Source organism: Dysgonomonas sp. PF1-14 (assembly GCF_029892965.1).
Lineage (GTDB): Bacteria > Bacteroidota > Bacteroidia > Bacteroidales > Dysgonomonadaceae > Dysgonomonas.
This window is the reverse complement of the sequence record NZ_JARXWN010000004.1, coordinates 1-57,671: the sequence shown is the minus strand read 5'-3', so window position 1 is coordinate 57,671 and position 57,671 is coordinate 1. Positions and strand designations below refer to the sequence as shown.

The 57,671-nt window shown below is 40.6% G+C and carries 57 protein-coding genes and 1 pseudogene (1 of these 58 running past the window's edge); 27 read left to right on the top strand and 31 right to left on the bottom strand.

Annotated elements, in window-relative coordinates; all coding sequences use genetic code 11:
- Window positions 1–634: the 5' portion of a 16S rRNA (adenine(1518)-N(6)/adenine(1519)-N(6))-dimethyltransferase RsmA gene (gene rsmA / locus M2448_RS06675; protein ID WP_280645138.1), read on the bottom strand. 167 nt of this gene lie to the left of the window's left edge; only the first 634 of its 801 coding nucleotides appear in the window; the start codon lies at window positions 632–634; its stop codon lies off the left edge, out of view.
- A gap of 110 nt (window positions 635–744) precedes the next feature.
- Here rsmA and M2448_RS06670 point away from each other — a divergent pair, with 110 nt between their 5' ends.
- From M2448_RS06670 to M2448_RS06660, 3 genes are all read left to right on the top strand, one after another.
- The gene (locus M2448_RS06670) at window positions 745–1,758 is read left to right on the top strand and encodes a lysylphosphatidylglycerol synthase transmembrane domain-containing protein (protein ID WP_280645137.1); all 1,014 of its coding nucleotides are present in this window, start codon (window positions 745–747) and stop codon (window positions 1,756–1,758) included.
- A 187-nt stretch (window positions 1,759–1,945) separates the two neighbouring features.
- Window positions 1,946–2,743, top strand: a complete 798-nt coding sequence (locus M2448_RS06665) for a hypothetical protein (protein WP_280645136.1) — start codon at window positions 1,946–1,948, stop codon at window positions 2,741–2,743.
- Window positions 2,744–3,425: 682 nt separating this feature from the next.
- Window positions 3,426–4,880 carry an aminoacyl-histidine dipeptidase gene (locus M2448_RS06660; RefSeq protein WP_280645135.1) on the top strand — a complete coding sequence of 485 codons (1,455 nt, stop codon included), beginning with the start codon at window positions 3,426–3,428 and terminating at the stop codon, window positions 4,878–4,880.
- 50 nt (window positions 4,881–4,930) lie between these two features.
- On the opposite strand, the gene M2448_RS06655 is transcribed toward M2448_RS06660, so the two are convergent.
- Complete coding sequence (locus tag M2448_RS06655; protein ID WP_280645134.1) at window positions 4,931–5,623, bottom strand: NAD-dependent deacylase; 693 nt, start codon at window positions 5,621–5,623, stop codon at window positions 4,931–4,933.
- A 174-nt stretch (window positions 5,624–5,797) separates the two neighbouring features.
- On the opposite strand from M2448_RS06655, the gene M2448_RS06650 reads away from it, so the two are divergent.
- The 8 genes from M2448_RS06650 (at window position 5,798) to M2448_RS06615 (ending at window position 12,876) form a co-directional block, all read left to right on the top strand.
- Window positions 5,798–6,382 (top strand): FKBP-type peptidyl-prolyl cis-trans isomerase, encoded by a 585-nt coding sequence (locus M2448_RS06650; protein ID WP_280645133.1) that lies wholly within the window; start codon window positions 5,798–5,800, stop codon window positions 6,380–6,382.
- 19 nt (window positions 6,383–6,401) lie between these two features.
- Window positions 6,402–7,439, top strand: a complete 1,038-nt coding sequence (locus M2448_RS06645) for an FKBP-type peptidyl-prolyl cis-trans isomerase (RefSeq protein WP_280645132.1) — start codon at window positions 6,402–6,404, stop codon at window positions 7,437–7,439.
- 120 nt (window positions 7,440–7,559) lie between these two features.
- Entirely contained in the window at window positions 7,560–8,024 is a 465-nt protein-coding gene (locus M2448_RS06640) for an Lrp/AsnC ligand binding domain-containing protein (RefSeq protein ID WP_280645131.1), read from the top strand.
- A 311-nt stretch (window positions 8,025–8,335) separates the two neighbouring features.
- The gene (locus M2448_RS06635; protein WP_280645130.1) at window positions 8,336–8,968 is read left to right on the top strand and encodes a PASTA domain-containing protein; all 633 of its coding nucleotides are present in this window, start codon (window positions 8,336–8,338) and stop codon (window positions 8,966–8,968) included.
- Window positions 8,968–10,035 carry an RluA family pseudouridine synthase gene (locus M2448_RS06630; protein WP_280645129.1) on the top strand — a complete coding sequence of 356 codons (1,068 nt, stop codon included), beginning with the start codon at window positions 8,968–8,970 and terminating at the stop codon, window positions 10,033–10,035. Before M2448_RS06635 ends, M2448_RS06630 begins: the two co-directional genes overlap by 1 nt.
- A 35-nt stretch (window positions 10,036–10,070) precedes the next feature.
- A complete protein-coding gene (locus tag M2448_RS06625) occupies window positions 10,071–11,057 on the top strand; it encodes a D-alanine--D-alanine ligase (protein ID WP_280645128.1) in 987 nt (328 codons plus the stop codon).
- A 4-nt stretch (window positions 11,058–11,061) separates the two neighbouring features.
- Window positions 11,062–12,210: a hypothetical protein gene (locus M2448_RS06620; protein WP_280645127.1), complete on the top strand. Its 1,149-nt coding sequence runs from the start codon at window positions 11,062–11,064 to the stop codon at window positions 12,208–12,210.
- An 84-nt stretch (window positions 12,211–12,294) separates the two neighbouring features.
- Window positions 12,295–12,876 (top strand): hypothetical protein, encoded by a 582-nt coding sequence (locus M2448_RS06615; protein WP_280645126.1) that lies wholly within the window; start codon window positions 12,295–12,297, stop codon window positions 12,874–12,876.
- Window positions 12,877–12,896: 20 nt separating this feature from the next.
- Here the strand turns inward: M2448_RS06615 and M2448_RS06610 are convergent, their stop codons facing one another.
- Both M2448_RS06610 and M2448_RS06605 read right to left on the bottom strand, forming a co-directional pair.
- Window positions 12,897–13,499 (bottom strand): ribonuclease HII, encoded by a 603-nt coding sequence (locus tag M2448_RS06610; protein WP_280645125.1) that lies wholly within the window; start codon window positions 13,497–13,499, stop codon window positions 12,897–12,899.
- Window positions 13,500–13,501: 2 nt separating this feature from the next.
- Window positions 13,502–14,743, bottom strand: coding sequence for a metallophosphoesterase (locus M2448_RS06605; protein WP_280645124.1), 1,242 nt, complete (start codon window positions 14,741–14,743; stop codon window positions 13,502–13,504).
- A 249-nt stretch (window positions 14,744–14,992) separates the two neighbouring features.
- On the opposite strand from M2448_RS06605, the gene M2448_RS06600 reads away from it, so the two are divergent.
- The 3 genes from M2448_RS06600 (at window position 14,993) to M2448_RS06590 (ending at window position 19,986) form a co-directional block, all read left to right on the top strand.
- A complete protein-coding gene (locus M2448_RS06600) occupies window positions 14,993–16,540 on the top strand; it encodes a family 10 glycosylhydrolase (RefSeq protein WP_280645123.1) in 1,548 nt (515 codons plus the stop codon).
- A 184-nt stretch (window positions 16,541–16,724) separates the two neighbouring features.
- Window positions 16,725–18,821, top strand: a complete 2,097-nt coding sequence (locus M2448_RS06595; RefSeq protein WP_280697083.1) for a dihydrofolate reductase — start codon at window positions 16,725–16,727, stop codon at window positions 18,819–18,821.
- Between the two features lie 91 nt (window positions 18,822–18,912).
- Window positions 18,913–19,986, top strand: a complete 1,074-nt coding sequence (locus tag M2448_RS06590) for a tetratricopeptide repeat protein (protein WP_280645121.1) — start codon at window positions 18,913–18,915, stop codon at window positions 19,984–19,986.
- Here the strand turns inward: M2448_RS06590 and M2448_RS06585 are convergent, their stop codons facing one another.
- Window positions 19,987–20,628 (bottom strand): hypothetical protein, encoded by a 642-nt coding sequence (locus M2448_RS06585; protein WP_280645120.1) that lies wholly within the window; start codon window positions 20,626–20,628, stop codon window positions 19,987–19,989. It abuts the gene before it with no gap.
- Window positions 20,609–21,415: a metallophosphoesterase gene (locus M2448_RS06580; protein WP_280645119.1), complete on the bottom strand. Its 807-nt coding sequence runs from the start codon at window positions 21,413–21,415 to the stop codon at window positions 20,609–20,611. Before M2448_RS06580 ends, M2448_RS06585 begins: the two co-directional genes overlap by 20 nt.
- 661 nt (window positions 21,416–22,076) lie before the next feature.
- Between M2448_RS06580 and M2448_RS06575 the strand changes: the two genes are divergently transcribed.
- The 3 genes from M2448_RS06575 to M2448_RS06565 are packed head-to-tail and all read left to right on the top strand — an operon-like array spanning window position 22,077 to window position 23,737.
- Window positions 22,077–22,358, top strand: a complete 282-nt coding sequence (locus M2448_RS06575; RefSeq protein WP_280645118.1) for a hypothetical protein — start codon at window positions 22,077–22,079, stop codon at window positions 22,356–22,358.
- A gap of 5 nt (window positions 22,359–22,363) precedes the next feature.
- Complete coding sequence (locus M2448_RS06570) at window positions 22,364–22,783, top strand: hypothetical protein (protein WP_280645117.1); 420 nt, start codon at window positions 22,364–22,366, stop codon at window positions 22,781–22,783.
- 60 nt (window positions 22,784–22,843) lie between these two features.
- Complete coding sequence (locus M2448_RS06565; RefSeq protein ID WP_280645116.1) at window positions 22,844–23,737, top strand: D-isomer specific 2-hydroxyacid dehydrogenase family protein; 894 nt, start codon at window positions 22,844–22,846, stop codon at window positions 23,735–23,737.
- Here the strand turns inward: M2448_RS06565 and M2448_RS06560 are convergent.
- Window positions 23,720–24,508, bottom strand: coding sequence for an aspartate dehydrogenase domain-containing protein (locus M2448_RS06560; RefSeq protein ID WP_280645115.1), 789 nt, complete (start codon window positions 24,506–24,508; stop codon window positions 23,720–23,722). The genes M2448_RS06565 and M2448_RS06560 overlap by 18 nt on opposite strands.
- A 700-nt stretch (window positions 24,509–25,208) precedes the next feature.
- Between M2448_RS06560 and miaB the strand changes: the two genes are divergently transcribed.
- From miaB to M2448_RS06530, 6 genes are all read left to right on the top strand, one after another.
- Window positions 25,209–26,579 (top strand): tRNA (N6-isopentenyl adenosine(37)-C2)-methylthiotransferase MiaB, encoded by a 1,371-nt coding sequence (gene miaB, locus M2448_RS06555; protein WP_280645114.1) that lies wholly within the window; start codon window positions 25,209–25,211, stop codon window positions 26,577–26,579.
- A 137-nt stretch (window positions 26,580–26,716) separates the two neighbouring features.
- On the top strand, window positions 26,717–26,914 hold the full coding sequence (locus M2448_RS06550) for a YtxH domain-containing protein (protein ID WP_280645113.1): 198 nt from the start codon (window positions 26,717–26,719) through the stop codon (window positions 26,912–26,914).
- Entirely contained in the window at window positions 26,904–27,278 is a 375-nt protein-coding gene (locus M2448_RS06545; RefSeq protein ID WP_280645112.1) for a hypothetical protein, read from the top strand. The genes M2448_RS06550 and M2448_RS06545 overlap by 11 nt, the downstream gene beginning before the upstream one ends.
- A complete protein-coding gene (locus M2448_RS06540) occupies window positions 27,268–27,651 on the top strand; it encodes a hypothetical protein (RefSeq protein ID WP_280645111.1) in 384 nt (127 codons plus the stop codon). The genes M2448_RS06545 and M2448_RS06540 overlap by 11 nt, the downstream gene beginning before the upstream one ends.
- A 104-nt stretch (window positions 27,652–27,755) precedes the next feature.
- Window positions 27,756–28,736: an aminodeoxychorismate synthase component I gene (locus tag M2448_RS06535; protein WP_280645110.1), complete on the top strand. Its 981-nt coding sequence runs from the start codon at window positions 27,756–27,758 to the stop codon at window positions 28,734–28,736.
- Entirely contained in the window at window positions 28,733–29,332 is a 600-nt protein-coding gene (locus M2448_RS06530) for an aminotransferase class IV (RefSeq protein ID WP_280645109.1), read from the top strand. Before M2448_RS06535 ends, M2448_RS06530 begins: the two co-directional genes overlap by 4 nt.
- Here the strand turns inward: M2448_RS06530 and M2448_RS06525 are convergent.
- From M2448_RS06525 to M2448_RS06445, 17 genes and pseudogenes are all read right to left on the bottom strand, one after another.
- Complete coding sequence (locus M2448_RS06525) at window positions 29,325–29,600, bottom strand: DUF4884 domain-containing protein (protein ID WP_280645108.1); 276 nt, start codon at window positions 29,598–29,600, stop codon at window positions 29,325–29,327. The genes M2448_RS06530 and M2448_RS06525 overlap by 8 nt on opposite strands.
- 57 nt (window positions 29,601–29,657) lie before the next feature.
- A pseudogene (locus M2448_RS06520) lies at window positions 29,658–30,764 on the bottom strand (THUMP domain-containing protein); the annotation flags it as partial.
- Window positions 30,765–30,788: 24 nt separating this feature from the next.
- A complete protein-coding gene (locus M2448_RS06515; protein ID WP_280645106.1) occupies window positions 30,789–31,589 on the bottom strand; it encodes a hypothetical protein in 801 nt (266 codons plus the stop codon).
- Between the two features lie 456 nt (window positions 31,590–32,045).
- The gene (locus tag M2448_RS06510; RefSeq protein WP_280648016.1) at window positions 32,046–32,924 is read right to left on the bottom strand and encodes a hypothetical protein; all 879 of its coding nucleotides are present in this window, start codon (window positions 32,922–32,924) and stop codon (window positions 32,046–32,048) included.
- A 70-nt stretch (window positions 32,925–32,994) separates the two neighbouring features.
- The gene (locus M2448_RS06505) at window positions 32,995–34,116 is read right to left on the bottom strand and encodes a universal stress protein (protein ID WP_280645104.1); all 1,122 of its coding nucleotides are present in this window, start codon (window positions 34,114–34,116) and stop codon (window positions 32,995–32,997) included.
- A gap of 88 nt (window positions 34,117–34,204) precedes the next feature.
- Window positions 34,205–34,459 (bottom strand): DNA-binding protein, encoded by a 255-nt coding sequence (locus tag M2448_RS06500; RefSeq protein ID WP_280645103.1) that lies wholly within the window; start codon window positions 34,457–34,459, stop codon window positions 34,205–34,207.
- 78 nt (window positions 34,460–34,537) lie between these two features.
- Window positions 34,538–35,233 (bottom strand): phosphatase PAP2 family protein, encoded by a 696-nt coding sequence (locus M2448_RS06495; protein WP_280645102.1) that lies wholly within the window; start codon window positions 35,231–35,233, stop codon window positions 34,538–34,540.
- Between the two features lie 35 nt (window positions 35,234–35,268).
- Entirely contained in the window at window positions 35,269–36,114 is an 846-nt protein-coding gene (locus tag M2448_RS06490; RefSeq protein WP_280645101.1) for an SH3 domain-containing protein, read from the bottom strand.
- A 13-nt stretch (window positions 36,115–36,127) separates the two neighbouring features.
- On the bottom strand, window positions 36,128–37,963 hold the full coding sequence (locus M2448_RS06485; RefSeq protein WP_280645100.1) for a BatD family protein: 1,836 nt from the start codon (window positions 37,961–37,963) through the stop codon (window positions 36,128–36,130).
- Window positions 37,964–38,034: 71 nt separating this feature from the next.
- Entirely contained in the window at window positions 38,035–38,886 is an 852-nt protein-coding gene (locus tag M2448_RS06480) for a BatD family protein (RefSeq protein ID WP_280645099.1), read from the bottom strand.
- On the bottom strand, window positions 38,886–39,692 hold the full coding sequence (locus M2448_RS06475) for a tetratricopeptide repeat protein (protein WP_280697081.1): 807 nt from the start codon (window positions 39,690–39,692) through the stop codon (window positions 38,886–38,888). The genes M2448_RS06480 and M2448_RS06475 overlap by 1 nt, the downstream gene beginning before the upstream one ends.
- 7 nt (window positions 39,693–39,699) lie before the next feature.
- Complete coding sequence (locus M2448_RS06470) at window positions 39,700–40,728, bottom strand: VWA domain-containing protein (RefSeq protein ID WP_280645097.1); 1,029 nt, start codon at window positions 40,726–40,728, stop codon at window positions 39,700–39,702.
- A 101-nt stretch (window positions 40,729–40,829) separates the two neighbouring features.
- Window positions 40,830–41,813: a VWA domain-containing protein gene (locus M2448_RS06465; protein WP_280645096.1), complete on the bottom strand. Its 984-nt coding sequence runs from the start codon at window positions 41,811–41,813 to the stop codon at window positions 40,830–40,832.
- A 21-nt stretch (window positions 41,814–41,834) separates the two neighbouring features.
- Window positions 41,835–42,884: a hypothetical protein gene (locus M2448_RS06460; RefSeq protein WP_280645095.1), complete on the bottom strand. Its 1,050-nt coding sequence runs from the start codon at window positions 42,882–42,884 to the stop codon at window positions 41,835–41,837.
- A 72-nt stretch (window positions 42,885–42,956) separates the two neighbouring features.
- Complete coding sequence (locus tag M2448_RS06455) at window positions 42,957–43,826, bottom strand: DUF58 domain-containing protein (protein WP_280645094.1); 870 nt, start codon at window positions 43,824–43,826, stop codon at window positions 42,957–42,959.
- Between the two features lie 16 nt (window positions 43,827–43,842).
- On the bottom strand, window positions 43,843–44,208 hold the full coding sequence (locus M2448_RS06450; protein ID WP_280645093.1) for a four helix bundle protein: 366 nt from the start codon (window positions 44,206–44,208) through the stop codon (window positions 43,843–43,845).
- A 45-nt stretch (window positions 44,209–44,253) separates the two neighbouring features.
- The gene (locus M2448_RS06445; RefSeq protein ID WP_280645092.1) at window positions 44,254–45,246 is read right to left on the bottom strand and encodes an AAA family ATPase; all 993 of its coding nucleotides are present in this window, start codon (window positions 45,244–45,246) and stop codon (window positions 44,254–44,256) included.
- Between the two features lie 230 nt (window positions 45,247–45,476).
- Between M2448_RS06445 and M2448_RS06440 the strand changes: the two genes are divergently transcribed.
- Entirely contained in the window at window positions 45,477–46,166 is a 690-nt protein-coding gene (locus M2448_RS06440; RefSeq protein WP_280645091.1) for a DUF4328 domain-containing protein, read from the top strand.
- An 11-nt stretch (window positions 46,167–46,177) separates the two neighbouring features.
- Entirely contained in the window at window positions 46,178–47,143 is a 966-nt protein-coding gene (locus tag M2448_RS06435; RefSeq protein ID WP_280645090.1) for a hypothetical protein, read from the top strand.
- A gap of 1 nt (window position 47,144) precedes the next feature.
- Here M2448_RS06435 and M2448_RS06430 read toward each other — a convergent pair whose 3' ends face one another.
- The 6 genes from M2448_RS06430 to M2448_RS06405 form a co-directional block, all read right to left on the bottom strand.
- Window positions 47,145–48,035, bottom strand: a complete 891-nt coding sequence (locus tag M2448_RS06430) for a hypothetical protein (RefSeq protein WP_280645089.1) — start codon at window positions 48,033–48,035, stop codon at window positions 47,145–47,147.
- A 197-nt stretch (window positions 48,036–48,232) separates the two neighbouring features.
- Entirely contained in the window at window positions 48,233–50,263 is a 2,031-nt protein-coding gene (ppk1, locus tag M2448_RS06425) for a polyphosphate kinase 1 (protein ID WP_280645088.1), read from the bottom strand.
- 268 nt (window positions 50,264–50,531) lie between these two features.
- On the bottom strand, window positions 50,532–51,446 hold the full coding sequence (locus M2448_RS06420; RefSeq protein ID WP_280645087.1) for a hypothetical protein: 915 nt from the start codon (window positions 51,444–51,446) through the stop codon (window positions 50,532–50,534).
- A 313-nt stretch (window positions 51,447–51,759) separates the two neighbouring features.
- Entirely contained in the window at window positions 51,760–52,431 is a 672-nt protein-coding gene (gene lipB, locus M2448_RS06415) for a lipoyl(octanoyl) transferase LipB (protein WP_280645086.1), read from the bottom strand.
- Window positions 52,432–52,445: 14 nt separating this feature from the next.
- Complete coding sequence (gene ruvC, locus M2448_RS06410; RefSeq protein WP_280645085.1) at window positions 52,446–53,006, bottom strand: crossover junction endodeoxyribonuclease RuvC; 561 nt, start codon at window positions 53,004–53,006, stop codon at window positions 52,446–52,448.
- Between the two features lies 1 nt (window position 53,007).
- Complete coding sequence (locus M2448_RS06405) at window positions 53,008–53,316, bottom strand: DUF4286 family protein (RefSeq protein WP_280645084.1); 309 nt, start codon at window positions 53,314–53,316, stop codon at window positions 53,008–53,010.
- Between the two features lie 519 nt (window positions 53,317–53,835).
- On the opposite strand from M2448_RS06405, the gene M2448_RS06400 reads away from it, so the two are divergent.
- Window positions 53,836–55,020: a DUF5009 domain-containing protein gene (locus M2448_RS06400; protein ID WP_280645083.1), complete on the top strand. Its 1,185-nt coding sequence runs from the start codon at window positions 53,836–53,838 to the stop codon at window positions 55,018–55,020.
- A gap of 10 nt (window positions 55,021–55,030) precedes the next feature.
- On the opposite strand, the gene M2448_RS06395 is transcribed toward M2448_RS06400, so the two are convergent.
- Complete coding sequence (locus M2448_RS06395) at window positions 55,031–56,587, bottom strand: glycoside hydrolase family 28 protein (protein ID WP_280645082.1); 1,557 nt, start codon at window positions 56,585–56,587, stop codon at window positions 55,031–55,033.
- A gap of 215 nt (window positions 56,588–56,802) precedes the next feature.
- On the opposite strand from M2448_RS06395, the gene M2448_RS06390 reads away from it, so the two are divergent.
- A complete protein-coding gene (locus tag M2448_RS06390) occupies window positions 56,803–57,534 on the top strand; it encodes an energy transducer TonB (RefSeq protein WP_280645081.1) in 732 nt (243 codons plus the stop codon).
- Window positions 57,535–57,671 lie beyond the last annotated feature (137 nt).

The following is a 57,671-nucleotide window of genomic DNA, read 5'->3' as shown; positions in this document are numbered from 1 at the left end:
GCCGCTGGTTGAATCCGGTTTTCACAACCGTCTTAAACAACCGTTCGTCGCAACCAAGCGTTTGGCGGTCATTTCTCACCAGCTTTATCACTGCCGATTTCACTTTGGGAGGAGGGTCGAACACCTTCTCACTCACCGTGAACAGGTATTCAACATCGTACCAAGCCTGAAGCAGTACACTTAAAATACCTCGTGTTTTGCCACCCGGACGGGCGGCAATGCGTTCGGCAACTTCTTTCTGGAGCATGCCCGAACAACAGGGTATCTGATTTTTATGATCGAGTACTTTAAAAAATATCTGGGAAGATATGTTGTAAGGATAGTTACCGATTACACAGAAACGGTCTTTGTAGATTTGCGACAAATCTAATGTAAGGAAGTCAGCCTCAACGATATGTCCGCGCAGTGCAGGAAAATGCTCATCGAGATAAGGTACAGATTCGCGGTCGAGCTCGACAACGGTCAGCTCCTTATTTTTTTCGATCAGAAACTGCGTAAGAACCCCTGTGCCGGGACCTACCTCAATAACCGGCACATCGGAAAAATCGTCCAATGTATCAGCGATACGGCGTGCTATATCCATATCTTTGAGGAAGTGTTGCCCTAAGAATTTCTTTGGTCTTACTGCTGACATACTTATATTTATGATTATATTTGCAGGCGCAAAGGTAGTATTTTATTGCTAAAACACGTCTTTTACCTTTGTTATAATTATAATAAGAAACTGCAATTTTACAAAATAGAATGGAAGATCCGATCGAAGAAGTACCTGCATCGAAGAAGAAATCTGTACTAAACACTCTGATAAAGGTGGTATTACCTTTAGCTTTGGGAATTTTCATTATTGTATATCTGTTCAGGGATATTAACTTCAAAGATGTATGGCATATTATCAAAGATGCCAACTGGGGTATCCTGCTCTTTTCTCTTCTGTTCGGACTACTGGGACACACATTGAGAGGTTACCGCTGGGAGCTTTTCATCACCCCGTTGGGATATACACCCAAAATAGCGAATCTCAGCTATGCCATATATGGCGGCTACGCTGTAAACTTTGCCCTTCCGCGTGCAGGCGAGATATGGAAATGCGGCATCATAGCCAAAGAAGAGCGGATCCCTTTTTCCAAACTGTTCGGCACAATGATCCTTGACCGTATCTTCGACTCCCTGACCGTAATATTCATCTGTATGATCGCATTCCTGTTCAATATGCAGTTTTTCATCAGTCAACTGGAACAAAATCAGGATACATTCGACATTGTTATCGGGATACTGAAATCACCTTTGCTTTATATACTTATTGCTGCTGCTATTATTACTACATATATTATCTTTAAGTTTTTCAAGGAAAACTTTATTGTAAGAAAAGTAAAAGGCTTTATCAAAGAAATTATCAAAGACGCCAAAGCCATCTGGAATATGAAGACGAAAGGAAAACTTGCGCTTTATACTATCGGCATCTGGGTTTCCTATTTCCTTTATTTCTACACTACATTCTTCGCATTCGACTTCACTAAAGATTTAGGCTTCACAGCAGGACTGATTGCTTTTGCCCTCACCAGCCTGAGTATGGGCGTTCCGTCTAACGGAGGGTTAGGACCCTGGCAGGTAGCAGTCATCGCAGCACTTAGTCTTTACGGTGTCAACGGCCTCGAAGCTACAGCCTTTGCCACAGGTGTATTTGGGATACAGTCGCTGTGGGTTATCCTGCTCGGATTGTTCGGATTCGCTATGCTGGCTCTGAATAAGAAAAAGTAATTATACTGCCCTGTATTATCTTCCGGTAGCTTTATCTATATATAGTATATCAATGTACTAATGCGACAATGTGCCGATATGCCAATGAAAAAGATATTTGAAATAATACAAAATGTGTAAACTTTGTAAGGTTTTAGTTAAAAAGCAGAAGCGACCCTATTAACACAGATTGAAAAGCCCAAAGATCATGGAAAACAAAACGGAAGAAAGAAAATACGGACAGGAACTCAGCATAAAACTGACTGTAACCACTGTTATCAGTATTGTGTGTTCTCTTATCATCGTCGCGCAACAGCATCTTGGTAGCATGTTTGCAGAAATGTTTCCGGTTATGTACATTCTGTCTATGGCAGTATTTTCACTTTCGGTGTATCTCAATCTATTTTCATCTGTTAGAGATTCACTATGGTTATCGGCTCTGAGTTTTTTCCTACTGCCTGCAATTGTCACAATACTACTCTGTACTGAATTATCCGATGATTTCACATACCATCCCGATCTGTTTCTGGCAGCAATCATTCCGTTCTTCGCTATTCACATCTATTGCTTCTTCGATTTTCACCGAAAAATAAGAATAAATATTACCAAACCATTCGCTATATCTAAACCCGTATTTCTTGGTTCCATTATTATAGTCTTGTTACTCATAACCACCTTAGGCTACAAATATGGCGACCATAAAGCCAATAGCTGCTACGAAGGATATGTATATGATTATGATAGTGGAAATCCTCTGGATAACGTAACAGTAAGGGAGAATATAGAGGACTATCATGAAACCATTACGGACTCATCGGGCTACTTTGCATTGAAAAAAGACCCGCAGACTATGCCTGACCTGATATTCATAAAAGAAGGCTATAAAACAGATATTGTACCGGCAAGAATATATCACTTTGAATATACGGGCTATAATTTCTTTCGGAAAAAGGCACATATACACATCCAAAAAGAAGACAAAATAAACGAGAACCCCAATATATAATTATTTTCAGAAATGTTTATCTATAGATGAAAAGGAATTATAAGAGCCTGTTTAAATTTTATTCGTTTAGGTTTTCAGAACTATTTTTGGAATGATTTTTTCTTATCTGAAGCGCGAATAGCGGGCTATTCAAGCTGAAGAAAGGGGAAAATCGGACAAAAAGAGACTGAAAATGAACGAAAAAAGAACGATAACAAAATGTTTTGGTAAAATTTAAACAGGCTCTAAATGCAAGAGCATAAAATTTTTCACCCGATCTATAGAAAAGTGATCTTTGAAAAAGCGAATATAGATTGATATTTCTGTTAGGAATGTAAGGTTTTAGTTAAAATATTTCTCACGCAATTGAAAATCGACGACGCGAAGGCGAGTCAAAGACGCGAAGGCGCAAAGAAAAATTATTTGAAAAAGTTGTGACCTTTACACACACTTCGCTCCTGTAATTGATAATTGTCAAGTTTTTGATCACTGTTGACTGATCACTGTTGACTGACAGAAGTGTTACCTTTGTTACCTTTTTTTATTAATTACTGACAATTAATATTTTAGTAAAATAAGGAGCAAAAAAAGCACATTGTCAGCAAACAATCAGAAATAATCTAAAAATATAGCATTACACACATACTTTCATCTATATTTTTCTATCTTTGTTACCATTCGTAAATTATAAATCATAATTATTATGGCGAAAGAGATACTTAAACTAAAACCGACACAGTTGTGGAAACACTTCTATGATTTAACCCAGATTCCGCGCCCAACGGGACAGATGAAGGAAGTAACCAAATTCGTTATGGATTTTGGTAAAGCCCTGAAGCTGGATGTAAAACAAGACAAAACCGGTAACATACTGATTACCAAGCCTGCTACAAAAGGTATGGAAAAAGCTCCTGTTGTGATTCTGCAATCGCATCTGGACATGGTTCCACAAAAGAACTCCGATGTAAAGCACGATTTTGCTAAAGACCCTATAGAAACAGTAATAGACGGCAATAAGGTAAAAGCCAAATCAACCACTCTAGGTTCAGATAATGGTATCGGTGCCGCTGCTATGATGGCTGTACTGGAAGACAATAAACTGAAACATGGAAAGATAGAAGCCCTGTTTACTGTAGACGAAGAGGTCGGCATGGTTGGAGCTTCGGGCTTAAAGAAAGGATTCTTGTCCGGCAACGTTCTACTGAACCTCGATACAGAAGAGATAGGTGAACTTTGCGTAGGTTGCGCCGGTGGTGTAGACGTGAATGCTGACTGGGAATTTAAAGAAGTAAAAACGCCAAAAGGTGACATCGCATATAAAATAACACTGAAAGGACTTCGTGGCGGACACTCAGGAACAGAGATACATCTGGGACGTGCCAATGCTAATAAACTGATGGCTTACTTCCTGAAAGAAGCCGTAAGCAACTACGAAGTGCGTCTTTCGGCTATCGACGGCGGATCGCTGCGTAATGCCATCCCTCGCGAAGCTGTAGCATTGGTTACTCTGCCCGAAGAGGATGAAAAAGACTTCTTGAAACTGGTAAAAAAATACGAGAAAAGATATAAAGATGAATACAAGACAGTGGAACACAACCTTTCGTTCAAAGCAACGAAAGCCGATGTGCCTAAAACACTGATTCCGGAAGAAATACAAGACGGACTGATAAATGCCGTTGTGGGATGCCAGAATGGGGTTATCAGTATGCTTACCGACTTTGAAGGCATTGTGGAAACATCTACAAACCTTGCATCGGTAAAATCTGAACCGGGTAAGATTTCAGCTAAAATGCTGGCTCGCAGTTCATCCGAAGACCGTAAAGAAGAAATAGCATCTAGCCTCGAAAGCGTATTTGCACTGGCCGGAGCTAAAGTTACAGTTGAAAACGGTTATCCGGGATGGCAGCCTAATGCACAATCGGACACGCTGAATATGATGGCTAAGCTGTACAAGGAAATGTACAAGGAAGATGCACATGTGGTAGTAGTACACGCAGGGCTCGAGTGTGGTATCATACTGGGCAGTACTCCGGGATTGGACATCGTTTCCTTCGGACCTACAATCCTGAATGCACACTCTCCGGACGAGTTTGTAGAAATAGACACTGTTACCAAGTTTTATGACTATCTGGTAAAAACACTGGAAAGAATTAAGTAGACAGACTTCTCTATATAAGCAAGACGGCGGGATGTTCCCGCCGTCCTTTTTCAGATATCTTTATTTAATCTTGCTCTCAGTTCAGCCACCCCTTCCGATGCTCCTTTTCGTATAAAGTGTACACCATACAGAGTGGTCTTCACCTCATTCGGGTCTATCAGATAGATCGGGGTTGCAGGAGGAGCATAATTCAACAGTCCTGCTGCCGGATACACATTCAGCGATGTACCTATAACAACCAGTACATCTGCTTTTTGCACTATCCTCACAGCTTCTTCTATGGCAGGGACAGCCTCACCGAACCATACGATATGAGGTCTGAGTTGCGATCCTTTCTCACACTTGTCACCAATATGTATTTCCGCATTATCGGGAGTGAGGGTATATATCAGGGACGGATCGACAGTAGAGCGCACCTTACTGAGTTCTCCATGCAGATGCAACACACGCGTGCTACCCGCCCTTTCGTGCAGGTCATCCACATTCTGGGTTATGACAGAGACTTTGTAGTCAGCCTCCATTTCTGCCAGTCCTATATGTCCGCCGTTAGGTTTGGCATCGAAAGCAGCTTTACGGCGCGCATTGTAGAAATCGAGGACTAATTGGGGATTCTTATGAAAACCTTCGGGAGTAGCAACATCTTCTATGCGGTGCTGTTCCCACAATCCTCCGGTATCTCTGAATGTAGCGATACCACTCTCGGCACTCATGCCGGCACCTGTTAATACAACAATATGTTTCATAATATATTAAAAAATGTAAGTATGCTTCACAAATATAGTTTTTTAGAGGCTAAAATTTATTAAAGTATCGTGAAAAGAACTATTTTTGTTGGTTAATTAAACCAAACGCTCAGTCGACCTATTTCAGTATCTATCGATCTGATTTACAAGGCTGGTTAAAAACAAAAAGAATATATGGATAAAATCAGTTATGCTCTGGGATTAAGTATCGGTAACAATTTCATGTCGTCGGGCATTAAGAATATCGACCCAGAGTCTTTCCTGAAAGGATTGCAGGATGTAATAAATGGAAATCAAGCTGCAATTTCTTATGAAGAAGCACAACAAATTCTGAACGATTATTTCTCTAAGCTACAGGAAGACAGGCTGGAACTTAATCTGAAAGCAGGTGAAGAATTTCTTGCAATCAACAAAAACAGACCGGGTGTAGTCACACTGCCAAGCGGTCTGCAATACGAAATACTGAAAGAAGGCAACGGTCCTAAACCAAAAGTTACCGATCAGGTAAAATGCCACTATCATGGTACATTGATCGACGGCACAGTGTTTGACAGCTCCGTAGAGCGCGGACAACCCGCTACATTTGGTGTGAACCAAGTGATACCGGGATGGGTAGAAGCCCTGCAACTAATGCCTGTAGGTTCTAAATGGAAATTGTTTATACCAGCAAACCTTGCCTATGGTAAAGCGGGTGCCGGACAATCAATCGAGCCTAATTCAACACTGATATTCGAAGTAGAAATTTTAGATATTGTATAATAAAAATTTTAATTAAAACATGAAAAAAATTCAGGTTTTCGCTCTTGGTGCTTTCGTAGCTATCGGAGCTTTACTTACATCTTGTGATGGTGGTGTAAATTCAAACCCTACACTCAAGTCCGACATTGATACTCTCTCTTACGCTCTTGGTGCAAATATGTATGAGCAGCAAGGCCTGGCCATGTTCCTGCAACAATCAGGTGTTATAAGCGATACTACAGGCATGAGAGCTTACTATACAAGAATGGCTGATGCAGATGCTACAAAAAAAGACTCTTTGCTGAAAGTAATGAACTTTAAGATCGACTCTCTTTCTAAAGCCAACACTAGAAACATTGCTGAGTTCCTAAAAGGACTCAAAGAAGGTATAAATGCACCTGAAACCCAGTCTCCATACATTGCCGGCATCTCGGTAGGTAACCAGATCGGAAAACAAATGTTCCCTAACTTTATCAATCAGATCTACGGGCCGGATTCTAAAGAGAAATTCAACAACGATGCTTTCCTTGCTGCTTTGGCAACATCTATGAAAGGTGGCAAATTTGCTATCGAAAACCCTGCTGCTATCTACACTGTAAAAATGCAGGAAGCTCAAGCTAAGGCTCAGGCTAAACAAGAAGAGGAAATGAAAAAGCAATATACCGAGCAGATTGCTGCCGGACAGAAATTCATGGATGAGAATAAAGCTAAAGAAGGTGTAGTAACACTTCCTAGCGGCGTTCAGTACAAAGTAGTAAAAGAAGGTAACGGATCGAAACCGGCTGCCACAGACGTAGTAAAGGTTAATTATCATGGAACGTTGATCGACGGTACAGTATTCGACAGTTCTGTAGATCGCGGACAACCTGCTACTTTCGGTGTTAACCAAGTGATCAAAGGCTGGACAGAAGTTCTTCAACTAATGCCTGTAGGCTCTAAATGGACAGTTTATATCCCTTACGATCTGGCTTATGGTGCTGCTGACAGAGGGACTATCAAACCGTTCTCTAACTTGATTTTTGATATTGAGTTATTAGGAATTGAGGCTCCTGCAGCTCCGGCTCCTGTCAGAAAATAAGACAAAAAGTAAGAAATAGATAATAATTTGGCATTAGTGATGTATTTTATTTAGCAAAAAGTTTTGTTTTTACAAAAAACAACTTATATTTGGAATAAAATAACCCTAAAAACTCTTATTATGCAAAAAATCGACAAGCTTGACAAAAAGATATTGGAGATCATTTCACAAAATGCAAGGATTCCGTTCAAAGATGTAGCCCTTGAGTGCGGTGTCTCCCGTGCAGCCATCCACCAACGCGTACAACGCATGGTAGAAATGGACGTAATCGTAGGATCAGGATATTTTGTCAATCCTAAAGTATTAGGATACAATACATGTACATACATCGGGGTAAAACTCGAAAGAGGTTCTATGTATAAAACAGTAATACCTGAACTGGATAAAATACCTGAAATAGTAGAATCTCATTTTACGACAGGTCCTTATACGATTCTGATCAAGCTGTATGCACGCGACAACGAACACCTAATGGACTTGCTCAACAACAAGATACAAGACATACCGGGTGTAGTAGCCACAGAAACCATGATTTCTTTGAGTCAGGGAGTTAAACGCCAGATACCTATTTCAAAATCTGAATAGTACGTATACGATATACGTTATTTATAAACAAAAGAGGCTGTCTCAAAAGTAGGAGAGACAGCCTCTTTTGCATTCTAACATCAGAAATGTTCAAAAAATGTTTAGATGCGAAGCTACTGGTTCTCAGAAGGACGGGAGCATACTAAAGTATGTGACCTACGACTGATGAAGCAAGCAATGAAGCAGATGAGCGTTTTTGGGACACTTTCTTTTCATTTATTCTTATAATAACATAAATTGTAAAGTAATAAGGGGCAATACACATAATTTTTTAATATTTTTGCATCAACGTTCGTATAGACATTTTATCCATGGAGAAAAAAAAGAATATTGTTTTACGGTTCCTCACAAACATCTACGTCAGAAACATACTGTTTATGGCGATTACTTTCCTTGCGCTGATATTTATCGTACTATTCCTGATCAATATATATACTCGACACAGCGAGTCAATAGCAGTACCTAATATAAAGGGACTGCAAATAGAGGAAGCACAGGGCATACTGAAAGCATCGGGACTACAATACGAGATCAGCGATTCCATATTCCGTACCGGCGGAGTGCCCGGAGCAATATTAGAGCAGATACCAAAAGGAGAATCGAACGTAAAATCAGGACGCACCATATTCCTCATCATTCAGGCTAAAGGAGTACAAATGGTTCCAATACCCGAATTAAAGGATTATTCCAGACGTCAGGCCGAAGCCCAACTCAATTCTTTAGGATTCGATAAAATCGTGATAGAAGAAGTACCTTCCCCTTATGCCGGCATTGTGATTTCCGTTTCTTATAAAGGGAAAGAACTTTTACCAAACCAGAAGATACCGAAAGGGTCGAGTCTGAAAATGGTAGTAGGCTCCGGAGGTGAATCACTGGATGACAGCATACCTATGCCGGAAATATTGGAGCCAGAAACTAATATTGAAGAATCTTTCTTTGAATAATGACAGATAACTCATTCGACGACATAGACGATCTGCCCGAAGACGAACTGGCAGAAGAGCAAAGCAATGACCTATATGAGCATTATCGCTTTGTAGCTGATAAGGGACAGGGACAGATACGTGTAGATAAGTATCTGGCCATGCACATAGTCAATGTATCACGTAACAGAATTCAACAGGCTGCAGACGCAGGCTGCATTCTGGTAAATGACACCCCCGTAAAATCAAACTACAAAATAAAGCCATTGGATACAATATCAGTGGTGATGAACCGTCCTCCGCGCGAAATGGAAATCGTACCGGAAGACATTCCGCTCGATGTGGTCTATGAAGATGAAGACCTGATGGTCATCAACAAACCGCCCGGCCTCGTAGTACATCCCGGATTCGGCAACTATCAGGGCACATTGGTAAATGCTGTCGCATACAGATTGAAAGACACACCCGAGTATGATGCAAAAGACCCGCGTCTGGGCATTGTACACCGTATAGACAAAGATACATCCGGCCTTATAGTAGTAGCCAAAAATGCGTATGCGAAAGCACATCTTTCCGCCCAGTTTTTCAACAAAACTACCAAAAGGCAGTATGTAGCACTGGTGTGGGGATCGGTAGAAGCCGACGAAGGATGCATAGAAGGTAATATAGGCAGAAGCCTCAAAGACCGCATGCTGATGACCGTTTTTCCTAATGGCGATTTCGGAAAACCTGCCGTTACACACTACAAAGTATTAGAACGTCTGGGCTATGTATCGCTGGTACAATGTAAGCTCGAGACCGGACGCACACACCAGATAAGGGTACATATGAAATATATCGGGCACACACTATTTAACGATGAGCGCTACGGAGGCAATGAAATACTGAGGGGTACACATTTTGCAAAGTACAGGCAGTTTGTACAGAATTGCTTCAATATATGTCCGCGACAAGCTCTGCACGCACAGACGCTGGGATTCATACAACCCCGCACAGGTGAAGAGCTGATGTTCGAGGCTCCTTTACCCGAAGATATGACATCTTTACTCGACAAATGGCGCGGATATGTTGCCAACAGGGATATTTGAGAATATAAGAAAAACAACAATCTGAATATAAGAAAATGAAAAGGAACATCGCCATAGTATGGGGAGGATATACTTCTGAAATAATAGTGTCAGAAAAAAGCATGAAAGGCATATACTCTTTTCTGGACAAGGAGAAATACAATCTGTACAAGGTGAAAATAGTGCGGGAAGAGTGGACTGTAGAAATAGGCGGCAACACTTACCCTGTAGACAAGAATGACTTTAGTTTTACAAATCCGACAGATAATGCAAAAGTTAAATTTGACTTCGCATATATCACAATACACGGTACACCGGGAGAAGACGGACGCCTGCAAGGCTATCTCGACATGATAAATGTACCCTACTCTACCTGCGGACTAATGGCATCGGCACTGACCATGAATAAATTTGTCTGCAACAATTTTCTTAAAAACTTTGGCATAGTAGTTGCAAATTCTTTATATTTGGATAAGGATACTAAGTATGATGTGAAAAATATCGGTGATAGTCTCGGATTTCCTCAGTTCGTAAAACCGAATACAGGAGGATCGAGTTTTGCAACGACTAAGGTTAAATCCATAGAGCAGCTTCAGAAAGCGATAGAATCGTCTTTTGCCGAAACAAATGATGTCATCATAGAAAGTTTTATCAGCGGATGCGAAGTTACGTGTGGCTGCTACAAAGTAAGAGGAAAAGAAGTTATTTTCCCGATAACGGAGGTAGTAACTACAAACGAGTTTTTTGACTATGACGCCAAATACGAGGGCCAGGTAGAAGAAATAACCCCTGCACGTATTTCAGATGAAATGACAAAAAAGATAGGGCAACTCACCAGTAAAGTATATGATCTGGTGGGAGCAAAAGGAATTATCCGTGTCGATTACATTATTTCGGACGGTATACCTTACTTGTTAGATGTGAATACGACACCGGGAATGACTCCGACAAGCTTTATCCCTCAACAGGTAGCTGCTGCGGAGCTAAGCATAACCGATGTATTGACAGAAATTATAGAAAACGAATTTAACACTATTTTATAATACCATGGATAGTAGATTTGATGATATAGCGCCTCTGTACGATCATGAGGTGGAACAAGCCATTCAGGAAATATTAGTAGATCCGGGATTTCAACACGCAGTAAAATATGTTATCCCCGATATAGACTGGAACGACTTTTCGGCTGAAATGTCTACATATAAAACCAAAGAAGAGTTTCAGGCAAAGATGATCTACCCTGTGGTAAGTATGCTCGGAGCAAGGGTTTCGACCAGCATAAAGGGTGACAACTGGGATAATATAGACAAATCGGTGGAGCACTTGTTCCTGTCCAATCACAGGGATATAGTCCTCGATGCCGGACTGCTCAACATACTGCGCCACAAAGAAGGTTTTAAGACTACAGAAATTGCCATTGGCGACAACCTCCTTATACATTCGTGGATAGACAAGTTGGTAAGGCTCAACAAAAGTTTTATTGTAAGACGCGGACTATCAATCAAGGAAAGACTGATAGCCTCAAAACATCTTTCGGAATATATCCATTATGCTATCGCAACGAAAAAAGAATCGGTGTGGGTAGCCCAGCGTGAAGGACGAGCTAAAAATTCGGACGACAGAACGCAGGACAGCCTACTGAAAATGCTGGCTCTGTATCCGGACGACAAGCCTTTCCTCGAAAGCCTGAAAGAACTGAATTTGATACCATTATCTATTTCTTACGAATACGATCCATGCGATTACCTGAAAGCAAAAGAGTTTCAACAGAAGCGCGATGATCCGGACTTCAAGAAATCACAGCGCGATGATTTGCTGAATATGGAAATCGGCATATTGGGGCAAAAAGGAAATGTTGTATTCCGTTTCGGCAAGTGTATCAATCCTGATCTGGAAAAGATAACTGAGCCGGATAAGCGTTTGCAACCGGAACTGGCAGCAAAGATTATAGACAAGGAGATACATTCCAACTATGAGATATTCCCTTGCAACTATATGGCACACGATATGCGAAATAATGAAACCCGCTTTGCCGACAAATATACTGCCGGACAGTTGGAAGACTTCAAAATCTATCTGGACAAGCAGATCAAAAAAATAGATCTGGACTATATAGACTATGATTTCGTTTGGGAAAAGATGCTGGAAATGTATTCCAATACACTTAAAAATTATCTGGAAGCGACACAACATTGAGTAAGGTAAAGAGTTAATTTATTGTCAGAAGTAAATATATTTTGAATATATTTTTATATTTGTGTAACACAAATGACTCTGACGATGAAAGAACTTTTACAATACACAATAACATTGATCTGCATTTTGCTTCCAAGTACAGCATTTTCACAGGTGGTAAAGCAAGGGGAAAAGTTCTCGGAAGTCCCTCTTGTTGAAGGGAAAGTAACTTTCCTGAAAGAAATACCATCCAAGAAAGAAATATCGAAAGAATCGAATTATGCAATACTGAAAGAGTGGGCTATAATCAATTATGGCAAAGACCCTTTCATCTCCAGTGTACGCCACGATGAGAAGAACAATGAGTTTATTGCTAAATCGAGGGTAGAATTGTTATTACCTGCCAACTCGAAAGGCGTGCGTGAAAAAATGATAATGCGCTACAGAATCAACGGTTTCCTCTTTCAGGATAAGTGTGTACTGGAGATAACCGAGATATCTTATCTATACGAGAATTCCAAGAACAACACCCTGCTTCCTCGTGTGATACGCGCTGAAGACTTCATTACCGATACGGCAATCGGCACGCAAGACAATATACAGGAATACAGAGAAAACACACGCAAAAGCACACTCTACTTTCTCAATGAGATAGCTAAAGATTTTGAGGATAAGTTCGGTTTTTAGAGAACGAATCCCCCTCTCTCTTACTCAAAATCCAGTTCCAGTTGCTTTTCCGTCAGATTGAATGTCAGGCGGTGAAAAGGAGTTACGCCATGTTCTTTTATGGCTGTCCGGTGCTTCTTGGTCGGATATCCTTTGTTATGATTCCAGTTGTATAACGGATATTTTTCGTGCAGTTCCATCATATAATCATCCCTGTATGTCTTGGCAAGGATAGAGGCGGCGGCGATGGGTAACAGCTTACCGTCACCTTTCACTACACAGGTATGCGGTATATCTTCGTACTTACGGAAGCGGTTCCCGTCTATCAGCAAATGTTGCGGCCTGACTTTCAGCGCAGCTACAGCCCGCTGCATCGCCAGAAAGGAAGCATTGAGTATGTTTATTTTATCTATCTCCTTATGGTCGACTATCCCCACAGCCCAAGCAACAGCTTTTTCTTCAATAAACGGGCGCAGCTCATAGCGCATCTTCTCGGTCAATTGCTTGGAATCGTTCAGTTCTTCACAGACAAAATCAGCAGACAATATTACGGCAGCGGCAAAAACAGGTCCCGCAAGGCATCCGCGTCCGGCTTCGTCGCAACCGGCTTCTATAAGATCGGGGTAAAGTGAGAGCTCAAGCATAATCAGAAAGTAATTTCAATATTATTATCGGCAGGAGGAAAGTCGAGTTGCATATCATCCAAATCCATAGGGCTTTCCATCAATTTGGATAATTTCTCTACAGACGCTTTCAACTGATCATCCGGCTTTTCATCACCAAAGGCATGGAGTACAAATATCTGACTTAGCACATCAGCAAACTGCTCCTTTACATCCTGAGAGAAATCATAACCCAGATTCTTTATTTTTTGCAGAGCCAACTGCCTTGCCAACGACTGCATCCTGTCCTTATCTTCTGATGCCAGATTCGGATTGCCGGGAACAGCCGTTACATTCTCTGTCCTGATGTCTATGCGATCAGCGTATAAATCTACATAACGATACGAAAATGGGTAGGCAGACAGTGTTCCGGTCTCTATATCATATATAATGTTCCCTTTATCCGATCTGAAAGACGATATATCGTTAGAATGAAAATGCCCTGTAAAGATTACTTTCATGCCTTTATCTGCAAAAAGATTAGCCAGACGGTTCCAGTCATCGACAAGGTATTCTTTAAAGAACATCGACTGATATATAATGTGCTCTGTCAGTCCCCAGTGCATCATGCCGATTACCTGTATATTTTTCGCCTTAGCTTCGTCCAGTACATCTACAATCCATTTTTCGGTGGCAGCAGATATCTTTCCGCCCGAAACCGTATACCCTTTATATTCCTCATAGCGGGCAGCATCTATGGCTAACAGCCACGTATCCTCACCCAGTTGCGCCACATAGCTCAGCGAAGCCGTATCGCGCCGTATGGCGTCCTTGTATCCGCAAGCGGCATAAATATCGGTAAACTCGCGTGGTGAAACATTGGCTACAGGCAATGTCTTATTTCCTTTATACTCGACAGCGTTGGGCATATTGATGTCGTGATTGCCGGGAATAACATAGACCTTCACACCCCTATCCTGCAACGGCTTCAGCTTTTTCACCAGATCGAGATGGCTCTGCTTTTCCCCGTCTTTACTCATGTCTCCACAGATTAGCAGGACTTCTATATCGCTGTTCAGATAGTCGGCGAGTACCTTATCCAATACCGCCGGCGTATCTTTTATATTCTTACCGCTTACCAACACATAGTTCTGCACAGCATAACCTCCGTCCATCAACTGCTCCGACAGGTAATGCGTATCTGTTATCACTCCCATTTTTATCGGACGGATTGCACTGAGGCTCACCGAGACTGACAACAACAGGGAAAGGGTTATATGTTTCATCTTAAATGTAGTCTTAATCAGTTAACAAAAGTAACATATTTAAAATAGCGGGTTAAGAGATATTTCATAATTTCTCTTAAACATGAGATTACAAGTTTTCCTGATGAATACTCAACAGCAAAATATTTAAAGAATCTTAAACTATTGAGAATCTTGATTTATCTATAAGTCCGGACAAAGCCATTCGGCTTATTATTCCTACTTTTGCAGAAGTATATCTAAGAGCCTATTTTAAATATGTTTACAATTATGAATAGAAACCGAATAGCTTATCTGCTAACCATTACCATTTTAATCATTTTTTCGTCCTGCGGTTCTCAGCAACAGCGTATAACATTCAACGATGTAACGCACCCGAAAAGAGAATTCAGGGGAGCATGGCTGAGTACAGCATGGCAAAGCAGATACAAGACAATGACTGTTCCACAGTTGAAAACATATTTTGTAACCACACTCGACCAGTTACAGGCTGATGGCATAAATGCTGTTATATTTCAGGCTCGCCCTTATGCCGATGCTTTCTATAAGTCGAATCTCGAGCCTTGGAGTGCTTTCCTTACCGGAACACAGGGTGTTGCACCCGAAGAAGGCTTCGACCCATTGGCTTTCCTTGTAGAAGAATGCCACAAGCGCAATATGGAATTGCACGCATGGCTGAATCCATATCGTGTATCGGCAGGTAAGAATGATGTATTTGCGGCAAGCCATATCTACCACAGATATCCTGAACGTTTTGTTACATATGACGGAAAAGTGTATTTCGATCCGGGAATACCAGAAAACAGAACATTTATCTGCGATGTGGTAAAGGATATTGTAATGCGCTATGATGTAGATGCCATACACATGGACGATTATTTCTATCCATACCCTGTTGCGGGAGAGGCATTTCCCGACCAGAACAGTTTTAATAAGTATGCCAGAGCACAAGGATTCTCAAACAACCAACTGGGAGATTGGCGGCGCAACAATGTAAACCTGCTCATACGTGAGGTAAAGCATACACTGGAAGTAACCAAACCTTGGGTGCGATTCGGCATCAGTCCGTTCGGTATCTACCGTAACCAAAAAAGTACGTCCGACGGTTCGGGAAGTAATACAAGCGGCCTGCAAAACTATGACGATCTGTATGCCGATGTAAAACTCTGGGTGAAAAACGGATGGATAGATTACAATATGCCACAGATATATTGGGAAATAGGTCATAAAACAGCCGATTATAAAACGCTGATAGAATGGTGGGCAAAGAATAATTTTGACGGACATCTGTACATAGGACAGGATGTAAACCGCACGATGGATGCTACAACACTGCCTTCGGGCGACAATCAGCTTTCGGAAAAAATGCTGCTCTCGCGTAGTTTTACCTCCGTTCATGGCAATTGCTTCTGGCCGGCATACTCTCTACTGGAAAATTACAAAGGTGTGTCAGACCGTCTGAAATCCAATTATCAGAAATATCCTGCCTTGATACCGGCATATACTCATATGCACAAAAAGAAACCCAAAAAGGTTGATAACCTGCAAGAATCATATACAGCAACCACCCATACATTGAGCTGGGATGCCAAAACAGATAAATACAATCCCGAACTGGCCAAGTATTATGTAGTGTACAGATTTGCCAAAGGCGAAAAAGAGAATCTCAATAATGCACAGAATATAGTGACTGTAACAAGGGATAGGAGTTATACACTACCGTATGAGGGTGGAAGCAAAGAATATAAGTATGTGGTAACGGCTGTAGACGCTTTTCATAACGAATCGAAAGGAAAGTCGAAAAAGATAAAGTTATAATTACCGGATATATTTATCTATATGGTATATTCAGTTTACAGAGACCAGTCAACTGCTAACAACTAACGGTCACAGGAGTATAGCGTATGTAATAAAAGTAAATGTGATCCTTAAATTGATAAAAACTGTGAGTTCTGTAAGGTTTTAGTTAAAAAGAGATTCTGAATTATAAAAATATAAACGAATGAAAAAAACAGTATTAATTGCTATGACAGGATTTTCCATGTTGTTGGCGGGCTGTGGCGGACAAAAGCCTGCGCAGGGTGAAGCAAATGCGGCTCCCGATACCGTTCCCGCCGATTTTGTATACGAAGTCGATGCTTTTGCCGATTTGCAGATATTGCGTTATTATGTTCCGGGTTTCAACAATCTGACTCTGGAACAGAAAGAACTCGTATATTATCTTTCTATGGCCGCTCTTGAAGGGCGTGATATCCTCTTCGACCAGAACAATAAATACAATCTGGCTATACGCCGCACACTGGAAGCTATCTATACAAACTATAAGGGTGATAAGAATACCAACGACTATAAAGAATTTGAGGTGTATCTCAAACGCGTATGGTTCTCAAATGGCATACATCATCATTATGGTGAAGAGAAATTCCTGCCGGGCTTTTCAAAAGATTTTTTTGCTGAGCAGGTACGTGCGTTACCGGATAGCGTGCGCCCTGTAGATCAGTATAATCTGGCTCATTCATCATTTATGACAACAGATGAGTTTATTAAGATGATAACTCCTGTTATGTTTGACGCTAAGGTGATGGCTAAAAAAGTGAATCAGTCGGGTGGCGATCTTATTCTTACTTCAGCCAACAACTATTATGGGGATAATGTAACCCAGAAAGAAGTACAGGAATTCTATGGAGCCATGAAAGACACAACTGATCAGACTCCTGTATCTTACGGACTGAACAGCCGTCTTGTAAAAGAGAATGGCAAGTTGGTGGAGAAGGTATGGAAAGTGGGCGGTTTATATTCTCCGGCTATCGAGCGGATTGTTTACTGGCTCGAAAAAGCACAAGGTGTAGCAGAGAATGACAAGCAAAAAGAAGTAATCACAAAGCTGATCTCATATTACAAGTCGGGCGATCTGAAAACATTCGACCAATATGCTGTTGCATGGGTTGAAGACCTAGCTTCACAGGTAGACTTTGTAAACGGATTTACTGAAGTTTATGGTGATCCGCTGGGAATAAAAGCCAGTTGGGAATCAGTAGTGAACTTCAAGAACGTAGAGGCGACTAAACGCACTGAAATTATCAGCACGAACGCACAATGGTTTGAAGACCATTCACCTGTAGACAAACAGTTCAAAAAAGAAAACGTGAGAGGAGTGACTGCAAAAGTGATCACTGTTGCTCAACTGGGTGGTGACTGCTATCCGGCTACACCTATCGGCATCAACTTGCCGAACGCAAACTGGATACGCAAAGATCATGGTTCAAAATCGGTAACTATCGAGAATATTATGGAAGCCTATGATGCTGCCGGAGCGCACACCGGATTCAATGACGAGTTTATGTGGTCGGCTACAGAAGTAGAATCCATTAAGAAATACGGATTTATTACCGATGTATTGCATACCGACTTACATGAGTGTCTGGGGCATGGTTCAGGTAAACTATTACCGGAAGTAGATCCTAATGCTCTGGGAGAATTCAGCTCTACTATAGAAGAGACGCGTGCCGACTTGTTCGGACTGTATTTCCTAGCTGATGCGAAGTTGCTGGAATTAGGTATTATCCCTGATGCGGAGGCTTATAAGGCTGAGTATTATAAATTTATGATGAATGGGCTGATGACACAGCTTGTACGTATAGAACCGGGTAAAGACATCGAAGAATCACACATGCGCAACCGTCAGCTTATCGCTAAATGGGTTTACGAAAAAGGTAAAGCCGACAATGTAGTGGAATACCAAGTGAAGGATGGAAAGACGTATGTAGTGATAAACGATTATACGAAACTACGCACTTTATTTGGTGACCTGTTGGCAGAAATACAACGAATAAAGTCGGAAGGAGACTTCAATGCTGCGAAGAAAATCGTAGCCGACTATGCGGTAAAAGTAGATCAGAAGTTGCACAAAGAAATCTTAGAACGTTATGCGAAGCTGAATATGAAGCCATACAAAGGCTTTGTAAACCCTGTATTCGAACTCGTGCAGGATAAAGACGGTAAGATCACTGACGTGAAAATATCATATACTGAAGGTTATGCGGAACAAATGATGCGTTATTCAAAAGAATTTTCAACATTACCTACATATAACGATTGATTATAATCATATAATTTAAAAAATCCGGATAATATTATTTATCCGGATTTTTTGTGTTTATATTTGTGTACAACCTTTAAACTCTGATATTATGAAAAAGCTTTCGGTTCTTTTATTATTCTTTCTTATCCTTTGCCAATCGGGTTATGCACAAACTAATACTGAAAAGGCTATGCAGATAGGTCGTGAAGCGATAAAGATTATGGATGAGGGGCATTATGACAAGAGTATTGAAATGCTTGAAGAAGCACAAAAACTTGATCCGGATAATTTCATCTATCCCTATGAAATCGCTTTTGCTTATTACCTAAAAAAAGATTATCAAAGAGCTATCAAACTATTGAAAAAATCAGAGAAACATAAAAATGTTTCCGACCTGACTTACCAGTTATTAGGCAACAGCTACGATTATTCAAACAATAGAAAAGAAGCGATAAAAACTTATGAAAAAGGATTGAAAAAATTTCCTTTTTCCGGGAAGTTATATCTGGAACTGGGTGTTGTTCAGATGAGTGAGGATAATTACAATAAAGCGCTGGATTATTTTGAAAAAGGGATAAGTGTGGAACCTGCATTCTCATCTAATTACTACTGGGCTTCTAAGTTATTCTGCACATCATCGCAAGAAGAAGTCTGGGGTATGATATACGGAGAGCTATTTATGAATCTGGAACGCAACAGCAAACGTACTGCCGAAATAAGTGAATTACTATACAACACCTATAAGAGTGAAATCAAGATAGTTAGTGATACTGCGATGAGTGTTAGTTTTAGCAAGAATAATGTGATAAGCTTCACTGGTGAACTGACTAGTTTAAGAATGCCTTTTGGAATAGGTATTTATGAGCCTACACTCTTAATGTCTATAATTGGAGTGAAAGAAATAAATATGGAGTCACTAAATGGAATTCGTTCTAGGTTCGTTGACAATTATTATCAAAACGGATATGAAAAAAGGTATCCGAATGTTTTATTCGAGTATCAGAAGAAAATAAAAGAAGCCAATCATATTGAAGCATATAACTATTGGATACTAATGAAAGGTGATGAATATGAATTCATGAACTGGCAGTTGGCAAACAAGGACAAATGGGAATCTTTTATTGAATGGTTTTCTACAAATCCGATTCAAATCACTACAAATAATAAATTTGTGAGAAACTGATCAGAACAACTGAAATTTCAATCCGAAAGACAAGCGCAGATAATCGTCTGGTTTCAGATACTTGTTAGTGAATGCACTTGCCATATACAAGTCGTTGGTACTAAGCTCATAAAACGCTGTAATCGACTTGGCAAAGAAGCGCTTGTCCTCAGGGATTTTGTATGTGATACGTTGTCCTACATAAATATTGAAACGCATCTTTGTAGAGAAGGAATAATAGTCGTTCGGGTACTTATCCGGTTCACTTACCCAAAAGTCTCCATCGAAGATTGTATTTATATACAATCCGCAAGCAAGCGGATCTAACGAAAAGTTTTTCCCTAATTTTTTGTTCCAAGGGATGAAGTTTTGTTTCAGGGTAAAGGTTATTTTAGTTTTGCTGGTCGAATATTTAGGTAGGAATCCCAGAAAAACGTCCGTTTCCCACTGGTTATTCTTTCCATAATCCCATCCGGCACCAAAAGACAATAATCCCATGCCGCCTGCATACTGTATTTTGGTATGTGTCGGTATCAGTTTGCTCCACTGGTTTTGATATTTCTCGACTCTTCTTTCGTATCCGTTCTGTGCTGAGGCTATTATTGGAAGCAGAATAAGTATAAGTACCGGATAAATTTTATATTTAGAAATCCACCACTTCATAGTCATACGTATTATCCGGTTTTATAGTGAAAAGTAAGTATTTCTTTTTGGCAATATTAGCTGTGCCATAGTACATGACGCCATCCTCGAACAGATCGTCGGCTGTAACCTGATGGTCGTGAGCATTCAGACAGAATTGCAGGCTTGGAAACTTCTTTATCTCCTGTTGAAAAATATTGGCTACATTATTGTTGAATTGTTCTGAATAAGGACGTACGTGCATTACGAATATAGTCTTGTCATATTCATCCTTACGATTATTCATTTCGTATTCAATGAACTGGAAGTCCGGCACAGGATGTGAATAGTCAAATTCCAGTGCATTTGTGTTCAGGCAAATAAACTTTGTCCTACCCGCAATGAATGAAAAATTGACCTCACCGAATACTTCATGGAAGATGTCTTTTCCGTTTGCAAGACAATCGTGATTACCCAACAGCACTACATAAGGTACTTTAAGTTTGTTGAGTATATCGCGTTGCCACAAGAATTCTTTTGTTAGCCCGAAATCCGATATATCACCACCATGCACAACAAAGTCTATATCGCTTCTGTTGTTTATACTTTTCACAAAGTCTTCTGTTTCGTCATACCAGCGTTGTGTATCGCCTATCATTGCAAACCTTATAGTCGGTTTTTCGGTGTAAGCTTGTTCTATAAGGGTAATATTTTTCTCGTTTATCCCCGTCTCACCTGTCACCCGTCCGTCATATGGGTGGTATTCTATCATATCGCATGACTGTAACGCAGAACAGACAATAAATATGAGAGCAAGTCTCTTTTTCATTTATTTTGTATCGTTATATCTTTCAAACTGCAAGTTTATGCACAATAGTTGGGTTTAGTATAAATGGAGGCAACAAAGTTAAGTTGAATCTATTTTTTTAACGATAATTTGCAAATTTACCTTTGCTGGTATATAAAGAATGCCAGTCAGTATTTGAGATTGTATTGAGTAAATGTTCGTTTATTCTCTGCGCACAATCGCAGATTGCTTGCATTCCTTTTGGCCTAAGCCCCAAAAGGAATCAAAAAGTCTTTAGCGCCCCGCTTCATAGGACGACCCGTTAGAGGGCTCAAAGGCTAAACAAAAAAACTCGCTCATGGCTTTTGCATAATACGAACCGACAACTAAGCTCAAACACGTTTTTGTTTTTCGCCTTTCTCTCCCTACGGGTACCCCGTCCATGAAGCTAACGGCGCGGGCTGACGCACGATCTGGAGACGATAAATAAAGGATTTTACTTGTAACTTGTAGCTGCCCAAAGGGCGAAGTAACTAGTAACTAATAAACGAACATATAATTTCAACCACTGATTTGCATAGGATATACAGGCTGTAAGTCCATTATTTTATTGTAAATTTGCATAATAATCAATTATGAAAATTTGCCGGATTTATCTATAATGAAAATACGAAGGTAAAAGACATCATAAAAATTAAAAAATATGAAATTAAAAGAAGAGTCTAAAAATAAACCGGTACTCACCACATCTTATGTATTGACTAATGGTTCACCTGTTACCTTTGTGTTATACGATGAAGATGGTGACTGGCAGTTGTTCGGCGAAGAAGAAATAAATGAGGACGAAGATGCCTATCTGGTTTCGATAGAAGAAATGCTCGAAATGGAACCGGCATTGCGAAAATTGCCTGATATGCAGCCCGGACAAGCCGTAATAAGGGAAAAAGAAAGTACCCGCTGGTTTTTTGTAGAAGACGAAAAATGAGCTTTATGAAGAAAACATACATTTTCTCTTTTATTCTTTGCTTACTTTTTGTAGCTTGCGATCCGGGCTATTACCTTGCTGTGGTTAATAATTCGAATCAATATAAAGAAGTGAGTCTCAGAAGTAAGTTAGATTCAGCTATTTGTTTGGAGATAGTACCAAATGATATTTTTGCTGAAGGCAAATTCATAGAAAAGAAAGAACTAAAGAAAGACACAATATTATCTAGACACAATATTCCTCCTTACTTTAGATCGGCTGATATTCCACCAAACCGAAAGGTAATTATAGAAAGTTATATAGGAGGATATCCTATCAAGAGTGAAGCATATCCCATCATAATCAATAATGATACAATAAATCCAGATAGTATTAAAGTAAAACGAAAATTAGGTAGCACTAAATATATCATAGAATTGAAATAGAATCTATTTTGAAGATGATATATCTTTTGTTAATTTTATCTTTTTTAATATAAAATAGTTATGTTCCGTAAACTTGTGGCTATCGAGCCTGTAAGCCTGATTCCGTCGGCTGAAACAGCATTGCATTCTTTTGCAGAAGAGGTTGTTATGTATGATAATATACCGACAGATGACGAAGAAGTTGCCGCCCGTATCGGGGATGCAGATGCTGTCCTTCTTAGCTATACATCGCGTATCAATCACTCAGCATTAGAGAAATGCCCGAATGTCCGATATATCGGTATGTGTTGTTCTCTATATTCGCCCGAGAGTGCGAATGTAGATATCCGTTATGCCAACGAACGGGGCATCACGGTAACAGGTATTCGCGATTATGGCGACGAGGGTGTTGTGGAATACGTAATCAGCGAACTGGTACGTTGTCTGCATGGATTTGGTCAGGAATCGTGGGATATAATGCCTCGTGAAATCACAGGACTGAAAGCTGGTATCATCGGGCTGGGTAAATCCGGCGGCATGATAGCAGACGCTTTGAAATTCTTCGGAGCTGAGGTTTCGTATTTTTCGCGCAGTGAAAAACCGGAAGCGAAGGCTAAAGGCTATCGTTTCTTACCTCTAGGGGAACTCATGGCTGAGAATGAGGTAATCTGTTGCTGCCTCAACAAGAATACAGTATTATTACATGAAGCCGAGTTTACGCAGTTCGGAAGCAAGAAGATGTTATTTAACACAGGATTATCGCCTGCATGGGACGAGCCTGCTTTTGAGAAATGGCTAGAAGGGGATAATCTCTGCTTTTGCGATACGTTAGGTGCATTGGGCGACTCCCGTTTTCTCAGCCACCCTAATGTGCGTTGTATGCAGGTGTCGACAGGGCGTACGCGTCAGGCGTTTGACCGCCTGAGCGAAAAGGTACTGGCCAATCTGACAGAATATTCAGAAAACAATAGGTGACACTATATTTTGCAGGGTGCTCACTACCGACCATCCTGCAATTTCGGATGTAGCGCTATAAACATCTACGACAGCGTGCACCTGATCGTTCTTTATCTCTACTCTTTGCGTATCTCCTATAAATCCGGGTGTCGATTGCATTGCCACCTGCATCTTTTCAGGTCCTACAGATGCCAGTGATGCCGCCACAGATACATTTAGTCCGGTAGGGAATACAGCTATGGCTTCTCTCGCTGTTCCGGAGAATACAATACGCTTTTCCGTTTCCAATGCCGGATCATAAACTGACGATCGTCTGAGGGCATACTGTCCTTTCTCATTGAAGAATCTGGCACTTGCATTGCCCATCAATGTAGCTGTTCTCAGCACATCGAAACCTCCTGTAGCTCCCGATGCGATATATACGCGGGTACCATGTTCTTTCCCTGTCTTGATCACCTCATGGTAGAAATCCGTATCGGCCAACGCACCTATCGATATGGTTACAATGGAAGTCCCGTTTTTCAATGTGGGTAAAGCAAGTTCTTTCATCGCAGCCGGAGATGCCATTTCTGCCAGACAATCAGGTTTCAAGGCAAGCAGATCATTCAAAGTAGCACAGGCAGTACATGATTTTCCGGCCTGTTTCATTTTAGAAACAATGTGTTCCATTTTTGAGGCTGTACGTGAGTAAACCCCTACTAATTCATATTCGGGTAACAAACCATTGATGACGGCATCTGCAACTATTTCGGCTAGATAACCGCATCCTACAATTACTAATTTTTTCATACGGACAAAGATAACCTTTAAATACAGACTTTGCAAAGCCTGGTCTTTGGGGTGTATTTCTTCTCAGGAATTTTATCTATAAGATTTATTCCGTTAACAGTGATCAGTTAACAACCAGCGGTCACAGGAACGAAGCGTATGTAATAGAAAGCGATCTTTGAATTCAATCTAAATAGTGTAATATTTGTAAGGTTTTAGTTAAAATGTAGTGTACTAGCTTTTAGTTTACTAGTGTACTAGAAAAAAAATAGAAGCTAGCAGGCTAATAGACTAAAGACTAATAAACTTGTACAATTTTGTCAGATTTTAGTTAAAATTGTCTCACGCAAAGACGCGAAGGCGCAAAGAGAAATACTTGTAACTTGTAACTGTCCGCAGAACGAAGAAACAGCGTTCGGCGGTAGCCAAATAGCATTCGCCGAAGTGAAGACGAGGTAAACTTGTAGCTTTGTTAGGTTTGTCAGGTTTTAGTTAAAATGTTTCTCGCAAAGTTGGAAGGGAAAAGAGGATGTAAACTTGTCGAGACGAATCAATGTATTCGCCTGAGAAGTGGGTTTTTGACAACCATTTTTCTTATAGGCAATATCTTAAAAACCTAAAAGCGAAGATGCAATTCCGTTTTTCTTTGTACTTTTGACGGCTAAAGATGTTTTGAGATAGAGCATCTGTACTTAAATAATATATTAAAACATTAATTTCTATGAACAACGAGAAAGGACTGGACTTTAAATCCACGACTTCAACCGAAGAGAAAAAACTGTTCATCGAAACCTATGGCTGCCAGATGAATGTAGCAGACAGTGAGGTTGTTGCATCAGTGATGCAAATGGATGGATACACTATGACGGATAAGCTTGAAGATGCCGATGCCGTTTTTGTAAATACCTGCTCTATAAGAGATAATGCAGAGCAGCGTGTGATACAGCGTCTCGATTATTTCAACGCTATAAAGAAAAAAAGAAAACCCAATATGATCATCGGTGTATTGGGATGTATGGCCGAACGGGCTAAAGAAGAACTGCTGGACAAGCATCATGCTGATGTAGTAGTGGGTCCCGATGCTTACCTCGATCTGCCAAACCTTGTAGGTGCAGCCGAAAACGGCGAAAAAGCCATAAACGTACAGCTATCTAAAACCGAGACATACAAGGATGTGATTCCTCTGCGTATAGGGGGTAATCATATTTCGAGCTTCATATCCATTATGCGTGGTTGCGATAAAGTTTGCTCATACTGTATCGTGCCCTACACTCGAGGTCGTGAGCGTAGCCGTATCCCTCAGAGTATATTAAACGAACTGGAAAACCTGAAAGAAAAGGGCTTTAAAGAAGTAACACTGCTCGGACAGAATGTTAACTCGTATCGCTATACCGAAGAAGACGGATCTGTAGTCGATTTCCCTGCCCTCCTCGAACTGGTAGCTCAGGCAGCACCAAATATGCGTATCCGCTTTACGACATCATACCCTACCGATATGACCGATGAAACACTGGAGGTGATAGCTAAATACGATAATCTGTGCAAGTTTATTCACCTGCCTGTACAGTCGGGTAGTAGCCGCATGCTAAATGTGATGAAGCGCAAATATGATCGTGAATGGTATCTGAACCGTATAGAAGCTATCAGGCGTATTATACCCGGTTGTGGTATATCTACAGACATTATGTGTGGGTTCCATTCCGAAACGGAAGAAGATCAGCAGGAGACATTGTCACTGATGCGTGAGGTGTGTTTCGATTCTGCCTTTATGTTCAAATATTCGGAACGTCCAGGTACTTATGCCGCTAAAAAGCTAGAGGACGATATTCCCGAAGATGTGAAAGTAAGCCGCTTACAGGAAATCATAGAGCTTCAGAACGAATGTTCGCTCAAGAGCAACTTGCAAGATATTGGCAAGGTATTTGAGGTACTCGTAGAAGGATTCTCCAAACGTTCGCGCGAACAGCTATTCGGTCGCACATCGCAGAATAAAGTGGTGATTTTTGATAAAGGAAGCTATCGTATTGGCGACCTCGTAACCGTCAGAGTTACAGGCAATACATCCGCCACTTTGTTTGGTGAACCGATATAATATATAAAGGCAATAGTTATTTTTTTTTAAGAATTTTCCTAGTATTTCAAAAAGTGCTTATATTAGATGTTCGTTTAAGAAGTACAAGGGGAATTCAATAAAGAATAAGATAGACTTTAATTTAAATATTTGAAATTATGAATAAAACTGGCTCTAATTTGTTGTTCTTAGCCATTGGTGCTGCTATAGGTGCTGCCATCGGTTATGTTGCAGCTACCGATTCCGGTAAAAAGGAAGAGTGGCTGAAAGACATAAAAGGCTTAGGCGACAAAATAAGATCTGCTACACACAGGGGCAAGGAAAAAACAGAAGAATTAGAAAGCGATGTCGAATAATTCGGAAGATAAAAACCTGAATACCGCACTGGGTGATATCAAGCTCGAGCTATTAAGCTATATCAACAGGAGGATCCGCTTTTTCAGGCTGGATGCCTACGAGAAGTTGAGTATATCGGCTTCCATACTGGGATATGGCTTAATAGTCTTTTGCATTGTAGCAGTCATGCTCTTTTTTATTCTTTTGGGTATTGCCTTTTTTATCGGAGAATTACTCGATAGTCAGGCAGCCGGTTTTGGAGTGATGGCATTGTTTTCCCTTCTGGTTTTATTGATAGTGTTTCTCCTTAGAAAGAAGATAAAGAAATCGCTTCTGAACAAGACGATTATGTTTATACGAAAAGTAGAAGCCAATGAAGAATAACAGCATCAGCCCGTTAGACGAATTGCGTCAGGAAAAAGAGATCGTTCGCCGCGAATGTAAAGAAAGCGAAGAGCGTTTGACTGAGCAGTGGAACTACCTGTCCGACAACGCACCGACCTTGTTGCTCAATGGGGCCGTAAACGGTATAGCTTCGTGGCTTGGCTTCGGTACCCGAATAGGGCAGAAACCCAAAGAACAGGAGCGGGATACAGAGTCGTCCGGATTCATGCAGAATATGCTGGGAGGGCTTACTGCTTATTATCCGCTTATCTGGGAAATGGTGCAGCCTATGCTGTGGCGCTTTGCCATCAAGAAGGTCAAATCACTCTTTACCAAGAAGAAGAAAAAGAAGCGTAGCGATGATGACGATTGAGAACCGATATATGGGGATAAGCAACAACTTATCCCCTTATTTTTTGCACAGCCGAACCATAACCGGAGCCACTTGTTTATATAGCTGAGTAAGCAATGTCAAAGATGGAACATATTTCGGATATAAATATTATACGCTCAAAAATGAACGAATACGGTAATGAGGGGAAGCCCTTCCTCTTTGCCGTCAACTTCGAGATGACCGAAGGATTCTTCATTGACGATCCGATGAATCAATCCGAAGTATTATTCCGTATTCGTGAACAGGGGAATACCTTTGAGGAAAGAAATACGGGTAGCAATCCGCGTTTCAGTTATAATCCCAGCTCTTACAGCGAATACCGTAAGAAGTTCGACATTGTGCATACTGGCTTATTGACTGGTTATTCGTATCTGACAAATCTCACTGTGAAAACTCCTGTATCGGTCAGACTCTCGTTAGAGGAGATATTTCATCGTAGCAAGGCAGCATATAAGCTCTGTTTACCCGATCGGTTCGTTTGTTTCTCTCCTGAGCGTTTTGTTCGTATATCTGATAGAAGCATATCGACCAACCCGATGAAAGGAACAATAGATGCCACACTACCTAATGCCGAGCAAATCATATTGAATGACTTCAAGGAAACTGCCGAACATAATACCATTGTCGATCTGCTTCGCAATGATTTGAGTATTGTTGCCGATCGTGTTCGCGTCAGCAGATTCAGATATATAGACCGTATAAAGACTACTAATAGTGATATACTTCAGGTAAGCTCCGAGATTACAGGTACCTTGCGTGAAGATAATTATCGAAATTTAGGTGATATCATCTTCGGCATGTTGCCGGCAGGTTCCATTTCGGGTGCACCCAAAGATGCTACACTACAACTGATAAGGAATGCTGAAAAAGAGCCACGCGGCTATTATACCGGTATATTTGGCTACTACGACGGTAAAGAACTCGATACAGCCGTACTGATTCGTTTTATAGAAAAAGATGGCTCTCAATACTATTTCCGTAGTGGTGGCGGTATCACAGCCTATAGCGATTGTGAAAGTGAGTACAAGGAAATATTAAGTAAAATATACCTGCCTGTAATATGACAAAACCTGTGTTTACAGAAGTTATAAAAGTCCTTGATGGGAAGTTCTGCAATCCTACAGCTCATTGGGATAGAATGTTTCGTACATCAAAGAACTTTTTCGGTACTCCCTTTTCAATGGAATTATCGGATAAGGATATTCCCGAAGAATACCTGACCGGACTTGTGAAATGCCGTATGATATATTCTGATCAGTCATGCAAAGTCCAATATCAGCATTATGCTTTCCGGCAAATAAAGAGCCTCAGATTGGTAGAAGACAATAATATTGACTACGCCTTTAAATATGCTGACAGAGAAGAGCTGAATGCCTTACTTTTCCGAAAAGGAGATTGCGATGATGTACTCATTGTAAAGAATGGCTGTATAACCGATACGTCATACACCAATGTCGTTCTTGAAAATGCTACAGGCCTCTATACTCCATCTACATACTTATTGGCAGGTACAAAGCGGCAACAGTTATTGGATAAAGGTATTATCTCTGAGAGAGAAATAAGAGTCAGCCATCTAAAAGACTACAACAGACTTTATCTGATAAATACCATGATAGACCTTGAAGACAATATCTCTATAGATATATCAAAGATTATCTAGGCCTTCTCGGTATACTGCTTTTTACAATAGTCCTCTCACGAGTTGAATCACTGCTAAGACTGGTTACATCTCCAGTACAGTTTGTAAAATATATATACTCTCCTCTGTCCTGAAAACGGTAAACCTTGCATCCGTCATGTTCAAACAGATAGTCTACTCTATATGTCTCATTGTTATCCGGTTTCTGTTGAGCAATAGGCTTGTTTGCATAACAAGATGACATCGTGATAGCAATTATACCTGCTACTATAGATAAAAATGTTTTCATTATATACAGATATTAGTTTATAAGTTACTTCTTCTGCCGTTCATTTCTTTTGCCGGCAAATATATCGTATCGGCGGAACTCACATTGTAGTGAACCGTTTACCAACTGTATCTTTTTCGATGGTTTCAGTCCTATTTTGTCGAAACACTCTTTTTTGTAGCTCAGTATCCAAGCAGAATAGCCCATAAATACATGTTTGAGACGCTCGCCTATCTTCTCGTACAGTCCGGATAGATCTTCCGGCTTAATACGTTCCCCATAAGGAGGGTTGGTCACAAATATTCCTTTTTCGGCAGGAGCTTCCGTATAATTCTCGAAAGGCATAACCTTTAGCTCTATATACTTTTCAACACCTGCACTTTTGATATTCTTTGATGCTATATCTATAGCTTCCGGCAAAATGTCAGATCCGTATATCTTATGCTTAAACTCGCGCTCCCCGCTATCGTCATTGTATATAGTCTCGAACAGGTCGCGATTGAAATTCTTCCATTTCTCAAAGGCAAAATTCTGTCTGTATATGCCCGGTGGTACGTTCATAGCTATCATAGCAGCTTCTATCAACAATGTTCCCGATCCACACATGGGGTCGATAAAGTCCGATTCACCGCGCCATCCTGTTTTCAGTATCATTCCGGCAGCCAGCACTTCGTTTAGCGGAGCTTCTGTCTGTGCCACACGGTAGCCACGTTTGTGCAGCGATTCGCCCGAACTGTCGAACGATAGTGTACATTTATCGTGTGCTATGTGGAAATTGATAAGTAAGTCGGGATTCTTAACGTCTACAGACGGGCGTTTTCCTGTCTTTTGCATGAAATAGTCGGCAATGGCATCCTTTACCCTGTATGCTACAAACTTGGAATGGGTAAAGTAGTCGGAAAACGTGACTGCGTCTATGGCAAAGGTACTATCCTCCGATAAATGCTCGAACCAGTTCATCGCCTTTACTTTTTTGTATATCTCGTCTGCATTCTTTGCTTTGAACTCATAAACCGGACGAAGTATGCGCAATGCTGTGCGGCAATGGATATTCGCTTTGTACAGGAGAGCTAGATCGCCCTCGAAGGCTACCATTCGTGTCCCTATCTCCAGATTATTAGCCCCCAGACTTATAAGTTCTTCGGCCAAAACATCTTCCAGCCCTGCCATTGTCTTGGCTATCATTGCAAAATTCCTGCTATTCATATATTAATAATCTGCATCTTGGTTTTGAGAGGGCTTGTCGTCGTAACTGCCTCGTAAAAACTGTGTTCGTTTTATATTTCCTTCAAATTCCTGTGAATATATTCTTGTCTGTCGATAGACGAGGCAAATTCTCAGTTTGGTTCTGTATTCTCCCTGATAAATATAAGCCGCACTTACCAGTATATTTTTAGGTGGCAGTAAAATCCGCCGGCTGCTGTAAGCTGTAGAATCCAATCTTAGCTCTGCCAATGTTTGTATTGCTTTCCACTCGTTATTTTCGGTCAGAGCCTCCATCACAAGAGGGACGCTAGATATGTAATGAGCAGGAATGCCAATGGTGTCCTTGCTTGTATTCACTATTGCTACAGGATATGCATTGTAATAATGATAGTCGTAATACCCTCCTAGTCGGGAAGTGCTATCCGAAACAAAATATGCATCGGCTCCGCCCACTATCTGTGTTGTGTCGATTCTCAATTTAGTATTTGAGTTGTCAGTATCAAAAGCTCGTATCTCTTTTGAAATATACCAGTTGTAGACCGTACTGTCTGAATCTTTATACCAGTCTGTTCCATGAAGTTCGCTATTTCTCCCCTCATTTGACATAAAATTGGTATTCAGTTCTACATGTTTGGTATTCTCGCCTATGTAAAAAATACGATAGGTTTCCCCGTCTTTCCATTTCTTGTCGATAAATCCCGACGGTTTATTTTCCTGCCTGAGCTCAGGCATCTTAAAGTCGGAACAACCATAGAAGCCTGTAAGAACAAATAGTAAGTATATCAATAACGGTTTATTCCTCATATACATTTTAACTAAAACCTGTCAGAACTTACAGCTACTAACAATAAAAGGTAGCTATCAACGGGCGCCGAAGCGAAAGCGAGGCAAAGATAACACTTTTTCAGTCAACAGTTATCAGTCAACAGTTATCAAAAACCAGACAATTACCAATCACAGGAGCATAGCGTGTGTAAACTTGCTATAAAGTAATGTAAAGATACAAAACCTTATCACCTTTTTCATTTATTAGGACACCTCACTAGTGTCCACTAAAAAAACAGATTCTTAATAATTGAATGAATTGGAATTATGAGTACTATTGATTTTCAGTATTTTAAAAAATTGAAATATTCAATTTTGACAATTAAGTACTAAGTGTAAATTCAAATCCGTTTACTCTAAAATAAATAATAAATTACTTATTATCAATTAAATACAGATGTTTGTGCGATTCTTAGTGGACACTAATGAGGACACCTATTCTTCAACAGGTTTCAGATACAGATTGTTTTTCCGGAAGTCGAATATTACCGAAAAGTTTTTGAAGAACTGGTTTCCCAAAAGACCTATATACATATCGTTTTCTTTGAAGACAAACCATTCCGATTCGGAAAAGAAAACATCTCTGTTTATCAGCACACTGTTTCCGATACGGATAGAGTCAGACCTTAGTATATCTATTTTTGTGCGGTGAGTATCCAGATTCTTAGCCCGTCCAACCTTTGATTTGCTCATGTCCAGATTGTATTTCTCGAGTATGTCGTATGTGAAGAAAAGCGTTCCATTAAGCCCTGTATCTATCCAGCATTTACCTTCGATCACTTTGCCCGAGATATGTACCGTAGTAGGAATCAACAGGCGCATCCCTCTGTTCTCGAACCTGATACTGTCATATCCTTGCAAACTATTTAATTCTATCGGTTTCAGTTCCCTTATATAATGGCGATTATACGAAATCTCCATAATGCGGCGATTGAAAAAATCCCATCCCAGCAATATACAGTCCTCTCCATACCAATGTAGGAACTGGCTATCGGAGTTCATAAAAGTAGCATGTAGTGTTTTTTGCCATTCGCCGACCTTGAATCTTATCGGCTCTGTCTTCTTCCGGTGTTCTTTATCGCGTCGTAGCCATTCAGGCGCTGCCATGCCTCTGGCTCCCAGATCGAGCATTGCTTTGATAGGAATGGTATCATTGACAAAACCATTGAGTATAACATTATTTTTGAAACTAAAGAAAGGTATTGCACCATCGGGCAAAACAGGCTTTATAGTATCAGCCAGCTCAGCCTTCACTGCAGAGCCACATAGCCATAAACAAAGTATAATCAATACTTTCCGCATATAAAAACTCATAAAAAAATCTATTCGCTTCCTGTCAAAGATAACGAATAGATTTATATGCTTTTATATTTTCGGTCAGAAATCAGCCTCTCAGCACCAACAACGGCGTATCTGAGTGAAACAGCATCTTACGCGAAATACTCGGGCTGAACATACGCGCAAAGATATTTCGTTTACTGGTTGTCAGTGCCAGAATTTGTATCTCATCTCCTTTTATATAATCATCGAGACTTTTCAACATATCAGTAGTGTCGATAAGCCTATAATCAAGATTCAGATTCGGATATTGCTTCGAAAAGTATGCCTTGATGCCTTCTAGTTTTATCTCATCCCACTGATCGCCTTTTTTCACCGATATATGTGTCAGAGAGATACGTATATCGTTGAACGGACTGAGCAATTTTGCAAGCAGGTCGAACGATATAAGGTCACGTTGACTGAAATTAGTAAGGAAAGCTATATGCTTCACCTGTTTCATATCCGAGAACGGAGTATTCTGAGGAATAGCTATCAACGGCACATGCGTCATCTCTATCACTTCGGCCGTAACGCTACCTATAAGGTCTGCATCTTTCTGGTCTTTACCTCTCGTACCCATTACTATAAGGCCAGGTTTATACTCTTTAGTGAAAGTCACTATTTCTTCTTCCGGCAATCCTTCGCGGAGGACATATGAATAGTTGATCGGAGGGAATTCGCCTTCCGACACTTTCTTGTCTATTGTATTGCAGAGCCGTTGTATATTCTCTTTTACCTTTTCTATTATATTCTGGAATTCCTTTTCTTCTTTTCCCTGATAGGCAAATGCTTCTGCCATAGGCAATGCAGTCGGATAATAAGGGTTAAAGTAAACATGCAGTATCTTTACTTTCGCATTCAGGTCGCGTGCCAGATTGAAGGCTATTTTACATGCTTTTAGCGAATAGTCGGAGAAATCGACAGGAACCAATATGCGCTTGCGTCCATCGTCAGTACGATAGGTTTCTTCTTCATCGTAACTAAACAGATGGCGGCTCTCGACTACACTCAGTGCTTTTGGAAGATCCGACTCTTTGATACGGATACGAACACCCGGCGATACTCCGGGATTCTCGATATCTACATCATCGATATGTACTTCGATATTTTCACCTTCCAACACATCTTTCAATATCCGGGCTTTTTCATTTGTGTGAATAGCAAGTGTTACCAATTTATCTTCCATTGCTGTATATATTTTTATCGTTTTCCTTATTTTAAAAGAGATGAACACTTTCAGGCATTCATCTCTCTATTTTACTCTTTTTCCTTTCTTAGACTTCCTTCGCTTCCATCATTCCCAGGGCCATATCCAAAATAGTAGTATCATCTAGGGAAACATAACCTCCATCGGGGCCGGGTTCTATATGAACACCGCAACTTTGTCCTTTTTCGTAACTATACCCTCCAAAGTAGTTCCATACTGTCTCTACCGGAATTTGTAAAGTCTCAGCTATCTGATGTATGCTTCCATCTGGTAAACTATCCTTGATTTTGCGAAGCTCTGAAAATGTAATAACTCTAGTCATACTCTCTAAGTTTTAAATGGTAATTGATTAGGAATATGTTCTAAAGTTATAAAATTCTTTTTTGAAAAACAATGGCTTTCAGTCAGGAATCTCAAATATTCCGCTATAAATGGCAATAAATACGATGGAAAGCAGTACCGTAGCAATAATAACATGTGCCCTATCCTTTGAATACACAGGTACTTTGAGCTCTTCTACAGGAACTTTCAGAATATATCGGCGAGAGGTTAAATATATATAATAGACCAAAAAGCCTATCAATGTACCCCAGATAGCCCCGCCAACCACATCGGATATGAAGTGTACACCCAGATATATGCGGGAATATGCAGTAACCGTAGCCCACGTAGCCATTGTTATGGTAAGATATCTGTATCTGAACAGCAGAGCAGTGAAAGTGACTATGCCGAATCCGTTAGCCGCATGATTGGATATAAATCCATAGCGTCCGCCACGATGGCCTTTTACTATTTCGACAAGAGGTGCAAAATCAGGATGGTATGTAGGTCGCAAACGCTCAAAGAAAGGTTTGATCAGATTGGCTGAAACATAATCACACAACAATCCGACTAAGGCAGCGCAGATAAGTAGCAGTAATGCTTCCTTCCACTTTACCTTGTACACGAAAATAATAAAACTTACAATGACTAATGGTATCCATGTATGCTTCTCGCTATACATCCACATGAATGTATCCCAATAAGCAGTATGGTGTTCATTAAGCCATAAGAAAAGATCCCTCTCGTAAGGTAATATTTTTTCGACGAGACTCATTCAGATGTGTCTTTCATCATTTATATCTGTAAAAATCAGATTATTTCAAGTTTATCTTTTTGTACCCAACCTACGCTACCGTTGTCTATCTCTATTTCGTACCAGTTACGGTCTTCTTTTGTTATAGCAACTTTTGTGCCGGCGTGAAGTATAAATAATTCTTTACTATTGATATCGGGCGAACTTACAATGGATGCAGAGCCTGCCATAATAACGGCTGTATCGCGGAATTGCACCTTGTTCTTTTGCCTGAATGCAAAGACATTTGCAAATATAACAACAACTAATGATACTATCCCTATATAAAACGCTGTCTTTTTCAACGAAATGAGCCTGCTAAAGAAAAACAGCACCAGGCATCCTATAAATACAACGAAGAATACAACTGCCATGGTAGCCCAAGTATTGGAACTAAACAGATTTTGTACTGCACGAAACCAGATGCTGAGAAAAAATGTATCGGCAACCAGTATTTTATCTTCAATCTTGGTAGTCACATATTCTATGTTGTGGCGGGTATCTCTGTCTCCGGGATTTACAAGCTGGGCTTTTTCATAATACAGTCGTGCATGGGCAAGATCGTTAACCCTGAAATAGGCATTACCCAGATTATAGTACAGATCGGCAGACTCGAGTCCTTTATCTTTCTGAGCTTTCATTTCACCTTCAAGCACGTCTATAGCCTGACGAAAATCTCCTTCATCATATAATTTTATAGCTTGTCCAACGGCAGCATTATCCGATGTTTTATTCGCTACAGCAGATACAGCCGCATCTGAGGGTGTAAGACTGTCGGTTTGAGCAACAGCAAGGGAATCCTGTGCGTAAGATGTCGCAAATGCCGACAATAATAACAAATATGATAATATTATGCGTTTCATTGCTTTCATCCTTTTATTTCAATTTTTTAATCGTACTTTCCATTTTACCTATGGCTTCTACAGTATCATTGTAGAGTTTATCCATCGCATCGCCCGATTCGGATGGTGCATAGCGGGCAAATTCCCCGGTGTCGAGAATATTCATAAACTGACTGATAAGGTCATCACCTACTCCGTATTTGAGTAGTTCGGTTTCAATATTCTCCCTGTTGAGGTTAGCAACCGGAATAGTAAGCTTATCACTCAGATAACCCCATACGGCACGCAATATCTCTTCGTAGAAGTTGTCTTTCTTCTGCGACTGTAAATATTGTTTTGCCAACTTGAGTCGTTTCGTAGCTACCTTATTCGCTTTCTTAGTACGCATCAGCGCAATATCTGCATTGGCTTTTATCTGCTTCCGGTAAATGATGGAGAATAAGATAAACAGCAGCAGCGGGATTATATACCATAGCCAGTAAGGCAACGAACCTACAAAGAAGCTTTGCGGGTCTTTGAACGAAATATTTCCCGTTTTCAGATAACGGATATCCTGATCTACCTCCACATCTCTCTGGTTAGAATAGCTGGTAGAAACATTCTTGCCCGCATTCGGATCTTTATCTACATCGAGCGTATAGCTTGGCGATGATGATGCCTTGTATGTATTACTGCGCGGATCGAAATATGAAAATTCAATCGGAGGTATTGTAAACTTACCGGGATAACGCGGAATAAACATATACTCGATAGTCTTGGTTCCCGACAAACCGTTTTCGGTCAGGCGGAAGTCATTCTTCACCTGAGGATCATAAGTTTCGAAATCCTTAGGGAATTTTATCTCCGGATTCTTTATCAGTTTCAGATTTCCGGTACCGTTTATATTCAGTGTGATGGTTACGGCATCATTTGCTTTTACTTTTTCTGCCGAAATCTTCGGTGTATAAGTAAAGCTACCTACTGCTCCCGAAAAGTTAGCAGGTTTGTTCTGTAATGGCAGTGCAGATACATCTACAGTTACAGGTGATGTCCGCAATGTTTTCTTCGCTTCTGTCATCACTTCCTGAGGCCCGAAAAACGTATTTACCTTACGACCCGAAGCGACTTCAAATACAATTTCCATCGTTCCCGATGGGATAGTCATTTTGCCCGAACGCTGAGGGAATAGCAACGTTTTCTTCACATCTATTGTATAATAGTTGCGTCCGTTATAATGCTCCATCGACATCTGACGATTTGCCGCAAGTTCAAAATCTTCGGTCATAAACCCCTCAAACTCAGGGAACTGAATTTTACCTACATCTCTTATATTCAGTACGGTATAGAAACGGAATGTAACAGTCACCGCCTCTTGCTCATTTACTTTTGTCTTTGAGAATATAGCTCTCACAAAGGCATCTTTCGGGTCTACATTTCCTGCTGTAGAAGCCGAAGTTGTCGCCTTCACCTGTTGTCCCGGTTGGGCAGGTTGCGCATTCTTATCAGGTGGCAATACTTTTATCTGGGCTGTGTTCGATTTATAACTGCGCCCATTTACTTTCACTGTAGCAGCAGGCAGGGAGAATGTTCCTTCTTCCTTCGCCATAAGCAGGTAAGTATATGTAATATTACTTTCGGAAGTTACTTTTCCGTTGATATTGGACGAGCTGTACATCTGTGATACAGATGGCCCGAACAGGACATCGAATCCTTTAATACTTTCAGGTACTTCAATGTTTTGCCCTTCTCCTCCTCTGAGAACATATTGCAATTGAAACTGAGCTCCTTTTACTGTATTGGCAGGAGCACTGATAACAAATGTTATGTCATCGGCAGATACATTGGAAATGCTTATGAGCAATAACACCAATAAAAACCAATACTTCTTCATTGCACTATCTTAATCTTTATATTATTTGCTGTTTATATATTATACGGAATCAATTACAAAAGTAATAACTTTTATATAGCTTTCAGGTCTTGTACGCGTATTATTGCAGAATCGAGCTTTAACGTTTTCTCGCTGCGTATAGCCTCATCATATACGTCACCCCACATATCCCTCACTTTACGTCCTGTAGGTGTATTGTATTCCACTACAATTTGTCCTTCGGGTATAACTTTCCGTCCTATGCTACGGGGTTGCAAAATGAGTTTTCGCAGATCGGCTACTTTATACCTTTTTCCGTTCACCGTTTCTTCTGTAAATACCTGACGTGAACGTGTAATATTGGTCGAATAAAAACCGTTGACCAACGGAAAATCTGTACTTATTATCCGATGAATTTCCTTCGTTGTGTACAGTTTATATGTAAGCATCAGTGTATCTGACAGATTCACACCCGGACGCGAAACCACCGTCTTTACAAATGCATCAATCTCGTCCACCACATCGTCTGCCGATCTGACTTCAATCGCAAACGACTCCGATTTATATTTTTTCTTATTATAAGTTATTTCGGCTCGTGGGAGCGTATGTTTTCCGGCTTTGGCCGCTTTCAGGTAATAGGTAGAAACAGTATTGTACACCCCTACCCTTTTCCCTTCCTTAAAGGCAATGGATACAGAAGTTGAAACGGACGGCCCGTACAGGATTTCAAATCCTACCATCTTCTTTATTATCACAGGTTCTTTCACTTCCGTATCACTCTCTACTACATAGTCTACCCTGAACTGCTGTTCGGTCATCACAGTTTCGGGTGCTTTTATTCGCACCTTAACATCCTGTGCTATAATAACAGACAGGAATGGGAATAATATAACCGGAACAATCAGCAACCGCCGTAAAGTATATCTACATCCGTTTTTGAGCATTACCAATCTTTGTTTTGTCGCTTATTATCCTGATTCTTTCGTTTGCGTTCCTGCGCTTTAGCTTGTTTCACACGTTCCTGCGTCTCTTTTTCGTCTTGCTCTATGGCTTGCAATATTTGCTGCATATTATCCTGAGACATTTGGTTTTGTTGATCCTGTTTCTGGTCTTGTTGCTTCGGATCTTGTTTAGGATCCTGCTTAGGATCTTGTTTCTGATCCTGTTTATCTTGCTTTTGATCTTGTTTCTGATCTTGCTTTTGATCATTCTTGTCCTGATTCTGCTGATCAGCTATCATTTTTTGCACTACGGCAAGGTTGTAGCGGGTTTCATTATCAGTCGGATTAAGGCGTAACGCGTTCTTATAGGCTTCCATTGACATTTTCAGATTGTCGGCTTGTTGACCGCCCTGTCCTTGTTGTCCCTGCTGCTGTCCTTTTTCATTTGCTTTCTTTTTCAGAAAGGTATTTCCCATATTACTCCATGCTGCACTCATTTTTGCAGGGTCTGAGTTCTCCAATTTAAGGTAATGCTGATATTCTTTCATGGCATCATCCCATCGCTGTTGCTTATAGAAAGTATTGGCCAAGTTGAAAGATGCTTCTTTCGAACTGGCATCGTCCTTCAGTGCTTTGTCGTATTCGGCTTCTGCTGCACCATACAACTGATCTTTATATGCCTTGTTACCCGCACGCACTGCTTTTCTGGCCTCTTTTTCATCTGTACGTACAGTTTTTTCAGCTTCCTCTTGTGCTAAGAGTCCTGAGCTTATAAATGTGAGCAATATTATAAATATAATCTTATTCATTTCTCTATTATTTAAACAGTCTTATATTTCTGAATATCCTGTTTTTCTTATCAAATACACATATTTCTAAAAAGAGGAGCACCAGCATAATCCATGCGAAAATCTGGAATTTTTCATCATATTCAGAATAGGCAATGCCATCAATCTCTTTTTTCTGTAATTTCTCTAATTCAGCCTGCAAGCTTTTCAGTGCACTGTTGGAATTGTCGGCATGTGCATACAATCCTTTTCCTGCTTTAGCTATCTGACGACACATCTCTTCGTTCAGTTTGGTAACGACAGGTTGCCCCTGTGCATCGCGTTTCATATTGTTAGAACCTGCAACTACCGGAATCATCGCACCGTCGGTAGTACCGATACCTACTACATTCACATGTACACCTTTGTCAGCAGCACGGGTAGCAGCACCTTCGGCGTCACCTTCGTGTCCTTCTCCATCAGTAATAAGTACAATAGCTTTGTCTATATCTTCATCGTTGGAGAAACAAGTCATACCTATGTCTATAGCACTGCCGATAGCGGTTCCCTGTACCGGAACAAGACTGGGATCTATTGTCTCCAAGAATAATTTAGCTGATTGTGTATCGGGCGTCAGAGGCAATTGAATAAAGGCCTCTCCGGCAAATACGACTATGGCTACTTTGTCATTTTTACGTTCGTCAATAATACGGGTCAGTATCTGCTTCGCCTTAGCCAAACGACTAGGCTTTATGTCTTCGGCAAGCATGGAATTGGATACGTCGATGGCTATAACCAACTCAATACCCTTTTTGTCTACTTTCTCTACCTTTGTTCCGAACTGAGGGCGTGCCAGTACAATGATTCCGAAACCAATAGCTACCAGCACAAGCCAGAATTTGAGGTATGAACGTTTCAATGACAGTTCGGGCATCATTCTTTTTACTAAAGCCAATGTGCCCAGTTTTTCCACGCTTTTCCGTTTCCTTATATTCAACAGGATAAAACCCATTATGAAAACAGGAACGATAAAGAATAGATATAGATATTCTGGATTTGCAAATTTAAATACACTCATGTTTTTTTAATTACAAGTTAACCACCCCCTCTAAATCTCCCCCAAAAGGGGAGACTGAGCCCCTCCTTTCGGAGGGGTTGGGGAGGTGTTTATTTTTCACTTTATGGAATATTTCTCAACCATGTACGGCGCAGAATCAGTTCGAGTCCGACCAAAACCAATGCAAAAATGGCAAACGGCAGATAGAGTTCTTTGCGTTTTGTTACCGTATTTACACTTATATGAGTTTTTTCCATCTGATCTATTTCATCATAAATCTGTTTCAGGCTGGTATTGTCTGTTGCCCTGAAATATGTTCCTTTGGTTATAGAAGCTATTTCGGTAAGGGTACGTTCGTCAAACTCTCCCGAAACGCTCACCCGTTGCATACCGTAAGGCGTCATCATGTTAGCATACGACGTTCCGCGCGAACCCACACCAATAGTATATACACGTATGCCGTATGAAGCGGCAAGTTCGGCCGCAGTAAGCGGCGCTATCTGTCCGGCATTGTTGGAACCATCGGTCAGCAATATAACTACACGCGATTGCGACTGACTGTCTTTGAGCCTGTTTACCGAGTTAGCCAGTCCCAAGCCAATAGCTGTACCATCGTCAATCATGCCGAACTTTACTTCATTGAGCAGATTGAGCAGTATGCGGTGATCGGTAGTAAGCGGACATTGCGTAAAACTTTCTCCGGCAAATATAACAAGCCCTATACGGTCGTTACGTCTGTCGTTTACAAACTCTGCGGCCACCTTCTTGGCTGCTTCGAGACGTGTAGGCGAAAAGTCCTGTGCCATCATGGTACCGGAAATATCCATCGCCATCACAATATCTATACCTTCCGAATTGGATATGTCGGAAGAGTTTACACTCTGTGGTCTTGCCAAGACTATAATCACAAGTGCTATGGCCGCCAATCTCAGTAAGAAAGGGAAATGACGCATATACACACGAAACGTAGCCGGTGTTTTTTCCAATGCAAAGCCTGAAGACATCTTAAAGGTTGCCTGCGTTTTCCTCAGCTTATAGATGTACCACCCAATAAGCGGTATCAGCAATAAGAGAAGAAATAAGTATTTCGGATTAGCATATTCCATTTTCTGTATCTTTTAGCTTTGTTATTTCTTTTCGTTATCGGTCGCTGTCGGCTGACCTCCTTGTCCTGTTATTTCTTCTTTCTGTTCTTCCAGTGTCGGGCGTTCTTCTACCTTTGTCTGGTTCACAAACAGATAGGCATTAACAAGGCTCAGGTCGTTTTCGTCAGCGAACGGTGTGTATTTGGCAAATTTCACTAAATCGGCCAGTTTCAGTATCTGTGCCAGTCCATCAGTAGCAGATTTTGTGTCTGTTGCCAAATGCACAGCATTAATGATATCTTCCGAAATCATTTCCGGAGCATCTATATTAAATCTGTGGTCGATATACTCACGCAGAATATCTGTAAGTTCTGTATAGTATTCTTTTTCCTGCCCTTTCTGCCACAGCTTGGAAGCTTTCAGTTTATCCAGCCCTTCAAGTGCTACAACATGAGGCGGCAATACGACTTTTGGTGTAAAGAAATATCCTTTCTTTTTCTTTCTCAGAACAAAATACAATATCGTACCGATAAGGGCGACAATAAGCGCAATTATAAGTAAAGCATAAAGATAGTAGAGATAATCCTGCCAAACGAATGGCGGATCGAGCACAGTCTTTATATCGGATATTTCAAGCTGATCGAAATCGATGGAATCAGTTTCATGCTTGTTTAGTTTTTCCAGATATGCCAGTGTGCCTTCGGATAACTGTGGCGCCGAAACTTTAAGTCCAAAATCGTTTGTACGTAGTGTGTCAGTTCCATCTATCACCTGCATGTAGGGTATATGGTATAATGTAGAGTCGAACGATGTGACTACATACTTTTGGCTGATGGTCATCACTTCAGTCATCACCGTATCGGGTTTCAGCATGGTCAATACTTCAACTCCTGTTATCAATGTATCCTGATAGACAGGAAATAGTATATTCCGGTCTTTAGGTGCAATGACTTCTACATTTATAATCGCCTGCTCTCCTATCAGTATATCGGAGGGTTGTATTGTTGCCCTCACTGTCGACTTCTGCGCATAGAGCGAAAAACTCATACAACAGAGCAAAACAAGCAATAGTATATTTTTTAGTTTCAACATATTTAGTTACGAGTTACAAGTTACGAGTTACGAACCATTTATAATTTATAACTCATAATTCATAATTATTTTTCAGCTTCTCTTTTTAAACAAGGCCATCAACGCTTTTACATAATCTTCATCGGTACGCACAGACACACTGTCTACCTTACTTCGGTTAAATGATGTCTGCATGTTTTCCTGCTGCTTCTGCCACCAGTCTTTGTATGTCTGCCTTACCTTACGAGACGAAGTATCTATCCAGCGTTCGGCTCCCGATTCGGCATCTACCGTTTTCAGCAATCCTACATCAGGCAATTGGGTTTCGAGATTATCATATACCTGCAAAGCAACAATATCGTGCTTACGATTAGCTATCGTCAATGCATTGTTGTAATCCTTGACATCGATAAAGTCGGAGATCATAAAGGTGGTACAACGCTTTTTGATCACATTGGTCAGATACTTCAATGCCATTCCCATATCCGTTTTCGGGCTTTCGGCTTCAAAGTTGATCAGTTCGCGGATAATGTACAGGATATGTTTTTTACCTTTCTTCGGAGGTATGAATTTCTCTATCTTATCAGAGAAAAAGATCACACCGATCTTATCGTTGTTCTGTATGGCCGAAAATGCCAATGTAGCAGCGATCTCGGTCACTACATCACGTTTTATCGTGTTGCGTGTACCAAAATCCTGACTGGCGGACACATCGACCAAAAGCATAACGGTAAGCTCGCGTTCTTCTTCAAACACTTTAACGAACGGTTTGCTGTAGCGGGCTGTCACATTCCAGTCGATATCTCGTATATCATCGCCATATTGATATTCGCGCACTTCGGAAAAGGCCATACCACGCCCCTTAAAGGCTGAGTGGTACTGTCCTGCAAAAATATTGCGGGACAATCCGCGTGTCTTTATCTCAATCTGACGTACTTTTTTTAATAGCTCATTAGTCTCCATATCATTCAGTTATCAGTTAACAGTCAACAATCTTATTTATACGTGTTGTCTTCAATATAGAATATATCATTTTTGCAATTTCATCTGCATCTACAAAAATATCTTCAAAGACATCATTTGTTATATATCCAGTATCTTTTAATAGAGACAACCAATATTTTGTTTCCAATATTTCTTTATACGCTATACTCATTTTTGCAGAAAAATCCGAATCAGAGATAGCACCATTAGCTTCAGCAATATTCGCACCCACAGAGGTACCACATCTCAACAGTTGCTTAGATAAAACAAATTCCTGTTTATCTTTTAGATATTTATAAGCTTTAACTATCCTTATTGCAAAAGAATAGGCCTTTTCGTAAACAAGACTATTTGTTACCATTTCAGTTTGTTCTTTGTTAACTGATAACTGCTGACTGTTAACTGATTATGGCACTTCAATCTTATTCAGTATTTCACTGATGATCTCGTCTGAATTTGTATTGTTTGCTTCGGCTTCATACGTCAGACCGATACGGTGACGCAATACATCGTGACACACAGCACGAATATCTTCCGGAATCACATAACCTCTGCGCTTGATAAAAGCATAGGCACGCGAAGCCAGTGCAAGGCTGATAGATGCACGCGGCGATGCACCAAAGCCGATCATTCCTTTGAGGGAGGTCAGTCCATTCTCTTCAGGGAAACGTGTAGCAAATACAATGTCTACTATATATTTTTCGATCTTTTCGTCCAAATAGACGTCGCGAACCACTTCGCGGGCACTGATAATTTCTTCTGCTTTCATCACAGGCTCTAACTTACCGTAGTCACCTGCAAGGTTGTTGCGAAGGATCAGTTTTTCTTCTTCTTTTTTCGGATAGTTGATTACCACTTTCAGCATGAAACGGTCTACCTGCGCTTCAGGAAGCGGATAAGTACCCTCCTGCTCTATCGGGTTCTGTGTGGCCATCACAAGGAAAGGTGACGGCAGTTTGTATGTCTTTTCCCCGATTGTCACCTGACGTTCCTGCATGGCTTCGAGCAAGGCACTCTGTACCTTTGCCGGAGCACGATTTATTTCATCGGCCAATACAAAGTTTGAGAATACCGGTCCATGTTTCACCAGAAACTCTTCGGTCTTCTGGCTATAGATCATTGTACCTACAACGTCGGCAGGAAGCAAATCGGGTGTAAACTGTATCCGGTGATATTTTGCGTCGATGAGTGATGCCAATGACTTTATCGCTAAAGTCTTTGCCAGTCCGGGTACCCCTTCGAGCAGGATGTGTCCATCGGCAAGCAACCCGATCAAAAGAGATTCTACCAGATGCTTCTGCCCTACAATGACTTTATCCATGCCCATTGTAAGCGCTTCCACAAACGAACTTTTACTTTGTATTCTTTCGGTTAATTCCCGAATATCTACTTGCGCCATATTTCTTTTTATTAAGCGTTTATATTTTTGTTTGATTTTCCCATTTAGTAAGCAGGACAAAAATAGAAATGTTAAATCTGAAATGCGACTATTCGGCGTTAAAAAAAATTAAGTTCAGAGAAGTATTTAAGCCAATTTCCATAAATAAAATAAAAGAAAGCTATCCTATGTATGATAATATTTTATAGCTTTATCTCCGGCTTAACAAAATCTAATAGAGAAAGTACATTATGAATGAACTCAGACCAAATGAACAAAGGGGTAAAATAGCAATAGCATTGATATGGGCAATATTCGGCATCGCCGGCTTTGCCGTACTTTTCAGGAGCATTGACCTGTGCGTCTATTACATATACATGAATGGAGGAGAAACACCTGATACATTAATTAATATTTACGATTTTGGGATAAAAAGCGCCAGCTATCTGACTATCATTGCTTACATCATATCCATCATAACCTTTATCCGCTGGTTTAGACGTGCATACTACAATATGAGTACAATACAGGCTATGGAATATGGAGACGGATGGGCAGCCGGAGCGTGGTTCGTGCCAATAATGAATTTGTTTGTACCATACAAGATGATGAAAGAACTGTACGAAGATACTGACCGGTACCTGCTGTTTGAAAATTCTGAATCATATACAAAAAACTTAAATATTAGTCATGTAGAGTTATGGTGGACACTATGGATAATAAGTCGGATATTAGGAAATATAATCGGCAGAATAATTGAACTGATAGCTTCATCGAATATAGTTCTCAGCGTTGTTATTGCTATAATAAACTTAATTATATTAATGGCTCTTTGTATAGTCACCGTGAATGTTATACATCGCTATGCCGAAGCCGAAAAGATACTCTATGATATGCAACAGGAAGGTTCTGAAACAACAGAAGAATCACTGAGTTACTAATTTACAACACTATGGAAAGAAACAGGCTTCAACATCCTTTATTTATCCTATCTGTCATTGTCCTGCTTTTTAATGATTTCTATCTGAAACAGGCGTATGGTAATGCTATAACCGGAAAGCTGTCCGATTTTGCCGGATTACTCGCCTTTCCATTCTTTTTCAGTTGTTTACTTCCAAACTGGAAAAAGCATATACACATACTCACTGCCATATTGTTTATTTGGTGGAAAAGCAGTTTTTCACAGTTCTTCATAGACGGAGTAAACTGGGCAGGCATCCCGATCGGGCGTGTAGTAGATTTCAGTGATAATATGGCTCTGATAAGTATACTTATTTCTTACTTTATATTGTCAAAAAAGACAGAGTATAAAAACATTAAGCCTGCTTTGCTTTATTCTATCACATTTGTTTCTTCTTTCGCTTTTATAGCGACCTCCTTGCCTCCCCAAACTTTAGAATCTTATACTGATGTTAATAAAGTATATTCATTTGAAAAACCAATAGATGAATTCATTGTAGACTTTAATGATCTACAGAAAAAAGAATTGAAACTTTTAGATAAACACAAAATCACTTACCAGTTCAATCCTGATAATGGCACTTATATCTACCCTGAAACAGGGGACACTCTACTCCGTTTAGTAACATTAGGCGAAAATAGAAAAGACACAATACATATAAACAGCTACTTTGCAAATTATATGATATACGAAAATACGGATGGCAATACCACTTTAGTATTAAAAAACATCTTCAATATTTCGGAAAATACCGGACTCCTAGGTAAAATATTTCCGGGTACGGCAGATATAGCTAAGGTTCGCAGGTTTCAGAAAAAGAGTGCTTATATTGATAACATCAAAACAATATCTGCGCCTGTTGATGATAGGCGTATTATTGTAAAACAAGATACGATTTCAAAAAATAATAAGCTGATAAAAGAATTTGAAAAACGGATTATAAAGAAAATCAAATAACTCACCTATACTTCTCCGCATATAAGTGATGGACGATACCGTCTACCAACCCTACTTTGGGCACATAGGTTTCGTTCACTTTGCAGATTTTGGCTATGGTGAGGAATATCTTTAGCGCCGGAACAATCACATCGGCACGATAGGTATTGAGCTTGAAATTGCGGATGCGTTCTTCGTAACTCAAATCTTGCAACGCATCGTATAGAACTTTCATTTCAGGATAATTGATCGACTCTTTCTCCCTCTTACCAAACATTTTATGTACCTTATTGATATTTCCACCCGAAGCAATGATACTAAGCGGTGCATGCTCTTTATAGATTTCTTTCAACCACGATTTAAAGCGTTTTTCCTCTCCATCCTTTACCGCATCTACAAGCATGCGCACAGTACCTAGTTGAAAAGAGTTGGAAGTTATTTTTCGCTGATCGCTGTACAGGACTACTTCGGTACTGCCACCTCCGACATCTACATACAGATAGTTACGTTTCTTGTCGATAAAGTTATTCAACCCTCCGGCTTCATAGATAATGTCGGCTTCTTCCTGTCCGGTTATCGTATCTATCTTTATTCCGCTTTCTTTGAGTATAGCGGCAGTTATAGCATCGCCGTTACTTGCATCGCGCATGGCACTAGTAGCACAGGCTCGGTAATCCATCACACAATAGGCTTTCATGATATGCGAAAAGCCTTTCATGGCTTCTATCAGCCGTTCTTTCTTTTCTTCGCTTATCCGGCCTTCGGTAAAAACATCTTCCCCTAATCGGATAGGCACCCTGAGAAAAGCTACCTTTTTGAAATCGGGAGCAGAACGTTCTCCTTCAATATTATTGATTAGCAGCCGAATGGCATTAGAGCCTATATCTATGGCTGCAAAAATATCTGTATTCATATTTAGTTACAAGTTACGAGCAATACATTTTTTAGTTCCCCCACATAAAAGTGGAGAATATAATATACAGTTCATAAATGGTTTTAGCCAAATAATCTTCGACTAAAGTCTTCTTTTGCTATCTTTTATCCACGCCTTTTAAGGCGTGGTAATTCGGAAGAAGAACGAAGCTCTTTCTTAGATGAGCCGGACTGTATTTACTTCACTTCTTTATAAAAATCATATAATGCTATTTGTGAACGGCATGGCGGATTATCCCCCCTCTCTACATACGTATTGCTGCCGAATATAGCCAGATCGCGGGCTTTTTCGTTGTCTGACCATTGTATTTCAAAAACATCCTTCATTGTCTGTTTTATCTTCTTGTCCAGAATGGGAACACCCACCTCTACCCTGCGGTCGAGATTGCGCGTCATCCAGTCGGCACTCATCATGTAGATGCGTTCATCGCCATCGTTATGGAAAATAGCCATACGGGCATGTTCGAGATAACGGTCCACAATACTGATTATCCGTATATTTTCACTCTGCCCTTTGAGCTGGGGTTGCAGGCAACACACACCTCTGACAATGAGGCGTATCTCTACTCCCGACTGACTGGCTTTGTACAGCAGATTGATAATATTTTCATCTGTCAGACTGTTGAACTTTGCATATATATACGCCTTTTTACCGCTTCGGGCGTTTTTTATTTCATTCTTTATCAGTTCTTCAAACTGCGCCCTCATATAATAAGGAGCAACCATTAGCCGCTTACACGAGAAATGCCTGTGCGTATTGATCAGAAAATCGAAAATAGCCTCTGCATCAGACACTATCTGAAGATTGGAGGTAAACAGTCCGAAGTCGCCATATATACGGGCGGTAGATTCATTAAAGTTCCCCGTACCTACATATACATAACCTTTGTTTTTGCGCTCCACGAGTACAAGTTTGCTATGCACTTTTACGCCATTCACCCCATGAATTACTTTTACGCCCTCTTTCTGCAACAGTTCGGAATACTCCACATTCTGCTCTTCATCGAAGCGAGCAAGCAGCTCCAACAGTACAACTACCTTTTTGCCGTTCTTTGCAGCATTTATCAGTGCGTTTACCACTTTGGAATGCTCGGCTGTACGATAAAGCGTTATATAAATACTCTCTACTTTAGGATCGATAGCTGCTTCGCGCAAGAAGTCTATAAAGTGATTGAATGTATGATAGGGATAATTCAGAAAAATATCTTTTTTATTTATCACTTTCAATATACTCGAAGATGGCTCTATATCGGGATGCTGCAAGGGTTCGAGTTCTTTACTTTCCAGATCGGGACGCACCTTAGGGAACTTCATCAGGTCGCGCATCAAATGATAACGTCCTCCTGCATCGAGTTCTTCCTTATCTTTCAGTTTCAGCTTCGATGATATAATATCGAGCAGATCGTCCGGCATTTCCTTATCGTAAATAAGGCGTACAGGCTGTCCATGTAAGCGGTTTTGCAGACCTGTCTCCATCTTTTCTATCAAGCTCTTCGATATATCGTCGTCTATTGTAAGCTGAGCATCACGCATCAGCTTAAATGTATAAGCCGATATGGTTTTATAATTGAACATGAAGAATATTTCGTCCAAACAGAGACGGATAATATCGTCGAGGAAGATAATGTCATTGCGGTCTTTTGTCGAAGGCAGTACCACAAAGCGCGGACAGGAACTGCTCACCGGAATCTGTATGACAGCATAACGCGGATTGCTATTTCTACCAGAACTCATTTTCACCGCATGATAGATATTATTATCCTGCAAGAAAGGCATTTCGGTAGTCTTACGGATAATGAGGGGAACAAGGCGCTGACTGACTACAGAAGAAAAATATTCGCGGCAAAACTGTTTCTGCCTGCGCGTCAGTTGCTTTTCGTTGATAACATATATACCCTGATGTTCCATTTCGGATAATATCTCGGCATAGGTCTGCACAAACTTTTTTTGTCCCGCGTTTACCTGAGAATTTACCAGCGGAAGTAATTCTTTCGCGGTATATCCTCCCGAAAACTGAGCAACTTTCTTGCCTTTCATCTGACTCACACGCACGATGTTGGCTACACGCACTTTTATAAATTCGTCCTGATTATTCGAGAAAATACCCAAAAAGCGAAGCCGTTGCAGCAGAGGCACACTCTTGTCCTGAGCCTCCTGCAATACCCTTTCGTTGAAGGTAAGCCAGCTTAAATCTCTGTTGTTAATCATCGTATATACAATAACATACTCTTGCGGATGATTGTTTTCATGCAAAGAGTAACAATGGTTGATAAAGTTACAGCTTTTTCACATTCAACAGCATAAGTATTAATATTTTATTAGTTCTTTGCACAAAGTTTTGACGTTAAGTTTTAGAATTGCCATGCCTTTTAAGGCGTGGATAAAAGATAAGCTAAAAAAGGACTTTAGTCGAAAGCTATTTGGATAAAGCCATTCTATATTCCTCTCCATACCCTCCACTTAAAAGTGGAGGCAATTATATATGGTCTGATAAAGATTCTGTAGGTTGCAAAGCAAAATTTCTCAGATACAAATCTTTGATAATACCATCGGCTACCCCGATAATAGGCGTTTCGATAACCAAAGCGCGGGCGAGTTTCATTATCTTAAGGTATATATCGATAGCAGGCAGGATCACATCAGCTCTGTTTAGGTTGATATTATATTTGATAAGCCTTTCTTCATAAGTCATCTTTCGCAGTTTACTGGCAAAACTGACTAATTCTTCACGACGTATCCGTCCGCAACGACGGAGCAAGGAATCGAGCTTATTTATATTTCCACCCGAACCAATTAGCGATACTTTCGGGAAAACGCCGCTATGCTCAGCTAGCCATTCTTTCATACGCAACCACTCAGCACGTTCTTCTTCCTGAGTCAGTGTACGGATTGTACCCAATCTGAAAGCTTCAGACGCAATCTCTCTGTCGTGGTGAAAAATAACCATATCGGTACTTCCCCCTCCCACATCGGTATAAATATATGCGCGGTTTTCTTCGAGGAGTTCGTCTACCCTGTTGGTCAGTATAAAGCGGGCTTCATCTTTACAGTCTATCACCTCTATGTCGATGCCCGAACGCGTTGCCACATAATTGAGTATTTCATTGGCATTGGAGGCTTCGCGAATGGCCGAAGTTGCACAGGCACGCCACAATGCGACGTCATTTACCTGCATTAGCCCCTGAAAAGACTGCATCAGTATGGCGAGTTTTTCTTTCTTGACATCGCTGATATATCCGTTCGAGAATGTATCTTCTCCCAACTTTAGCGGAATACGTATAAGGGAATCTTTTTTAAAGACTGGTCGTCCGTGATAATCGAGTACGTCCGTAATGAGAAGGCGTACAGAATTAGAGCCTACATCTATGGCTCCTAGTCGTTTTACGTTCATTTTATTTGCATTTTATCATACAAAATAAACGTACTCCAATTACAAAACGATTAAGGTGTAGCTGAGATAGCGTTAAGTTTTTTCTATTAATGCCAATCAGTATTTGAAAACAAGAGTAGATACAAACGTGCTTCGCCACAAAGTGGCAGATTAATTCAGCCCGATGTGAAGCGTTGGGTCAGGTTATGATTATATGGTTTGCGGGCTGAAAGCCCAAGTTAAACAGACAGGGATTAACCTGCGCTTTCAGCGCGCCGATTTCGTTTGTTCTGCAAACCCAACGCTTCGCATTGGGCTGAAGTAAGATGGGCTTTCAGCCCTGATTCTTTTCTACAAATACCTCTTCGAAGAGTGCTTTCATCTTTGCTTTCACCTCTTCCATATCTACTTTGTGTCCCAGTTCTTTTTCCAGTGAGGTTACACCTTTATCGGTAAAGCCACAAGGATTGATCAGCGAGAAGTACGACAGATCAGTATTAATGTTCAGCGCAAAACCGTGCATCGTAACAAAACGGCTGCTACGAACTCCGATAGCTGCAATTTTTCGTGTGCGGGCAGGGGTAGCTGTATCTATCCACACACCGGCTGCTCCGGGTAAGCGCTCAGCCTGAACATTATAAGATGCAAGAAAACGGATAATAATTTCCTCCATGTTGCAAATATACTGCCGCAATCCGATATCGAATGATTCTAAATTAAAAATAGGATATCCAACCAGTTGACCGGGACCATGATAGGTTACATCTCCTCCCCTGTCTATTTGGAAGAGCGATACTCCTTTTTGTTTCAGATAGTTCTCCTGATAGAGCAGGTTGTTTTTATCCCCATGTTTGCCGATTGTAATAACATGGGGGTGTTGACAGAATAACAAGTGGCTTTGCGGTTGTAATCCTTTCTCCTTAAGGGAAAGGGCGTCTGCGAATAGCTTATGCTGGTAGTCCCAGGCAGCGGCGTATTCTATCGTATCGAGATCTTCGTATATCATTGTAGTTGTACTTTTTATTTAACTTTTCCCGGATTTTTATTTATATAGTCTTTCCAACTTGTAAACTTTTTTTCCTGAGAAGGGCTATTGGTTTGAAAATAATGGCAAACAGCAGCAGCAAGTCCGTCGGTTGCATCCATCTGAGGCAGCATATTTTCATCGGGAATACGAAGGAATTGTTGCAACATATAGGCAACCTGCTCTTTTGCCGCGCGACCATTTCCGGTAATCGACATCTTTATTTTTAGCGGTGCATATTCAAAAATGGGAATATCCCGCGATAAGGCGGCTGCCATAGCTACCCCTTGTGCGCGACCAAGTTTGAGCATACTCTGCACATTCTTACCAAAAAAGGGTGCTTCAATAGCCAGTTCATCAGGCAGAAATTCGTCTATCAGACCGATTATTCGCTCAAAGATGCGGCGAAGTTTCAGATAATGGTCGTCGTATTTGCTCAGTTGCAGAATACCCATCGCCATCAGTTCGGGCTTATTGTTTACCACACGTAAGATACCGTACCCCATCACCTGTGTTCCGGGGTCAATGCCTAATATAATCCGTTCTTTTTCTATCATTTTATAGTTCTATCTCTTCCAGTAATGTGACGAATCCGGCTACTTTGTTGCCAAAACGTGCAGCCAGTTGTTGCTGCAATGCGAGCCCTTCGGTACTGTGCCAATGGTTAAGCGTGTCTACATTCTTTACCTTGAACTGTACGGAATAACTGGTTCCGCTATTTTCGTGCTGAGCATGGATGCGCAGGAAACGTGGTTCGTGAAGGAATCCGCTGCTAGCGGCTTTCGCTATATAAACATCCTTCATGAAACGAATGTAGTCGTCACAAACATCGTCTTCTACATGAAAAGTAGTATTGAAAATTATCATTTCGGGTTTTTGATTGTTATCACAACAAAAGTACGAAAACTTTAGCGATAGAGGTATGTATTTTCCTCAGATTAGTTTATCTATAAGATTTATTCAGTTAACAGTCAACAGTTAGCAGTGAACAAAAGAAATATTGTAAAATATGTAAGGTTTGTAAGGTTTTAGTTAAATTTATCTCACGCAAAGACGCGAAGGTGCAAAGAGAAATACTTATAACTTGTAACTGTCCGCAGGACGAAAAAATAGCATTCGCCGAAGTGAAGACGAGGCAAACTTGTAACTTTGTTAGGTTTGTAAGGTTTTAGTTAAAATTGTCTCACACAATTGAAAATCGACGACGCGAAGGCGAGTCAAAGGCGCTAATACGCAAAGAAAAATTATATGCAAAAGTGTAAAGTTTTTGTTGACTGATAACTGCTAACTGTTCGCTGAAAAAGTTACCTTTTCTTCACAAATCATTGTTTCTATTCATTTTATAACTATTTTAGTGCTCACTTAAATCATAATATAGGATTTCACATGGATACTTCGCAAATCACCAAACCTGTACGTGTAGCTTCGATAGATATATTCCGCGCACTGACTATGTTTTTCATGATATTTGTCAACGACTTCTGGTCGGTAAACGGTGTTCCTCACTGGCTGGAACACGCGGCAGCTACTGAAGATATGTTGGGATTTTCCGATCTTGTTTTCCCTTCGTTCCTGTTCATTCTGGGAATGTCGATACCGCTGGCTATAGAAAGCCGTATGTATAAAGGAGATTCGAAAGGGAAAATATTAAACCATATTATCAGACGTTCAGGGGCTTTACTCGTGATGGGGCTTTTTACCGTTAATCTGGAATCGGGAGTAGGTGCCGAAACAGGATTGAGTAAACCAGTATTCACGATAATTACCCTGTTCGGATTTTTCCTTATCTGGAATGTATATCCCCAAAAAGAGGGTAAAAAGCAATACTTATTTAAAGGGTTGGAAATACTCGGAGCTCTTATATTAGCTGTACTGTTATTTATATACAGAGATAGTGAAGGCGGAGTTTTTGATATACGTTGGTGGGGCATACTCGGACTTATCGGATGGACTTACCTCATCTGTGCAATTATCTACCTCTATCTGCCTAAAGACTGGAAATATATGGCTATAGCAGGCATCTGCTTTATCGGACTGTGCATCGCAGGCTCTAACTACTGGCTGGGAGTATTTGATAATGTAATACCGGGCAACGGCTGTTTCCACGCCTTTACAATGGGCGGAGTATTACTCACTATGTTGCTGAAAAGACCGGATACAGAGATAAGCAGGTATAAAAAAATGGGAATAGCAGCCATTGCGGGAATCGTAATGATAGTTGCAGGCTTCGTTTCTCATTCGTTCTGGATCGTATCGAAAATACAGGCTACCCCTACATGGCTGTTCTACTGTATGGGAATATCCATTCTGGCTTATATTTTTATCTATTGGCTGACCGATGTACAAGGTAAGGCTTCGTGGTTCAATATCATAAAACCGGCAGGTACGGCAACACTTACCTGTTATCTGCTGCCATACTTGCTGTATTCTATATTTACGTTAGTCCACTTACAATTACCGGAAGTCTTGACAACAAATCCTGTAGGGCTGATCAAATGTGCCGTATTCTCCCTGTTGACAATCGGGCTGACTGCCTTATTCGTAAAAGCAGGGATTAAGTTGAAAATTTAAAGTAGACTTTCTATTTTTCTAACTCGATCGTTTTCACGTTCTGCATAAAATTGTTTCCCCAAATGAACTCACTCTGTTTTGCCGAGTAGAAAACATCACAAGAGGTTATCTGAAAACAGTTATTGATAATGGCGTTTTTCACATTGCTGAACAATATCACAGGCTCATTCGCCACAGGATATTTAGAACGAACATTATCGAGAACAATATTCCGGCTATCAGTAAAAGTGAAAGGGCTGCCTTTCTCGGAAGAGAAGTCTACATTGTGGAAACGTATATTCGATGCTGTTTTCACAGTGAAGCCTTCGACTCCGGCCATATTGACATTCGAGAACGATATCTCGTCTATCGGCATTTCTTCTATGCCTGTTATGTAGCCTATCTTCTTGATATTGCTACCTGTAACATTACTTATATGTATGTTGCGGAATATGGGTGTACGCTCGCTAACGGGTTCCACTATCGATTCTTTGTCATAGAACAGATCGAAGATAAAGGCGTTGCGTTGTATGTCGTTCATCACAATGTTGTTCACTCGTATTTCTTCTACTACACCGCCGCGTCCGCGCGATGCTTTCAGGCGTATGCCGGCATCCGTACCGTTAAACACACAGTTTGAGATAGCGACTTTCTTTACTCCGCCGGACATCTCGCTGCCAATAACAACGCCGCCATGCCCCGCCAACATTATACAGTTGGTTATTGTCAGATTTTCACATGGACGACCATAGTTGCGCCCATCCTCATCGCGTCCCGACTTGATGGTTATACAATCGTCGCCGACGCTGATAAAGCAATCGGATATGCGCACGTTGCGGCAAGAGGAAGGGTTGATACCATCTGTATTGTGCCCTTTAGGATTTGCAGACGGATTATTTATAGTTACACCATGTATTACCAAATCATCACAGCCCTCGGGGTTGATTGTCCAAAAAGGAGAGTTGATGATTGTAATGCCTTCGATAAGGATATTTTTACACTCAAGAAACTGGATAAACGGCGGACGGAAGAACTTACGCTCCAATGTCTTTTCATAATAAGGAGAAACATTGATATCTTTATTCGCATCGAGCCACTTCTGTTGCAGGGTATTTGTCGACAGGGTTTTCCCATTAGTTTTTATCTCATCTATAAGGCGTCGCGACTCTGCCCACCATGTATGCCCCTGCCCGTCGATAGTACCCCGCCCTTTAATGGCGATATTCTCTGCATTGACGGCATAAAACAAAGGGGAAAGGCTGTTCATAAAGACACCTTCCCAGCGCATTCTTACAAAGGGGAGATAGTCTTCAAAGACTGTGGAGAATTTCAGCGTAGCTCCGGCTTCTAACTCTATGGTAATGTTACTTTCGAGGTGTATGGCGGCAGTTAAGTATTGCCCTGCGGGGAAATAGATAGTCCCTCCGCCTTCTTTAGCTGCCTGTTTTATCGTATTATTGATTAATTCGGTACAGGCTTTATTCCCTGTAAGATCTGCACCGAGCGACTGCATATTATATATCTTTGCCTGCATAAGTAAGATAGAGAAAGAGAGTATTGTTAATGTTAATAGTCGTTTCATGGTCATTATATATGTCTGATTTTATATTCCGGTACTTCTTATGCAATATTAGTATATTTCGATTTATCAATAGGGTGGTATTTTGGCCTTTATAGGGTGACGAATTGGAATTAAAGCTTCTCCTGCCCAAAAAAGTATAAGGATAAAGTTTTAACTTTATTTTTTATGAATTTTCCGGGCTAAGTTTATCTATAGAGAAAGTGGTCGCAATAAATCAAACTATGAAAAAAATATTTTCAATACTGGTATTACTGTTTTTTATTCTGTCATGTTTCGGACAACAGGAAGAAAAAGAAGTAGTATTTACTAATCCATACAAGCATCCCCGATATGTAGGAGGAGAGCAGGCAATGTACAAGTTTATAGAAGAAAACTTAGTATATCCGCCATCGGTTTTAAGCGAAAATATAAAGGGACGTATTACAGTTCGTTTTCTTATCAGAACTACCGGAGTTGTAGACAGCGTAAGGATAATCAAGGGTATAAATTCAGAATGTGACCAAGCAGCTTTGGATGTTGTAAAGAAAATGCCGGAATGGGAACCGGGAGGGATTTATATAGACGGAAAAGCAAAGCTGATGGATATATGGTTTACATTACCGATAAAATTTGACCCGGCTAACCGGACAATCAAAAACGGGAATATATACCGGATGCCTGACCACATGCCCTCATTCCCCGAAGGAGAAATGGCCTTATATAGGTTTATCAGGGAAAATCTGAAATATCCTGTTTGCAACTGTGATCCTGTAGAAGGCAGAGTTACAGTCAGATTCATAGTAACCGACAAAGGCGATATTACAGATATAACTATATTGAAAGGATTAGAAAACAGATTCGATAAAGAAACGATCAGGCTGATACAGAGTATGCCCAAATGGATCCCTGCACAACACGATGGGAAGGATGTGAATGCTTATTATACTCTGCCTGTAGTATTCAGGCTTTATTAATTGATAAGAATATACTAAAGAGAATATTAAATAATGGATAATAAATACTGTCGTATTTTCTTAGGTAGTCGTAGGGGGGTAAAATAATTAGCCCGCAAATATATAGGGGGTAAGAGTTTTAGGCCCAACGGCCTTGG

Bases quoted from the DNA above. Each gene is read 5' to 3' on its own strand.
- M2448_RS06650 (WP_280645133.1), top strand. From the start codon at position 5,798: ATGGATAAAATCAGTTATGCTCTGGGATTAAGTATCGGTAACAATTTC.
- M2448_RS06570 (WP_280645117.1), top strand. From the start codon at position 22,364: ATGAAGAAAACATACATTTTCTCTTTTATTCTTTGCTTACTTTTTGTA.
- M2448_RS06575 (WP_280645118.1), top strand. From the start codon at position 22,077: ATGAAATTAAAAGAAGAGTCTAAAAATAAACCGGTACTCACCACATCT.
- M2448_RS06445 (WP_280645092.1), bottom strand. From the start codon at position 45,246: ATGGCGCAAGTAGATATTCGGGAATTAACCGAAAGAATACAAAGTAAA.
- M2448_RS06610 (WP_280645125.1), bottom strand. From the start codon at position 13,499: ATGCTTGAGCTCTCACTTTACCCCGATCTTATAGAAGCCGGTTGCGAC.
- M2448_RS06500 (WP_280645103.1), bottom strand. From the start codon at position 34,459: ATGACTAGAGTTATTACATTTTCAGAGCTTCGCAAAATCAAGGATAGT.
- M2448_RS06560 (WP_280645115.1), bottom strand. From the start codon at position 24,508: ATGAAAAAATTAGTAATTGTAGGATGCGGTTATCTAGCCGAAATAGTT.
- M2448_RS06545 (WP_280645112.1), top strand. From the start codon at position 26,904: ATGTCGAATAATTCGGAAGATAAAAACCTGAATACCGCACTGGGTGAT.
- M2448_RS06455 (WP_280645094.1), bottom strand. From the start codon at position 43,826: ATGGAGACTAATGAGCTATTAAAAAAAGTACGTCAGATTGAGATAAAG.
- M2448_RS06550 (WP_280645113.1), top strand. From the start codon at position 26,717: ATGAATAAAACTGGCTCTAATTTGTTGTTCTTAGCCATTGGTGCTGCT.
- M2448_RS06635 (WP_280645130.1), top strand. From the start codon at position 8,336: ATGGAGAAAAAAAAGAATATTGTTTTACGGTTCCTCACAAACATCTAC.
- M2448_RS06645 (WP_280645132.1), top strand. From the start codon at position 6,402: ATGAAAAAAATTCAGGTTTTCGCTCTTGGTGCTTTCGTAGCTATCGGA.
- M2448_RS06565 (WP_280645116.1), top strand. From the start codon at position 22,844: ATGTTCCGTAAACTTGTGGCTATCGAGCCTGTAAGCCTGATTCCGTCG.
- M2448_RS06510 (WP_280648016.1), bottom strand. From the start codon at position 32,924: ATGAGTTTTTATATGCGGAAAGTATTGATTATACTTTGTTTATGGCTA.
- M2448_RS06525 (WP_280645108.1), bottom strand. From the start codon at position 29,600: ATGAAAACATTTTTATCTATAGTAGCAGGTATAATTGCTATCACGATG.
- M2448_RS06670 (WP_280645137.1), top strand. From the start codon at position 745: ATGGAAGATCCGATCGAAGAAGTACCTGCATCGAAGAAGAAATCTGTA.
- M2448_RS06615 (WP_280645126.1), top strand. From the start codon at position 12,295: ATGAAAGAACTTTTACAATACACAATAACATTGATCTGCATTTTGCTT.
- M2448_RS06450 (WP_280645093.1), bottom strand. From the start codon at position 44,208: ATGGTAACAAATAGTCTTGTTTACGAAAAGGCCTATTCTTTTGCAATA.
- M2448_RS06530 (WP_280645109.1), top strand. From the start codon at position 28,733: ATGACAAAACCTGTGTTTACAGAAGTTATAAAAGTCCTTGATGGGAAG.
- M2448_RS06660 (WP_280645135.1), top strand. From the start codon at position 3,426: ATGGCGAAAGAGATACTTAAACTAAAACCGACACAGTTGTGGAAACAC.
- M2448_RS06590 (WP_280645121.1), top strand. From the start codon at position 18,913: ATGAAAAAGCTTTCGGTTCTTTTATTATTCTTTCTTATCCTTTGCCAA.
- M2448_RS06480 (WP_280645099.1), bottom strand. From the start codon at position 38,886: ATGCTCAAAAACGGATGTAGATATACTTTACGGCGGTTGCTGATTGTT.
- M2448_RS06485 (WP_280645100.1), bottom strand. From the start codon at position 37,963: ATGAAGAAGTATTGGTTTTTATTGGTGTTATTGCTCATAAGCATTTCC.
- M2448_RS06435 (WP_280645090.1), top strand. From the start codon at position 46,178: ATGGAAAGAAACAGGCTTCAACATCCTTTATTTATCCTATCTGTCATT.
- M2448_RS06395 (WP_280645082.1), bottom strand. From the start codon at position 56,587: ATGACCATGAAACGACTATTAACATTAACAATACTCTCTTTCTCTATC.
- M2448_RS06665 (WP_280645136.1), top strand. From the start codon at position 1,946: ATGGAAAACAAAACGGAAGAAAGAAAATACGGACAGGAACTCAGCATA.
- M2448_RS06460 (WP_280645095.1), bottom strand. From the start codon at position 42,884: ATGTTGAAACTAAAAAATATACTATTGCTTGTTTTGCTCTGTTGTATG.
- M2448_RS06605 (WP_280645124.1), bottom strand. From the start codon at position 14,743: ATGAAACATATAACCCTTTCCCTGTTGTTGTCAGTCTCGGTGAGCCTC.
- M2448_RS06405 (WP_280645084.1), bottom strand. From the start codon at position 53,316: ATGATAATTTTCAATACTACTTTTCATGTAGAAGACGATGTTTGTGAC.
- M2448_RS06640 (WP_280645131.1), top strand. From the start codon at position 7,560: ATGCAAAAAATCGACAAGCTTGACAAAAAGATATTGGAGATCATTTCA.
- M2448_RS06595 (WP_280697083.1), top strand. From the start codon at position 16,725: ATGAAAAAAACAGTATTAATTGCTATGACAGGATTTTCCATGTTGTTG.
- M2448_RS06390 (WP_280645081.1), top strand. From the start codon at position 56,803: ATGAAAAAAATATTTTCAATACTGGTATTACTGTTTTTTATTCTGTCA.
- M2448_RS06585 (WP_280645120.1), bottom strand. From the start codon at position 20,628: ATGAAGTGGTGGATTTCTAAATATAAAATTTATCCGGTACTTATACTT.
- M2448_RS06620 (WP_280645127.1), top strand. From the start codon at position 11,062: ATGGATAGTAGATTTGATGATATAGCGCCTCTGTACGATCATGAGGTG.
- M2448_RS06400 (WP_280645083.1), top strand. From the start codon at position 53,836: ATGGATACTTCGCAAATCACCAAACCTGTACGTGTAGCTTCGATAGAT.
- M2448_RS06540 (WP_280645111.1), top strand. From the start codon at position 27,268: ATGAAGAATAACAGCATCAGCCCGTTAGACGAATTGCGTCAGGAAAAA.
- M2448_RS06515 (WP_280645106.1), bottom strand. From the start codon at position 31,589: ATGAGGAATAAACCGTTATTGATATACTTACTATTTGTTCTTACAGGC.
- M2448_RS06625 (WP_280645128.1), top strand. From the start codon at position 10,071: ATGAAAAGGAACATCGCCATAGTATGGGGAGGATATACTTCTGAAATA.
- M2448_RS06465 (WP_280645096.1), bottom strand. From the start codon at position 41,813: ATGGAATATGCTAATCCGAAATACTTATTTCTTCTCTTATTGCTGATA.
- miaB (WP_280645114.1), top strand. From the start codon at position 25,209: ATGAACAACGAGAAAGGACTGGACTTTAAATCCACGACTTCAACCGAA.
- M2448_RS06655 (WP_280645134.1), bottom strand. From the start codon at position 5,623: ATGAAACATATTGTTGTATTAACAGGTGCCGGCATGAGTGCCGAGAGT.
- M2448_RS06475 (WP_280697081.1), bottom strand. From the start codon at position 39,692: ATGAATAAGATTATATTTATAATATTGCTCACATTTATAAGCTCAGGA.
- lipB (WP_280645086.1), bottom strand. From the start codon at position 52,431: ATGATATACGAAGATCTCGATACGATAGAATACGCCGCTGCCTGGGAC.
- ruvC (WP_280645085.1), bottom strand. From the start codon at position 53,006: ATGATAGAAAAAGAACGGATTATATTAGGCATTGACCCCGGAACACAG.
- ppk1 (WP_280645088.1), bottom strand. From the start codon at position 50,263: ATGATTAACAACAGAGATTTAAGCTGGCTTACCTTCAACGAAAGGGTA.
- M2448_RS06470 (WP_280645097.1), bottom strand. From the start codon at position 40,728: ATGAGTGTATTTAAATTTGCAAATCCAGAATATCTATATCTATTCTTT.
- M2448_RS06440 (WP_280645091.1), top strand. From the start codon at position 45,477: ATGAATGAACTCAGACCAAATGAACAAAGGGGTAAAATAGCAATAGCA.
- M2448_RS06505 (WP_280645104.1), bottom strand. From the start codon at position 34,116: ATGGAAGATAAATTGGTAACACTTGCTATTCACACAAATGAAAAAGCC.
- M2448_RS06490 (WP_280645101.1), bottom strand. From the start codon at position 36,114: ATGAAACGCATAATATTATCATATTTGTTATTATTGTCGGCATTTGCG.
- M2448_RS06430 (WP_280645089.1), bottom strand. From the start codon at position 48,035: ATGAATACAGATATTTTTGCAGCCATAGATATAGGCTCTAATGCCATT.
- M2448_RS06580 (WP_280645119.1), bottom strand. From the start codon at position 21,415: ATGAAAAAGAGACTTGCTCTCATATTTATTGTCTGTTCTGCGTTACAG.
- M2448_RS06600 (WP_280645123.1), top strand. From the start codon at position 14,993: ATGAATAGAAACCGAATAGCTTATCTGCTAACCATTACCATTTTAATC.
- M2448_RS06420 (WP_280645087.1), bottom strand. From the start codon at position 51,446: ATGAACGTAAAACGACTAGGAGCCATAGATGTAGGCTCTAATTCTGTA.
- M2448_RS06535 (WP_280645110.1), top strand. From the start codon at position 27,756: ATGGAACATATTTCGGATATAAATATTATACGCTCAAAAATGAACGAA.
- M2448_RS06495 (WP_280645102.1), bottom strand. From the start codon at position 35,233: ATGAGTCTCGTCGAAAAAATATTACCTTACGAGAGGGATCTTTTCTTA.
- M2448_RS06630 (WP_280645129.1), top strand. From the start codon at position 8,968: ATGACAGATAACTCATTCGACGACATAGACGATCTGCCCGAAGACGAA.